This is a genomic window from Corynebacterium sp. HMSC036E10 (assembly GCF_001836265.1).
GTDB lineage: Bacteria > Actinomycetota > Actinomycetes > Mycobacteriales > Mycobacteriaceae > Corynebacterium > Corynebacterium coyleae.
Genome location: NZ_KV827930.1, coordinates 1 through 55,725 on the forward strand (window position 1 = coordinate 1; position 55,725 = coordinate 55,725).

The following is a 55,725-nucleotide window of genomic DNA, read 5'->3' on the forward strand; positions in this document are numbered from 1 at the left end:
CGGAACACCGGTACCAAAAACCCGCATCTGACAACTTGGTTGCCGGCACCGGAATCGTTGGTGACCACCCACTTGTCCGCAATGCAGATTCGCAGTGTCTGCAATGCGGGTGAGGGGTCAGCGGGCGCCACTATGCCCCTGCATAGTCATGGGCATTTATTGACGTATCGGCGACGAGGTTGACTGCATCAGAATCGTTGGTGTTTACCAACTTGTCCGCAACGCGGAGTTTGTCCTTGTCGCATCAGCCCAGTTTTTGACCGTGCTCTTAAAGAGGTATCCCAGCAACCATGTCGAAATAGTTGGTGTATCCCCACTTGTCCGCAATGCGGAGTACGTTTGTCGGCAATGTGGAGAAATTTTCATGTGGCCAAAGGCAGTCGAGTAGTTCTACAACCTGTCTGTAGTATGCTGCACGACGCTCTCCGGCAAATGCGAACGTCGGCACGTCTGCGGGGCGCTTTTTGTAATTTTGTCATGATTCGAAAGCGTCATTTTCGGGGGTGATTCCAGCTGCTCCGGGTGCGTTTTTTAACCAGAAGGCTAAGCGATTTGCGATAGATCGTAGTTCTTCGTCGGCCTCATGCCGTGTATCCCAGGATGCGAAAAGGGGGCAGGTAATTGGTTCGCCATTTGCGCGCGCGGTTTTTGCTGCTAACCCTAGAGCGGGTAATTCGGTAACTATGGCGTAGCCGTATCCATTTGCGGCGAGGCTTTGTGCAACTACCCCCGTGGTTACATAACGTTTTCGAACCTCGCTATTCAGTGTGTTGTATTTAGAGAATACGGCGTGGGGCACGCCGGTTCTTGGGAGTATCCATTCTTCGTCTTTGAAATTTTCTAGATCGATGAAGTGGTGTTCTTTCGATACTTTTTGTATAGCAATATCTGGCGCTTGGACCCTGATATTTAGGCTAGCAACCTCCATTGAACAACGATCTGGGGGAGGTCTCAGAGTCGTGATGGCCAGGTCGGCTCCAGTCTCAAGTCGCTTGTCCGCTTCAGTGGCGTCAACGATTACTAGGTCGATGATTGGGGGGTTTACATCGGCAATGAACGGGGCGAGGATTGCGTGCGCTGTGGTCTGTGTGCATGCGATTTTGAATACAGATTTTCTTGAATATCTCAGTTTCATGAGAGCTATCGATCTGTCGAGTTCGAGAAGAATTCCTTTAGTAAGTGATACGAACTCTTCCCCGGCTGGCGTGAGAACAGTGCCTGTAGAGCGCCTGTAGAAGACTTGTGTCCCGATTTCTTCTTCGATCGCGCGAATTTGTCTGGAGACAGTTGGCTGCGCCAGTTCTAGAAAGCTGGCTGCCCGACTCATCGACCCTTCGCTAACCACAGTATGGAGGGTCCGAATTTCGCTTAAGTCCAAGGTATGTCCTAGAGGTATGGGGGGTAACGGTTGATAGTTATTCAAAGCATAGCGGCAAGATGTTAGTTTTCTGGGATCCAATTGTGAGCGCAGGCACAAATGGTCAATTGATGTAAGCGAAGGCACTATGAGGAGGGTGTGATGGCTGACTATTTCGAATTGCGTTACCTCGAAGATGAGGTTGAAATTCATGTTGATGAATGGGGCGTTCCACACATTTTCGGCTCAACGAAAAACGATGTCTTTCTAGCGCAAGGCTTCAACGCTGCGCGAGATCGTCTGTTCCAGTTAGATTTTTCCCGAAGAAGAGGGCTCGGACGGCTCGCCGAGGTATTCGGTAGTGATTTCGTGGAATGGGACAGGGCTGCACGTCTTTTTATCTACCGTGGAGATTTTCGTGCTGAGTGGCTTGCCTACGGTAACGATGCGAAAGCTATCGTGACAAGTTTTGTAAATGGGGTGAATGGCTTCATTGATTTGGTGGTGAGTGGTGCTATGCCGCTTCCCCTTGAATTCGAAAAGTTAGGTTACCTACCCGAGAAATGGGCGCCAGAGGATCTACTGAGGCTTCGTTCCCATTCTCTGTCTTTTAATGCCGCGGAAGAGGCAGTACGGGCGCGGTTAGCTCATGAATGGAACCACTCAGTTGCGAGTCTGCGCAAGCTTTTTGAGCCCGCAATAGAGTTTGAAGTTCCTGAGGGGCTAGATTTTTCTGTGTTCGCAGAAGACGTGATGAAAGACTATTGGCTTGGAACTGGGCCTATTGTTCGATCCGAAGATTCCAACTCTGGAATCGGTCGTGTGCAGCAGCCAAGTGATGGTTCAAACAACTGGGTTCTGTCTGGTGATTTGACCTCTACAGGAAGGCCAATTCTTTGTAACGACCCCCACCGCGTTACGTCGAGTATGCCGTCATTGCGGTATATTGCGCACCTATCTTGTAGGGACTTCGATGTAATAGGTGGTGGAGAGCCACTACTCCCGGGGGTTTCTATTGGACACAATGGCAAAGTCGCGTTCGGGCTTACGATTTTCGCCATTGACCAGGAAGATCTCTTTGTCCATGTGCTGAATCCGAATAACCCAGATGAGTATCAATTTGAAGGTGCTTGGCGAAAGTTCTCAGAAGTTACGGAGGAGATTCACTCGTGCGATGGGCCGGAGCAGACGGTCGTTCTCCGTTTCTCAGAGTTTGGTCCAGTTATCTATCATGACCCTGAGAGGCACGTCGCAGTATCACTGGCAGCCGCTTGGCTAGAGCCTGGAGGGGCACCTTATCTCGGTTCTATTGAATACATGCGGGCCGATAATATTGATGAGTTTCTCGAGGCGATGAATCGATGGTGTGCTCCGCCTGAAAACCAGATCGTTGCCGAACCTGGTGGGAGAATCGCCTGGCAACCTGGTGGCATTATTCCCAAGCGGAAGAATTGGAATGGTCTGTTCCCGGTTCCGGGTGATGGTCAGTACGTTTGGGATGGCTTCTATGACAACGATGTTCTGCCTGGGTTCGCGAAAGATAGCGGCTATTTTGCCACTGCGAACCAGTATCTTTTGCCAGAAGAATTCCCACGGGAAGTGCATATCTCCTATGAGTGGTACGACGATGTCCGTTATCGGCGTATCAAAGAGTGGCTAGATGACGCACGAGAGGTCACGATTCGGGAAGCATTTGATTTTCAAACAGATGATTTAAACCTGCATGCACGGGAAACGATCGTCGTACTCAAGCAAGTCGCGCAGTTTCAGGACCATGCACTCGGGAGACTTGTTGACGCATGGGATTTTCGGATGTCGGCTGGGTCGACACAAGCGCATGCATGGGAACTGTTTTTCTGGGAACACTTGGTCCCTACCGTCCTGCGTTCTCAACTTAAGACCTTGGGATACGAGGGCGAGGCTGAGAAGATTCTTGGGATTCTTATTCCGGACCTGGCTGCTGAGAGAGATTCTCGAGTTGCTTTGAGCCTTATGCGGGATTGGGCTGACTCCGACCAAAGGAAGCTTGATCTTGCTGTAGAACATGCACTTATCAGTTTTGACGCCTTTGTCGACATGGACAAGCTTTGCCCCTGGGGTGATGTTCATATGCGCTACGCCGATCACGCGTTTGCTGATTTGCTCATCGAAGCAGGTGTAGAAGAAAAGTTGGTTCGCTCTGGGGAATATGAAGTGCCAGGAAGTGGAGAGACAGTTGGCCTGGCTGGATACGCCAGTACGGGGGATTACAGGCAGATCTATGGCAGCTCATTCAGGGTAGCGATTGACGTTGGGGAATGGGACAACTCAATTGCGCTTAATGGACCAGGGCAAAGCGGAGATCTCTCGTCTGGATACCAGTTTGAACACATGGACAGATGGGTGAAAGGAGAGCCATTTCCTTTGCTGTACTCCAAAGGTCTAATTGAAAAACACCGCCGTCAACTAATTATTTTGAAGCCGCGATAGGAGAGAAAAATGCCCGATTATATTTCGTATGCTCAATCGCCAGCCATGTGGATGTTTTCGCTAGCCGTAATGGCTGTGATTGTTTTTCAGGCAGTCGTGTTCTTTCGCCTAGCCAAGCAAAATGCCCAGGAAGGCCATATTGAGAATAAAGAACTTATGCAGGCAATGAGGGCTGGGGCTATTTCAGCGATTGGACCGTCTGTGGCAGTGGGGATCGTGGCCTTGTCCCTGATTCCTATCTTCGGTACTCCGCCCGTCCTAATGCGTATCGGAATGATTGGATCGGTGCCGTATGAGCTGGCTGCCGCAAATGCTGCAGCTGAATCAATGAATGCACCGATGGGGAGCGAGAACTTTGACGCAGTTGTTTTCGCCACGGTCTTCTTCACAATGGCGTTGGGCGCAGGAGTCTGGATGCTCGAGGTAGTTCTAGCAACTAGTGCGATGGGCAAGATGTCCGAGAAGCTAAGCGAATGGAAGCCATGGGCTATGGCTGCACTAACAGGAGGCGCACTTCTGGGTGCTTTTGCCTTCCTGACTGTCAGTCAGGCCTCTGGCGGATCGAAGAACCTGGCCGTCATGGCGGGCTCCTCCGGTGCAATGGTGATCTTCCTACTGTTGTCGGAGCGATTGAATATGCGTTGGCTCAGAGAGTGGGCGCTTGGTTTTGCAATGATTATTGGCCTAGCAGTTGCATACTTTGTGGCTGCGTAATCGAGGAGCATCTGAAATGAAGACCAAAGCAATGTCTGATGACGTTTACATTAACCGGATTAATTTTTGGGGCAGAATCACAGTTGGGCTCGGGTTGATTCTGGCAATGGCCGCTCCGATCTACCTCTTCACGGTCGAAGGGTTGTTTCCGGGGTGGGGAGTACTCGGCACATGTTTCTTGGCGGTTGCCGTAATTTATGCTGCGAACTGGGTTGTTGAACCTGCAACCTATTTCCCGATGCTGGGAGTGTCAGGCACTTATCAAGCCTGGCTCGTAGGAAATATCTCTAACAAGTTACTTCCCGCGTCTGTGACAGCACAAGCAGCAGTCGATGCTAAGCCAGGTACGAAGAAAGCAGAGCTAACAGCAGTTGCCGCTATTTCTGGTGCTGTTATTGTTCACGTAACAGTGATGATCCTTGCAGTAGCTATTTTCGGCAACTGGATTATTGCAGTTCTTCCTGAGAGTGTTCGCGCAACTTTTGACTACATTCTTCCCGCGATTATTGGTGCAGTCTTTGTGCAATTGGCTGTAGTGGTTAAGTCGATTCCCACGACACTGGTTTCGCTTGTGACTGCAGCCGGAGTCGTATTCGCTTTCGCGCCTGCTTTCCCTGACTGGACGGCATTCTCTCTACCGATTGTTGTACTGAGCTCGGTCGCCGCATCAATGTTCTTCGGTTCTCGTGCTGCGAACAAAGCGCAAGATGGTGGCAAGGAAACTGTCCCCGGAAGAGTTGAGATTTAATCGATCTCGAGAGTCTGCTCGCCTCACAGTCCCAGTGTCTTGATCCTTGACACTGGGATGGGTGAAATTGGGAAAAGAAGAAAGAGAGCGCTTTTCCGATAACAACGCATTTGGTCAATAGGAGACGGATATGGCGTACGTTGCATTGATTGCGACTGGCGGAACGATTGCTTCAACTCGTTCAGAGGATGGAGCTTCCGTCGGGGTGACAGCCGAGATGTTTGATTTAGGGACCGAAAGCAATCTGGAAGTAAGACGGGTCGATGCCATTTCAGAGGGCAGCTACCGCCTCACATTTGAGGACTTGTCAGTGATTGCCGATGTCGTAAACCGATCTCTCAAGGACTCTGATTGCATTGGTGCCGTGATCACGCACGGGACAGACACGATGGAGGAAACTGCTTATTTTCTTGACCTTGTAATTGCGACTGATAAGCCTATCGTGCTTACTGGTGCCCAACGTACTTTCGATACACCGGACTCTGATGGACCACGGAATCTCCAAGATTCTTTGACGGTTGCTGCATCGCCGAGGGCTCGTAATCTCGGAGTTGTGGTGTGTTTTGCAGGAAATGTTTGGAACGCTCGAGGGGTTCGGAAGTGTCACACGATCCAGTCGCAGGCATTCACTGGAACGAAAGTAGGGGAGGTTTACGAGGACGCCTTTACGCTCGTTGCTTTGCCTGAGACGAACGAGACTCTTGATTTTGATGCTGGTAAATTTTCTGAGGGAAACATTCCAATCATTACCTATGGCATTGGAACCGATACAGTCCTATTCGAAGCGGCACGCGCTACAGATCCTACGGCAATAGTTCTTGAAGGCTGTGGTTCTGGCAATGCGGGAATAGGGTTTGCAGAGGCTATTGCTAAAACTGCTGAATCGGATATTCCCGTTATTCTTGCAACACGCGTTGAAGAAGGTCCAGTGATTCCGATGTATGGGAACGGTGGAGGTGTTGACCTGGTCAGAGCAGGGGCAATTACTGCAGGAACCCTAAGCGTTTTTCAGGCCAGGGTGTTGGCCGCAGTCGCCGCAAGTACCGCAGAAAATTTTCAGGCGTTCCGCGAAAGATTTATCCGTTTACGCGGTTGAGATGCTCGGCTAGGGGACTTGGAGTTTTAGACAGAAGCGCGGGTTCCCGTTGACACCGGTGCAAAATGTAGCTCAGCTGGCTGCGTGATTTTACACTCCGCCCAGGTCAGCGAAAGGTATGATGTCACGTTTTACATTTTGGCGCGTCGTGGCGCAGCGAGGCGTGGCGCAGCATGGCGCAGAGCTGGCGGAGCCGCCAGAGCAACCGAAGCAGGCGGTGCCTGAGGGCCCGCAAAGGACAGAACTACAACTCCACGACGGTGTTCTTGGACTGCTCGAGGAGGTCCTTCTTCTTGCGGGCGCGCTCGAGTTTGGACCATTGGTCGCCGGGGACGGCGTTGCGGGCTTCGTCGATGACGGCCACGTCGGGGGTGCCCCAGGCGATCGGCATCGGGGTGATCATCTGCCACATCTTCTTGTTCTGTGTGGAGCGCTGGGCGCCCACGGCGGCGACAGGGATCTTGGTGCCCGCCTTGTCCGAAGTGTTGGGGATCGGGTGGTAGACGCGGGAGGTGATGCCCCAGCGTGGCGGCAGGGAGGGCTCGACGTTGAGGTTCACCAGGGCGGTCAGGGTGATGGTGGTGCCGACGCGTTCGGTGATGATGGCTGGGGCCAGCGGGTTGGCGTCGTAAAGTTCTTGCGTCTTGCCCACACTGCGGGGGATGAGCAGGCCCACGACGAGCATCATGAGGCCGAAGAGGGCAAGGCCGAACGTGCCCAGGGTGTGCCAGGGGGATTCGGGGTCGACGAAGAACCAGACGGCTGCGGCGCCGAGCAGGGAGATCACAAAGAGGGCGACGCCTGAAGCGACGAGGCTGCGGGTGTCGCGGATCATTTCGTTGTGTTGCTTTGCATACTCTTCGTCGACGTCGAACTTGAAAACCTTCATGGGGAAGAGTTTAGAGGTCGGAGGCGTCGACGAGTCGATACGCGTAGCCCTGCTCGGCGAGGAAGCGCTGGCGGTGGATGGCGTATTCGGCGTCGAGGGTGTCGCGGGCGACAACGGTGTAGAACACGGCCTCTGCGCCGTCGGCCTTAGGGCGCAGCAGCCGGCCCAGGCGCTGCGCTTCTTCTTGGCGGGAGCCGAAGGTGCCGGAAACCTGGATGGCCACGGCGGCTTCGGGCAGGTCGATGGAGAAGTTCGCCACCTTGGACACCACCAGCGTGGAGATTTCGCCGTCGCGGAAGGCCTGGAAGGCTTCTTCGCGTTTCTTGGTGGTGGTTTTGCCGTCGACAAGTGGGGCGTCGATGCGCGCGGCGATCTCCTCGAGTTGGTCGACGTAGGCGCCGATGATCAAGGTCTGCTGGCCTTCATGTTTTGCAAGCAGCTTATCGACGACCCCAAGCTTCGCCTTCGAACACGCCGCCAACCGGTAGCGTTCGCGGGTTTCGGCGGTGGCGTAGGTGAGGCGTTCGTCGTCGCCAAGTGTGGTGCGCACTTCGACGCATTCGGCGGTGGCGATGTAGCCGGCCATTTCGAGTTCTTTCCAGGGGGCGTCGTAACGCTTGGGGCCGATGAGGGAGAACACGTCGTCCTCGCGGCCGTCCTCGCGCACCAGCGTGGCGGTCAGGCCCAGGCGCCGGCGGGACTGGAGGTCGGCGGCCATGCGGAAGACGGGGGCGGGCAGGAGATGGACTTCGTCGTAGATGATGAGGCCCCAGTCGCGGGAGTCGAAAAGTTCGAGCGCGCGGTATTCACCCTTCGTCTTGCGGGTGACCACCTGGTAAGTGGCGATGGTGACCGGGCGGATCTCCTTCTTCTCCCCGGAGTACTCGCCGATCTCCTCGGGCGTGAGCGTGGTGCGGCGCAGCAGTTCGTCGCGCCATTGGCGGCCAGCGACGGTGTTGGTGACCAGGATCAGCGTGGTGGTCTGCGCCTGCGCCATCGACGCCGCGCCCACAATGGTTTTGCCCGCGCCGCACGGCAACACGACGACGCCGGAGCCGCCCTCCCAGAATGACTCGGCGGCGTACTGCTGGTAGTCGCGCAACTCCCAACCGTCGTGGTTGAGCGCGATCGGGTGAGACTCGCCGTCGACGTAGCCGGCGAGGTCCTCCACAGGCCAGCCGAGTTTGGTCAGTTCCTGTTTGATTTGGCCGCGGGCGGATGGGTGGACGGGGATGGTGGTGTCGTCGATACGCGATGCGACCAGCGGAATGATCTTCTTGGAGCGGGTGACCTCGGTGAGGATTGCCGGGTCGTCGGCCTCGAGGATGAGCCCGTGCGCGGGGTGCTTGACCAGCTTGAGACGGCCGTAGCGCGCCATGGTCTCCGCAACATCCACGAGCAGCGGCTGTGGGACGGGGAAGCGGGAGAACCGTTCGAGCACGTCAACGGCCTGCTCGGCGTCGAAGCCGGCGGCGCGCGCGTTCCACAGCGCGAGCGGGGTGATGCGGTAGGTGTGGATGTGCTCAGGTGCGCGCTCGAGCTCCGCAAACGGGGCGAGCGCGGCACGGGCTTTGGGTGCGTCCGGGTGCGCGACCTCGAGCAGCACAGTTTTGTCCGACTGGACGATAAGCGGGCCGTCGCCGAGAGCCATGCGATCTACTCCTCCTGTTCGTAGGCGTTGGTAGTCTACGGGCATGGCTGCGAAAAACACATCCGTTGTCCTCGGCGAACGCTACGACAAATTCATCGCCCAACTGCTCGAAGACGGCCGCTACGCCTCCGCCAGCGAAGTCCTGCGCGAAGGCCTGCGACTGGTGGAGGAGCGGGAGCAGAAGTTTAAAGCGCTACGCAAGGCCGCGGAGAACGGCGACATTGACGCGAAGGCGTTTATCGACGAACTGCGCTAACCCCTCCGAAGCACCTGTGACCACTTGGTTACGCTGCCGTTGTTGAGGATCGTGCGCTTGTAAATGCCGGCGGCGCCCCACACGACGAGCACGGTGGTGACCGCAGCGAGTGCGAAGGATCCCGCGAGCTGGACGGCGGTGAAGTCGCCAGCTGCGTAGGTCAAGGGCGCGCTGAAGATCGAAAACGGCGGGATCCAGCTCATCACCTGCATGAAGGTTGAGTCGGTGTTGGACCAACCAAACGACGAGATGTACACGCACGCCATCAGCAGGATCAGAATCGGCATCTGGGTGGACTGCAGGTCCTCGGTGCGCTGCACCATCGCGCCGGCGGCGGCGTAGAGGCCGCCGAAAAACAGCATGGACAACAGCCAGGCGACAAGCAGGATGGGGAGGACGGACCAGTCGACTTCGACATCGTCGATAAGACCCGAGACCTTCAGACCAATGCCGCCGACAGCAAGCAACATTGCGGTGGCGAGGAATCCGAAGATGACGGTGCCCAGCAGTTTGCCGGCGAGGAAGTCCAGCGGGCGAACGGAGGCCAAGATGAGCTCGACGACACGCGACGACTTCTCCTCGGTGACGCGGCTGCCCACCTGGGCCACAAATGTGATCACCGTGAACATGACGATGATCAGCGCGAAGAAGGTGGTGACCAGGCGGGGCAATAGCTGTGCGGTGTCGTCGCCTTCGATGTCGTTGATGTCCACCGGCACGACGTTGATCCGCGGTGAGGCGGCCTCGTAGTCGGCGGGGCTAATGCCCAGGTTGCTTAAGGTTTCGGCGCGCGCCTGCTGTTGGGAGAGGGCGTCGAGGCCGGTGAGGATGGTGGTGGAGGGGGAGCCGTCCGCAAGGACTTCCCAGGTGTCGCCCTCGACAATCAGGGCGGCCTCCACGTCGCCGTCGCGGACTAACTGTTCGGCTTCGTTGCGGTCGGTGGCGGTGCGGGCGTCGTAGCCGGCGTCGTCGAGAAGCTGCTCTGCGATGCCCACGGCGGCGATGGCCGGGCCGCCGGCTTCCGCTTCGGCGTCGTCCTTGTTTTTCATCCAGGTGCCGAAGCCGATCATGCCGAGAATGGCCAGCAACATGATCACGAGCGTGACAATGACGCCCTTCTTCAGCAGCAGAATCTGCACCTCGCGCTTCGCGGTGGTGGTGATGGTGTGCATGGGGGAGTAGGTCTTCATTACTTCACAACCTCCTTGAACAGCTCGGCCAGATCCGGCACGACGCGGGTGAACTCGTGGACTGGGCCGGCGGCCATGGCGGCGCGGAGGATGTCCTGGTCGTTGTCGGCGGAAGTGGTTTCGACGATGACGTGGGTGGGAGTGTCGCTAATAAGCGTGGCGCAGTCGGGGATCCAGCCGCGCGCCTGCGTGCCGACGCGGAAACGCACCGGGCCGCCCGAGCGCAGCTCATCGACGGTGCCTTCGGCCACCATGCGGCCGCGGGTGACGATGCCGATGCGGTCGCAAAGCCGCTGCACCAAATCGAGCTGGTGCGACGAGAAGATGACTGGCACGCCGGCGCGGGCGCGGTCGGTGAGCATCGTGCTCATCACGTCCACGGCAACCGGGTCCAGGCCGGAGAACGGCTCGTCGAGGATGAGCACCTCCGGATCGTGGATCAGGCTGGCGGCCAACTGCACGCGCTGCTGGTTGCCCAGGGAGAGGTCGTCGAGCTTGTCGCCCAGACGCTCACCGAGGCCCAACTCCTCGAGCAGTTCGGTGCCGCGCCTTTTGGCGGCTGCGCCGTCGACGCCGTGGAGTTTGGCCAAAAAGATCAGCTGATCCAGGATCTTTTCCTTGCCGTAGAGCCCGCGTTCTTCTGGCATGTAGCCGATGCGGCGACGGGAGTCGTCGTCAAGCGGACGCCCATCGAGGAGCACCTCGCCAGAATCGGCGCTGAGCACGCCCAACGCGATGCGCATCGTGGTGGATTTTCCGGCGCCGTTGGAACCGACGAAACCGTACATTTCCCCGTCGCGGACGGTGAAGTCCATTCCGTCGAGGGCCTGGACGTCGCCGAAGCGTTTGTGAAGGTCCTGAATCTGAAACGTAGTCACCCGACAAAAACTAGCAAAGGATTCGACTTCGCTCAGGGCGGGTTTACCATGAACTCATGACTGCAACCATCTCATCCCCTGCGGCGCATCTGGCCCGCGAACTCGGCGCCGACGAGGCGCTGTCCACGCGCCCGATCGACCGCATCAAGTACGCCCACGACGCATCCCACTTCCTCTACACCCCGGATGTGGTGGTGGAGGCGCGCAACGCGAACGACGTTGCGGCGGCGTTCCGCGCGTCGGCATCCTCCGGCGCCCCAGTGGTGCTTCGCGGCGGCGGTACCTCCCTGTCCGGCCAGGCAGGTGGTGCGGGCATGCTGGTGGACGTGCGTAAGCACTTCCGCGGCGTGGAGGTACTTGACGGTGGCAAGCGCGTGCGTGTCCAGCCCGGCTCCACGGTGCGCCAGGTCAACGCGCACCTGGCCGCGTTCGGCCGCAAGATCGGACCGGACCCGGCGTCCGAGGGCGCCGCGACGATGGGTGGCGTGATTGCCAACAACTCCTCCGGCATGGCGTGCGGTACGGAGTTCAACACCTACAACACCATCGAGTCCGTCACCTTCGTCCTGCCGTCCGGCACCGTGATCAACACCGCCCACCCAGATGCGGAAGCGCAGTTCGCGCGCCAGGAGCCGGAGCTCGTGGACACGATCGAGAAGCTCAAGCGACGTGTGCGCGACAACAAGGAATCCGTAGACACCATCGAGCGCCACTTCGCGCTGAAAAACACGATGGGCTACAGCCTGAATTCGTTCTTGGATTACGACTCGCCGCTGGACATCTTCATGCACCTGCTGGTCGCATCCGAGGGCACACTCGCGTTCATCGCAGAGGCCGTCCTGCGCACCATCGAGGTGCCGAAACTGAAGACGACCACCATCGCGGTGTACCCGACACTGGACGCCGCGACGCGCTCCCTGCCGGCCCTGTTTGAGTCGAAGGCGGCGACGCTGGAGTTGATGGATTCGCGCTCCATCAAGGTCGGCCGCACCTTTGATTCGGTGCCGGAGCAGATCACCGGCTTCGAACTTGGCGGCCAGGCGGCGCTGCTCATCGAATACCACGCCAACGAGGCCGAGCAGCTGCGCGAATACGAGCAGGCTGGCTCCAAACTCCTGCGCGAGTTCGACCTGCAGACCCCGGCGCAGTTCAGCACCGACCCCATCGAGGCAGCCAAGGCGTGGGCGTTCCGCAAGGGCCTCTACGCCCAGGTCGCGGAGGCGCGCCCGTCCGGCACCACCGCGCTGCTTGAGGACATCGCAGTGCCCGTCGAAGACCTCGCCGACACTTGCGGCGGGTTGCAGCAGCTTTTCGACGCCTACCGGTACGACGACGCCGTCATCTTCGGCCACGCCAAGGACGGCAACATCCACTTCCTGATCACTGACCGCTTCGAGGGCGACGAGAACCTCACGCGTTACGACGGCTTCAACGAGGACATGGTGGACCTCGTGCTCGGCGCCGGCGGCAACCTCAAGGCAGAGCACGGCACCGGCCGCGTCATGGCGCCGTACGTGCGCCGTCAGTACGGCGAGGAACTCTACGACGTGATGGTGCAGCTCAAGCGCGCCACCGACCCGCGCGGGGTGATGAACCCGGGCGTGATCATCACTGACGACGAGCGCGAACACATGAAGAACTTCAAGCTCAACCCGCAGGTGGAAGACGAAATCGACTCCTGCGTGGAGTGTGGCTACTGCGAGCCGGTGTGCCCCTCGCGCGACCTGACTATGACTCCGCGCCAGCGCATCGTCGTGCGTCGCGCGCGTGCGAAGGCGCTGCAGGAAGGCGACATGGAGCTGGTCAAGCACATCGACGAGGCCTACCAGTACGACGGCATCGATACCTGTGCCGTGGACTCCATGTGTGTCACCGCGTGCCCGGTGGGTATTGACACCGGCAAGTTCATCAAGTCGCTGCGCCGCGGCCAGGCCGGTGCTGTGAAGTCCGCCGGCTGGGCGGCCGCCGCCAAGGCGTGGGGTCCGGGCAACACCTTGGCTTCCACAGCCCTGACCGGCGCGTACATGATGCCGACGAACCTGGTGCAGAAGGTTACTGACGTCGCCCGCGCCCTCGTAGGGGAAGACACCGTTCCGCAGTACCGCCCCGAACTTTCCAAGGGCGGCGCGAAGCGCTCCAAGGCGTTTGGCACGCAGGTCGGCGCGCCGGGCGCGGAGCCTGTCGGTGTGTTTGTCCCGGCGTGTGTGAACTCCATGTTCGGCCCGCAGGGCGAGGGCGTCGGTGCCTCGGAGGCGTTTGCGAAACTCGTCGAGCGCGCCGGTCTGTCCCTCGTCGTTCCGGAGGGTATCGACGGCATGTGCTGCGGCACCCCGTGGACCTCGAAGGGCATGAGCACCGGCCACGACATCATGCAGCGCCGTGTCAACGACCAGCTCATCGCCGCCACCGACGGCGGGCGCCTGCCGGTCGTGGTGGACGCGTCGAGCTGCACGCACGGCTTCCGCGACATGGCCGAAAACATCGGCATCACGGTCATCGACGCCATCGAGTTTGTCGACGAGCACGTGCTCGATCGCCTCACGGTCAACCACAAGGTGCCATCGGTGACGCTGCACCCGACGTGCTCGGCGACCCACCTGGGTATCGTCGATACGCTGAAGCACGTTGCGGCTGCCGCTGCAGAGGAAGTAAACGTTCCGGCCGAGTGGAACTGCTGTGGCTACGCGGGGGATCGCGGCATGCTGCACCCCGAGCTCACCCACGCCGCAACCAAGCGCGAGGCGGCCGAGGCCAAGGAGTTCGGCTCGGCGTGCCACGCGTCGTCCAACCGCACCTGCGAGTTGGGCCTGACGGCCGCGACCGGCGCAGACTACGAGCACATCCTGGAAATCCTGGAGCGCGCCAGCCGCTAGGCCAGCACCACTTTTGTCACCCGCGGCAGGGCGATGCGCACGACCCGGTCCTTGGCCTCGTCGAGCGCGTCCACCTGCCCCGCAGTGACACTCAGCGGCAGGACGGTGATCGTCTTGCCACGTCCCTGCTTGTCCACGTAGCCCACCGTGACATGCCTGCGCGCCCGCGCTGCCGCGCGCAGCGTTTCAAACGCATCCCCGCTGCCAGCATCGGTGGTCTCCGCAGAGCGCAGCTTTGCGACGATCGCACGCACCTGATCCGGCGCCACCCTCCGCGACTTCGGAAGCGTCGATGGCGTTGGCGCGACCAGGGCGGGCTCAGGCGCCATGTTGACGGAAACGCCCTGGTCGTCCTCAGCGGTGGGTTGGAGGCCTGCGGTGCGCAGCGCCGTCATGAGCTTTGCCAGCGGCAGGCGCGAGATGGCCACGGTGGGGGCGAGGACCCGCAGGCCTAACTTCTCTGCTGCGGTAGCGATGAGGGCCGGGTCCTCGGAGCGGATGTAGGCGAGTGCTTCGCCGGCGCGGATGGCGCCGTGGGTGCGGGCAGTGTCGTCGATGATGAAGGTGATGGCCTGGGGGACCTCGCCAAGCACGTGGTCTGCCAGCCAGGAGTGGATCTCCGGGGCGGTCAGTCCACTGTCCAGGCCGCGGCGCACCGAGGCTTCCGAGATGCGCCACACGCTGGCAAGACCAGGCGACTCCAGTTCCGCGATGCGCTCGATGAACCCGGCCATTGCGGGCTCGAGCGGGCCCGGGGCTAGCACCGTCATGTCGGCCTGGGCGATCAACGTGTCCACCGAGGCGGGCACGAGCGTGGCGGTTGCTGCAGCGACGTCTTCACCGTTGATCAGGGCTAACGTCGGGGTCGGCTGCGCTTGGTTGGCCAGCGCGCCGACGAATTCGGCTTCCCGGACAACCGCGGCGATGAGGTTGTCGGAGAACCCCGACGATTCCAGCGGGGCGTGGAAGAGCATCCGGTCCATGTCGCCCGCGTGTCGCAGCATGGTGAGGCGGGCGTGGCGAAGCGCTGGGGCGTGGGCGTCGTCGCTCAGCAACTTCGCCCCTGTATCCACGCGCCACGGGGAGGCCACCCAGCCGGCGAGCACGATCGCCCACTGATCGGACAGTGTCGCGTCAAGCCAGGTCAGGGCGTCGCGAGTGGCGGCGAGCACATCCTCATCGTCGACGTTGCCGCGGCCGACAAGACCCGCGGACTCGCCGACGGTGACAAGCAAGCTCGGGTCGAACCCAAGTGCCTTTTCCAGGTTTGCCGCCGCGCGCACGCCGACGGTGCCGTCTTTGTTCAGTACCACCGGGGTATCCATCAGCGTCATGACCAGTTGGCGCATCTGGCGCACCGCGTCGAGGCCCTGGGCGGTTGCGGTTTCGTCGATAGTGGCCTGATCGATCTCTGGTGCGGCGGGTGGTGCAAGCGGGAACACGCGCGGCGTTGCGCCACGCATCGCGTCGCGCACCGGGCGGGGCAGGCGCACCGTGGTCTCGTTGACGCGCACAAGCAGACCAAGCGCGAGCAACTTGGCCACCGGCGCATCCGGATCCGCATCTGGTGCAGCCGCCGCGGTTGTACCCACCCCGCCGGAGGCCGCGAGCGTGTCCAGCACCTTGCGCTCACGCGCAGGCAGTGACGCCAGCGCCTCGGTCGCGCCGGGCGGCAGCGTATCGGTCACGCGCCAACCGGGAGGCAGGGCAGTCAGCGTGCCGGGGGCGATACGCAACGCCTCATCCGGACCAAACACGAGCGCCAACTCGCGCAGGTGGTGAGTGGAGCCGAAGCCGGTGGCGTTCACAGGCTCAAGCTCCGCTCCGGCATCCGCGAGCTGCTCGAGCACCGCCAGATCCGCGGCGTTGAGGAGACGCAACGCGCGCGATGCCGACCCGGGAAGGCCGAGCCTGGTTGCGAGTGAGCCCACCGACGGCGGGGCGGGGAAGAAGGCATCCGGGCGGGCCTCGATGAGGGCGTGCAGCGCGTCGTCATCGAGCGAACTCAAGAACTTAGGGAACGTAGACATTGCGGGGGTGAGTTTACGTGCGTTTTTGTCTCCGGCGTGAAAGAATGAGGGGCATGGCTAAAGATGTGAAGAAGATTGGGCGCGCAAACCCCGCATGGCCCGCTAATACCCCAGGTAACCTGCACCCGGTCACCGAGATCACCTCGACGTTCACCGGTGCTTCCAGCCCGTTCGGCGACGACCTGATCCTGCCGATGCCGGCAGAAGAGACGGGCTACGTCCACCCGACGACGCGCATCAACCGCTAAACCAGCGGAACTTAAAAAACCGGCACGGTGCCTGACCGTGCCGGTTTTTGTTGTGGGGTGGCAAAGGCAAACGCCCCGTTCACAACCTGAACGGGGCGGACGATTGCTGTGCGCTATTGCTTAGCGAGCCTGGAAGGACTGCTGCACGGAAGCAACGGTGTTGTTGACCTGGTTGGCAAAGTTAGCGCCGACCAGGTTAGCCACGGTGGCAAAGTCGCCGGAGAGGGCAGCGTCGATCAGCGGCTGGTTTGCAGCGTAGAACGCGCTGTAGTCGTTGCGGTTAGCAACGTAGTTGGACTGCACGGAAGCCGGAACCTGGAAGCCGAATGCCTGGATAGCGTTACGCACCTGTGCGTAAAGGGCATCGACCTGCGGGGACTGTGCGGCCGGAGCCTGGGCCTGTGCTGCCGGCTGAGCCGGGGCAGCCTGCTGTGCCGGAGCCGGAGCCGGCTGCGGGGCCGGCTTGGACACCTGTGCGTCGCGGTTGGTCGGTGCGGAGTTCAGGCCGTAACGGGCGGAGCATGCCGGCCATGCGCCCCAACCCTGGCCAGCCAGGGTGCGCTCAGCGACAGCGATCTGCTGCTCGCGGGTTGCCAGGTTGGCGGTCGGGGCGAACTCGCCGCCGCCGTATGCCAGCCAGGTGCCGTAGGAGAACTGCAGGCCGCCGTAGTAGCCGTTGCCGGTGTTGATGGCCCAGTTGCCGCCGGACTCGCACTGTGCGAGCTTGTCCCAGTCGGAATCCGGTGCTGCGGTTGCCTGCGGGGCAACGATGCCAGCCAGTGCAGCTGCTGCTGCGGAACCTGCCAGAGCCTTCTTGCCCATGGAGGTGGTCTTCTTAGAGTGGCGTCCCATTGTTTCGTTTCCTCTCATCGTTGACCGCCAATTTCTCGGGACAGCCTAACGTTGTATAACGATTGTGTCACGTAACGGTGTCGTTTTGGGGCGCAATACTCGAAAAAGCCTCACATTTCCCCAGCTCGGAGGTGCGACATGCAAAATATGTGTTCTGGGTCACACTATCGTGAACTGCTTGATTTTCGGGCGGAAATAGTAAGGTTTTGATTTTGTTTTACTTACTGGCGGTACATCTGCACGAGTGATACTGCATAAGTGATGCGTTACGGAAGGAGAGCGCCATGCCTGTCGGAAAGGTGAAATGGTACGACGCCGAAAAAGGGTTCGGCTTCGCATCCAACCCGGGAGACGAGGATGTCTTCATCGGTAAGTCCGTGCTGCCTGAGGGGGTTGAGGAGCTGGTTGCGGGCCAGCGCATCGAGTTCGACTTCGCCGCAGGCCGTCGTGGCCCACAGGCGCTGCGCGTGAAGGTGCTGGACACCCCGAAGCGCCGCCCAGTGCACCGCCGTAAGCCGGAGGAGCTGGGAAGCATGCTCGCGGACGTGATGACGCTCATCGAGACCCAGGTCCAGCCTGCTTTGACCAACGGCCGCTACCCGGACCGCAAGGAAGGCCGCCAGGTGGCGGAGATCCTGCGGGCCGTGGCGCGCGAGCTGGATGCGTAATTAGTTAAAGCCCACGGACCATGTGGCGATGACAGGGGTTTCCTCCCCGTCATCGCCCTTTTTAATGTCCAGGGTGGTTACCTCGGCAACGACGAGCTTCGCGCCCGACTCGGTCGTAGCCGGCACGGTCTCCTCGGTTGCCTCGCCGGAGGTGAAGACGCGCTCGGAGTTGGCCTCCGGGTCGTCGTAAATGAGCAGCAGGCGCCAGCTATTCGACGCAATCTCGTCAGGAACCGTAACCACCACATCACCCTCGCCGCGCTGCATGGTGGGGGCGTCGCCGCCGGCACACTCCTCGTCCAACTCGCACACGGTGTACACGCCGATGTCCTCGCGCTCACCGTTGGCAGCCACCGACACCGTCAGTTCATCGACCGGAGTGGTGGGGCGGGTGCGCTGGTACTCCATGACGGCGTAGACCACGCCGACGAGTGCCAGGACGCCCACGAGGGCGACCACGATGGTTTTCCACTGCTTGCTGCCTGAACGTTGTGCCATGGCGAGAAATCCTAACTAGTCAGCCTGGGTAAAGCGCACCCGGTACATGTCCGGCCAGCGCTTGCCGGCAAGGAAGAACTCGTCAGTGCCCGGGATGTGGGCGATGCCGTTGAGGACGTGGTTCGGGTCGTCGGTGGCGTTATTAGGCAGGGCGGAGGCGTCGATACGTGCGGTGACCTCGCCCGTTTCCGCGTCAATGCGCACGATGTCGGTGGTGGTGAACACGTTGGCGTAGACATCGTTACCGACGCACTCCAACTCGTTGAGGCCCGCCACCGGCTCGCCATCAAGCGTGACGGTGAAGCGTTCGCGCTCCTCGAGCGTTTCCGGATCCATGCGGCGCAGCTCTTCGGTGCCGTCGGAGAAGATCACCTCGTCCGCTTCCGTACGTGAGCACAGCCCCCAGCCTTCGCCCTGATAGGAGGCGCGGCCGATCTCCTCGAGCGTTTCTGCGTTGCGACGAATCGCTGTCCCGTCGAGCCACGTCAACTGCCACAGGGTGTCGTCGATACGCGTGATGCCCTCGCCGAAAAACTGCGGATCCAAATCAACCGACGCGAGCTCCTCGCCCGCGATCGTGCGGGTGTACAGACGCGACTCGCCCTCCTGGCCAGTGCCAACGTAGAGGTTGCCGTCGGCGGTGACCTCGAGGCCCTGCGTGAAACTGGTCTGGTCGAACGGGAGGCGCTCGATCACCTCGGCGCGAAGGTGCTCGACGCTTGGGGTGGACGACTCCGGCGCGCAGCCAGCAAGCAAACCGCCCGAAAGCGCAGCGATAACAGACAGAGCGGACAAAGCTTCACGATGACCCATGGGTTACATCCTGCACTACATCGCGCATAATGGGTAAGCGTGTCACGATCCAGAAAACGCACTCGCTCCCGCAACCCGTTGCTTGGCAACGATGCAATAGCTATTGCGCTCGAGGCGCTTGAAGAAATCGCAGACGGCGACATCGGCGAACACATCGGTGTTACCGGGCTGACCCGCAATGTTGCCACGCACCGCTTCGAAGCCGACGTGCCCGGATACGCCGGGTGGGAATGGAACGCCGTCATCGCCTGCGCGGACGGCTCCAACGCGGTCACCGTCAACGAGGTCGCGCTCGTGCCCTCCCAAGGTGCGCTCGAAGCGCCCGACTGGGTGCCGTACTTCGAGCGGCTGCGCCCCGGCGACCTGGGCCCAGGCGATGTGCTGGAGCTCCTGCCTGACGACGAACGCGTCACCGACGACTCCTTCGCCCGCGACGCCATTACCTTCCCGGGCCGCGAAACCAAGCACTACCTGACCAAACAAGGACTAGAGGACGCGAAGCACCGCTGGCGCACCGGCGACTACGGGCCAAACAGCGAGTTTGCCGAAAAGGCAGCCCTGTCGTGCCGCACCTGTGCCTTCTATATCCCCATGGCGGAACCGGTGGGGGAGCACTTCGGTGCTTGTACCAACGAGTATTCCGCCGACGGCCATGTCGTTGCGTCTTCCTACGGTTGCGGCGCGCACTCAGACACGGAAGTAGACAACTCCTAAGTAATTCCAATCACTGGGGCAGCAAAATAGTTGCGTTTGCCCAGGGAGAGTGAAAAGCTAAGCCCCCGTGAGTACGACCACGGGAGCAAAAATGAATAAGGACCAGCCGCAGCCGCGCGGCGGGCTGGACGCCTTCTTCCACATCACAGAGCGCGGATCCACGGTGGGCACCGAAGTGCGTGCCGGGGTAGTGACCTTCTTCGCGATGGCATACATCGTGCTACTCAACCCGCTGATCATCGGCACCAGCCCCGACCGCGAGGGCACCGTGCTGGGCATCCCGCAGGTAGCGGCCGCCACCGCTTTGGCTGCTGGCGTGATGTGTATCTTGTTCGGCCTGGTTGCCAAGTACCCCTTCGGCATCGCCGCCGGCTTGGGTATTAACACGCTCGTCGCCGTGACCATGGTGGGCCAGCAGGGTCTGACCTGGGCGGAAGCGATGGGCCTGGTGGTTATCGACGGCATCATTATCGTGCTGCTGGCCATCTCCGGTTTCCGCACCGCCGTGTTTAACGCTATTCCGGATTCGATGAAGGTGGCTATGAGTGTCGGTATCGGCATGTTCATCGCCACCATCGGCCTTGTAGATGCCGGCTTTGTCCGCCGCATCCCGGATGCCGCCATGACTACCGTTCCGGTCCAGCTGGGCACCGGCGGCTCGATCGCATCCTGGCCGACCTTCGTGTTCATCATCGGCCTGTTCATCTGTGGCTTCATGGTTGTGCGCAACGTGCGTGGTGGCCTGTTCATCGGCATCATCCTGACCACGATTGTTGCCATGATTGTGGAGGCGATCACGGGTTCCGGCTCGTCCGCAGACAACCCGCAGGGGTGGAGCTTGGCCGTGCCGGAGCTGCCGGATTCCTTCGGCGGCATCCCGGATCTGTCCATCGTGGGCAACATCGACCTGTTTGGTGCGTTTATCAACATCGGCGTCATTTCCGCATCCCTGCTGGTATTCACCCTGGTGCTGGCGAACTTCTTCGACGCCATGGGTACCATGACGGCGCTTGGCCGCCAGGCTGGCCTCGCCGCTGAGGACGGCGTCCTGCCCGACATGAAGCGTGCCCTCGTCGTCGAAGGCTTCGGCGCAGTCGTGGGTGGTGGCGCGTCGGCGTCGTCGAACACGGTGTTCGTGGACTCCTCGGCAGGTATCGCCGACGGCGCTCGTACCGGCCTGGCCAACGTGGTCACCGGTGTGCTGTTCCTGCTCGCAATGTTCTTCACCCCGCTCTACGAGGTCGTGCCCATCGAGGCCGCGGCACCGGTACTCGTTGTCGTCGGTGCGCTCATGATGATGCAGGTCGGCCAGATCAAGTGGAACGACTTCTCGGTCGCGCTGCCGGCATTCTTGACCATCGTCACCATGCCGCTGACCTACTCCATCGCCAACGGCATCGGCGTCGGCTTCATCTCGTTTGCACTGCTGTCCCTGTTCGCCGGCAAGGCGAAGGACATCCACTGGATCATGTGGCTCATCTCCGCCCTGTTCGTCGTGTACTTCGCGCAGGGCCCGATCATGGCAGCACTCGGCTAAATGCAATTGCGTATCGACGACCCCCTCGACCCCCGTCTCGACGACATCCGCGACCTGAAGCACTCCGACAAGGAGAAAAACCTTGTCTTCGCCGAAGGCCCGCTGGTGGCAGGCCGGTTGGTCGAGTCGCGCTTCCCGGTGCGCGCCGTGTTCGGCTTCGGCGGACGGCTTGAATCGTTCATGGCCGACTATGGCGAGGAGTTGTCGCGCCGCGGCATCCCGGTGTACGAGATCACCCGCCAGATCATGGGGGAGGTCGCCGGATACGACATGCACCGCGGCCTGTTGGTCTCTGCTGATAAGCCGGAGCCGCTCACCGTTTCCGAGGTGCTCGAAGGGGCGCGCACCTTGGTGATCCTGGAAGGGGTCGGCGACCACGAGAACATCGGGTCCATCTTCCGCAACGCCGCCGGCATGGGGGTCGACGGCGTGCTTTTCGGGGCGGCGACCGCTGACCCGCTCTACCGGCGCAGCGTGCGCGTGTCCATGGGGCACGTGCTGCGCACCCCGTTCGCGCACCTGGAGGGCACCCCGACGACGTGGCAGCGCTCGCTCGCCGAACTTCACGACGACGGCTGGTGGCTCATTTCACTGACCCCCGCTGACGACGCCGTCGAACTTAAAGATGCCATCCAGGGCCACGACAAAGTTGCCTTCCTTGTTGGTGGGGAAGGCCCGGGGCTGACCCCGCACGCCATGCGTGCTACCGACGTGCGCGCCAAGATTCCGATGGCGCCGGGCACCGATTCGCTGAACGTGGCCACCTCGGCCGCGATCGCGTTCTACGAGCGCATGCGCTAACCGGGCTAGCGGTCGATGTGGCGGATGCGCTCCTTCAGCGCAGACGCCCACTGCACCGCACGGCGGCGCACACCCCGACCGACACGCTTCGCGGCGGCGACGGACGCGTCCGCCAACTCGGCAAACTCGTCGCCCTCTTGCTTTTCCTGTTCGGCCTCGTAGTCGTCGTAAACTTTATCGCGCTCCGCGAACTTCGCGGCGACCTCGTTGACCGACTTGGTGGCCGGCTTCGGCTCCTCAATCTTCGGCTCAGGCCGGCCGTCCACGGCGTAGCCCACCACGTTGATGTCCGGGCCGTTCTGGCCGATCTCCGCACCCAGCCAGGCTTCCTCGGCGGCAAGCGCAAGGTCCTTCGGCTCAAACGGCAGCGCGATCCCGCCTGCTTGTTCCGCCTTCTCGCCCGCCCAGTAGGGGGCCTCAAACGGCTCGGGTAGGCCGATGTCTTCGATAACACTGGTGCGGGTGGCGCAGAAACTGCGCGACACCTTCTCGCCATTGAAGTGGGCGAAGCCGCCAAAGTCGCTATCCGTACCCAGCGCGATAACGAACACGTCCGCCGCCGGAAGCGCGGTGTGCCATTGGGTAGGGGAGGACAACTCAGTGACGTCCACACGCATGCGCACCACCGAAATCCCCGGGAAGCCCGCAATATAAAACTCGTCGCGGCCAGGCACCGACGAGCGGTTCAACGGAAACGACCCAATCGGCGTGATTGGCCACGCCGGATTCACCTGAGCCAGCAGCTTTCGGCCAAACCCGCGGTCGGCCTTCGGCTCACGACGCAACACCTCCGCAGGTTCAGCAGTGTTGACAAACCACAACGTGACAACGGCGTTGAAACTCATGGCTTACCGCTTCGGACGCTTCGTGTTGGTCCGCACGCCGAGCAGCACGTCCTCCCAGTGGGGCGTCACCGACTTGCGACGACGCTTCTGCGGCTGCTCCTCCTCATCCGGGTGGCGCAGGAAATCGCCCTCGAGCACCTCGCCCTCCTCGGCGGGTGCATCCTGAAGGATTTCGACGGGCGCGGCTGGCGCATCCTCATCCTGCTCGCCGTGCAAGGAACGCACCGCAGACAGCGAGCGCACCGGCTGGGCGAAATCTGGATCGGTCAGATCCGCAGCCATAGCGTTGCGCGCCTCAGTCTGGGCCGCGGCGCCCATGGAGCGCTTAAACGACCACAGGGCCTCGTTCTCCGTCAGGCCCGCCTGCCAGGTAACGCGCACAACCCAGGTGTCGCCCTGCTCGCGGGTAGCATCCCACTCCGCATCCGAAATCGAGTGACCACGGGCAGCAAAGGAGGTAGCCAGGATCTCCAACAACGTCTGCTTCGCCGGGCCATCCTCGCGCACCGGATGGGACTGCTTCGCAGCCTCCGCAACCTGGGCGCGCTCAAGCAACACCGGGTGGGCATAGGACTCGAGGCGGCTTTCGGCCACACCCATCTCTTCTGCCAACTCCGCGGCGGTCGCGCCGGCGCGGATGCGTGCCTGGATCTCGTTCGGACGCATCGACAACGGGGTGGCGTAGAGCGGATCCGGCTCCGGCAGTGGGCGCGGCTCCGGGGCGGGTGCCACCGGTTGCGCAGGCTGCTCTTCCTCAGTCACCTCGGTATCGGTGGCTGGTTCTTCCGGGGCGGGGGAGTCGTCGATAAGCAACGGCGCAAGCTCCTCACGGGCAAGCTGATAGCGCACACCCTCCTCGTCGCGGAGCACAAAAAACGTCTCCGTCGACTCGTCTTCCAAGAAAACAAGCTCGCGCATAGGACTCCTTCCGCCTGGCAATACGAAAACTAAGCCTATCGGACGCACGTGCCCACATCAGGCAACCAGCCCCAAGACACCCGACGGCGCAAAGCGATACCATCCCAATACGACCAATGACGCCATAAAAATATGTGGTACATCCAGGACAATCGCAGCATTGTCGGACGCATCACAATATTTGCTAGAGTGCGTTACGTAAAAGGTTGCCCGAAAAACGAGAGCAACACCCAACGTAGGAAAGGGAAACCAGTGGCTACTGAGAACAAGGACAAGGCCGTACTCCACTACCCGGGCGGCGAGTATGAAATGGACATCATGCGCGCCACCGAAGGCAATGACGGTGTCGTGCTGGGGAACCTCCTCGGTGAAACTGGCCTGGTCACCTTCGACCCGGGCTACGTCTCCACCGGCTCCACCGAGTCCAAGATCACCTACATCGACGGTGCAGAGGGCATCCTGCGCTACCGCGGCTACGACATCGCAGACCTGGCAGAAAACGCCACCTTCAACGAGGTGTCCTACCTGCTGATCAACGGCGAGCTGCCGACCACCGACGAGCTGGACAACTTCAACTCCGACCTGCGCCACCACACGCTGCTCGACGAGGACTTCAAGGCCGCGTTCAACATCTTCCCGCGCAACGCGCACCCGATGGCCGTCCTTGCCTCCTCGGTCAACATTCTCTCCGCCTACTACCAGGACCAGCTCAACCCGCTCGACGAAGAGCAGCTGGACAAGGCAACCGTGCGCCTCATGGCTAAGGTGCCCATGCTCGCCGCATACGCCTACCGTGCATCCCGCGGTAAGCCGTACATGTACCCGGACAACTCCCTGAACCCGCGCGAGAACTTCATGCGCATGATGTTCGGCTACCCGACCGAGGACTACCACGTCGATCCGGTCCTGACGAAGGCCCTGGACAAGCTCCTCATCCTGCACGCCGACCACGAGCAGAACTGTTCCACCTCCACGGTGCGCATGATCGCCTCGGCACAGGCGAACATGTTCGTCTCCATCGCAGGCGGCATTAACGCCCTGGCCGGCCCGCTGCACGGCGGCGCAAACCAGGCGGTGCTCGAGATGCTCGAGGACATCAAGAACAACCACGGTGGCGACGCAACCGACTTCATGAACCGCGTGAAGAACAAGGAAAAGGGCGTCCGCCTCATGGGCTTCGGCCACCGCGTGTACAAGAACTACGACCCGCGCGCGGCTATCGTCAAGGACACCGCACACGAGGTGCTCGAGCACCTGGGTGGCGACGAACTGCTCGACCTGGCGATGAAGCTTGAGGAGATCGCGCTGAACGACGAGTACTTCATCCAGCGCAAGCTCTACCCGAACGTCGACTTCTACACCGGCCTGATCTACCGCGCCATGGGCTTCCCGACGGACTTCTTCACCGTCCTGTTCGCCATCGGCCGCCTGCCGGGCTGGATCGCACAGTACCGCGAGCAGCTTGAAATGAACACCAAGATCAACCGCCCGCGTCAGATCTACACCGGTTACCAGAAGCGCGACTTCGTCCCGCGCGACCAGCGCTAACCAAACGTTTCAACCGCCGAGGAACACGTCCCCTATAATTCGCGGGGGAAGTTCCCGGCGGTTTTTTAATGCCGACCGCACAAACCTCAAGGAGATTCTCACTCATGGAAATGGAAAAGCCATTCATTGAAGCCCCCGAGGGGCCGGCACCAGCTGATCTGGTTATCCAGGACATCACCGTCGGCGAGGGCGAAGAAGCGGTGGCTGGCGGCTTCGTCAAAGTCCACTACTTGGGTGTCGATTACGAAACCGGCGAAGAGTTCGACTCTTCCTGGGACCGCGGAGAAGCAGCCGAGTTCCCGCTCGCGGGCCTCATCGCAGGCTGGCAGGAAGGCATCCCGGGCATGAAGGTTGGCGGCCGCCGTCAGCTCACCATCCCGCCGGAGAAGGCATACGGCCCGGCAGGTGGCGGCCATCCGCTGTCTGGCCGCACCCTGATCTTCATTATCGACCTGCTCGACGCCCGTTAGGGGAAAGCGCATGCGAATCCCGGTAACTACGCTCAACGACGGCTACGATCTCCCGCTGCTTGGCCTGGGCACCTACAAGCTCCAGGGCGAGGACGTGGAACGGACCGTGCGCACCGCTATCGAATTGGGCTACCGCCACCTCGACACCGCGTCGCTCTACGGCAACGAGGTGGAGGTAGGTAAGGCCGTCAACGATGCGATCAAGGCGGGGGATGTCACGCGCGAGGAACTGTTCATCACCACCAAGCTGTGGAACGACGACCAGGAGCGTGCCCTTGAGGCGTACAACGAGTCTCTCGAGCGCCTCGGCCTGGAGTTCATCGACCTCTACCTCGTGCACTGGCCCTGGCCGCAGAACGGCACGTATGTGAAGGCCTTCGAGCAGCTCGCCGAACTGCAGGGCATGGGTCGGCTCCAGTCGGTTGGTGTCGCCAACTTCTACCCGGAGGTTCTCGACGACATCATTAACGCCACCGGTATCACGCCCGTGCTCAACCAGGTGGAGTTGCACGCCGGCTTCACGCAGCCAGAGCTGCGTGCCTACCACGAGGAGCACGACATCCTCACCGAGGCGTGGGCGCCGATCGCCCGCGGCAAGAATTTTGACGACCCGGCCATCCGGGCCGTCGCGGATGCCCATGAGGCCACGCCCGCACAGGTATGCCTGGCGTATCTGATGAAGCTTGGTTGCTCCGTGGTGCCGAAGACGAAGAACCCGCAGCGCCTTGTCGAAAATCTTGGCGCGGTAAATGTGAAGCTCACCGACGAAGATGTTGCCACCCTCGATGCGGTGCAAGGGGAGCGTATGTCAGGGGATCCCCTGACGTTCCCGGGATAAAGGTTTTCCTGGGAGTGGATTTGAGCCCGTTCGGCCGTGGAAGCGGCCGGGCGGGCTTTTCTCGTCGCAACGAAAAGCGTGACTTTTCGGGGGTAGGGGTAGGGGTGAGAGGATTTAAACAACTCTCCGTGAGTGTGTGATACGTTACACTCCACATTGTTGAGTCGAGAATCGCGAATTGTCGGCAAGGCAAGACCCAATCCCGTGAACAAGAAAGGATCGAGGCAATGACAGGTTCCCCCGCTGTCCCGCAGCGCCGCGAGCCCACGCCAGACGAGTTTGTGGCAATGCAACAGAGCCCCGAATTCCAAGATCTGCGTGGAACATTCCGTGGCTTCACCTTCCCGGTGATGATTGCGGCGTTCCTCTGGTACGTCTTCTATGTCGTCTTTGCTACCTTCGCGCCCGATGTCATGGCGCGGCCCTTCCTAGGCCTCAACCTTGGACTGTGGCTCGGACTTGCACAGTTCTTGACCACATTCCTGATCACCTGGGTCTACGTGAAGTGGGCAAACAAGAACATCGAACCCCGTGCAGCGCACATTCGCCAGGAAATGGAGGGCTAAGCCATGCAGACGTACATCAACGCCACAGCGGCTGAAAGCACCGCCACCGGCAACCCTCTGCTGAACATCGCCATCTTCGGCGCGTTCATCGTGGTCACCCTCTTCATTGTGACCCGCGCTGGCAAAACCACCAGCGAATCCGCCGACTTCTACACCGGCGGCGCATCCTTCAGCGGCACCCAGAACGGCCTCGCCATCGCCGGCGACTACCTGTCCGCCGCGTCCTTCCTGGGCATCGTCGGCTCCATCGCGCTGAGCGGTTACGACGGCTTCCTTTACTCCATCGGCTTCTTCGTCGCATGGCTGGTCGCCCTGCTGCTGGTCGCCGAGCCGCTGCGAAACGTCGGCCGCTTCACCATGGCGGACGTGCTGTCGTTCCGCCTCCGCCAGAAGCCGGTGCGTGTGGCCGCAGCTTTCGGTACCCTGTTCGTGTCGCTGTTCTACCTCATCGCACAGATGGCCGGCGCCGGCTCGCTGGTGTCCGTGCTGCTGGACCTGCACTCCTTCGCCGCACAGGCAATCTGTGTAGCCATCGTCGGCGTGATCATGATCGCCTACGTCCTCATCGGCGGCATGAAGGGCACCACCTACGTGCAGATGATCAAGGCCGTGCTGCTCATCGCCGGCGTGCTGATCATGTCGATCCTCGCCTTCATCATGGCCAAGGGTGGCATGAATGCGGTGCTCAACCAGGCGATCGACACCCACGCCGCGTCCCAGTACATCGCGGAGAAGGGCTACCAGGCCGAGGATCTCCTCAAGCCGGGCCTGAAGTACGGTGCGACCACCACCTCGAAGCTCGACTTCCTGTCGCTGGGTCTTTCCCTGGTGCTTGGTACCGCGGGTCTGCCGCACGTGCTCATGCGCTTCTACACGGTGCCGACGGCCAAGGAAGCCCGCAAGTCCGTGACCTGGGCAATCGTTCTCATCGGTTCGTTCTACCTGCTGACCCTGGTGCTCGGCTACGCTGCTGCAGCATTCGTCGGCCCGGACCGCATCCTTGCCGCACCTGGTGGCGCGAACGCCGCGGCACCGCTGCTCGCATTCGAGCTCGGTGGCTCCATCTTCATGGCGCTGATCTCCGCGGTTGCCTTCGCAACGGTGCTTGCCGTGGTGGCAGGCCTGGCGATTACCGCCTCCGCATCTATCGCACACGACGTGTACAACGCAGTGCTTCGCGACGGCCAGGCCACCGAGGATGAGCAGGTCCGCGTCTCCCGCATCACCGTGGTGGTGCTTGGCATCGTCTCCATCGTCCTGGGCATCCTGGCGATGCAGCAGAACGTGGCCTTCCTGGTGTCCCTCGCGTTCGCGATCGCGGCATCCGCAAACCTGCCGACCATCCTGTACTCCCTGTACTGGAAGCGCTTCAACACCACCGGCGCGGTTGCGTCGATCTACACCGGCCTGATCTCCGCGCTGGTGCTGATCGCCCTGTCGCCGGCGGTCTCTGGCAGCCCGACCGCGATGTTCCCGGACGCCGACTGGTCCATCTTCCCGCTGACCAGCCCGGGCCTCGTGTCCATCCCGCTCGGCTTCCTGGGTGGCCTTATCGGCACCTTCCTGGGCAAGCCGGACAACTTCGATGAACTCCAGGCCGAAATGGAAGTTCGCTCCCTCACCGGTGTTGGTGTGGAGGCTCCGGTCGACCACTAATCCTGGTTGAATAACAAGAAACGGGCTCAGCGTGATGCTGAGCCCGTTTTTGCGTTTGCTTTGTTTTAGCCAGCCGCGCAACTCAAGCTTGCGTGCACTGAGGAATGCCGGGAAGCACCGCCATGTCTACATCTGCTCTGCGATTTCCTTCATCGCTTCCCACATGCTGCGCTGCTCGGGTGTACCGCTGTCAGTTTGCAGCAGGGTGACACAAGAATCGTGCACGGCGGAAGCAAACTCCTGGCGGAGAGAATCAGGAACCCCACGAAGGATCAGTGGTGCTGCAAGCACAACCGTATGGGCAAAGCGCGGTACCGTCGCATCGGGACTGTCATACTCTGACACGAGCGCGGTGCAGTACTGGGTCAACACCTGCGACGTTTGAGAAAGCGCCTGCCCATCCTCCGGAAGCTCGGCCAAACCTATGTCCCGTTTGCGCACGGTATCAAGGGTTGCCCTGGCTTTTTCATGACGGCCAACACGTGCGTAGTGCTCGTAGAGCTTCCTCAACGAGTAGCTGTAGTTGAGCTGGCATTGAGCGTCGGGGTGTGTTTGTGCGATCCACTTTGCAATATCGGTAAGTGCCTCCATGAAGCGGAGCCTTGCTTCTAGGTTTTCGGCTTGGGAGAGACCGATCAGCAGTGCGTGATGCGCAGCATTTGCAATGGCGAACGCCTCAGGCAGGTTAACGCTTGATGCTTCCGCAAGTACTCGAGAAGTATGGACGCGAACAAACCTTGCTGCCCCGACGCGAACCTCCCTTGAATGGGCGCTTTCACAGAGCTCAAGAAGAAGAGCAAATACCTTAGCCAACTCGTTCCAGCCGGCCGGCGGGGCGGAGTTGAGGAAGGGGACAAGCGCCACCACCGAAGCGCGAAGCCGTAGGAAAGCGTCCATTTCTTTTTGCATCTCGATGTAAATATTCGCTAGTTCGATGCTGGTCCGAAGTATGTCGGTTGAGTATTTGCCGCCGAAGGGAACCTTCTGCGTTGCGACGACGAATTGGTTGACAGCATCCTCGAGCAGCTCCACCGGCGGGGCCATATTCGGAAAAAGCTTCCGGACAAACTGTGCTCTTATCGCCGTGGCTTCCGCTGCCAATGCGAAGGAAACAGCTGGCCCGTCGCCGCCGTCAACCAGGATGGCAGCGATCTCCATGGCTTCATCCAAGGTGGGGATCACAAGCCCATTGTTTGTAGATCCATGGATATCTGCGATCTGAAGGAGCACGCGTATCGCTTCTTCGATGGCTCTAGGATCCCTGGCTTGGAGCGCAGGGACAAGCATGTCTTGGCAGCTAAACAGCCGCTCGAGGGCTGATTTGGTGTCTCCCGCCTTTGCATCCAGAAGTGCCATCTCACGTTGGGCTCGAGAGTAGAAAACAGCAGGTAAAACACGATTTGGCTCGGCGTCGTACAGGGGGTCGATATTCTTAAACGCCAGGTACAGCAGTAGGCGAGCTTCTTCCACATCTTCGGTGTGTGAAGCAGCAATCGTGAGAGCTTGGCAGCGCAATAAAACCGTTTTCGCCGTGACAGGGAAATCGTTCAACACCTCAAAACAAATTGAGGCCACACTTGTTTGTACCCGAGGGTCGGGGGAAAGATCAGCAGCCGCTAAGAGCGTTCGCAGCGCTTCGAATGATGCACCGGCCGTACGCAGATGCTGAAGGTGTTCGATTGCATAGGGCAAGTGAAGCAAGTTGGTCACAATTGCTGCGTCGTACACTGTGGTTTGCGGAAGGCAGTCGAGCGCCAACGGAATGCTCTCTAGATTTTGAGGACCCTTGGGAGCAGACGATGAAAAGAGGTGGAACAGGAACGCCTCCGCGAGTTTGCGCTGGTTCTTCCACTGATGCTCAATGTCGTAATAATCCTCGCTTTCGAGCGCCGCATACTTTGGGGTGGTCTCGACACTGTTGCGCAGATCGGATTCATAAATGCGCATGAGTAGGGAATGCGTGAGCGGTGAACCAAAACTCTCCGCGGCCTCGCCAAATACTCGGTGCGTAAAGCGCATCCGTTTCTCCGGCCCATTTGGAGTTAGTTGATTCGCCAAAGAACGGAAAAGTCGGGCAACCGAGATCTCAGTATTTGTTGTGAAGCCAGCGTCGCGCAGCGCGTTGACGGTTTGTTCTTGCGAAAGCCCGATCCTAGAAGCACCCAAGAGACCTACTGCAGCGCGGGCGAGGGCACGATCGGTAGATGCGATGGAGGTTTCCAAAAAGTGGTGGGCAGCGCTTGACAGGTCATCGGGGATGAGCCACGCGCGGTCTGCAAGCATGTTTTGGATTGCGCTGGCTTGATCAGGTTCATCCTCGATGGACTTGAAATCATCACCATCGATATCGAGAAGTAGATCCAGCGCAAGCTCTATCCAAAGAGGTAAGCGTTGTTTGGACGCGATGATCTGGCGAGCGCCGCCTCCGATCTCGCGCCTAATTCTGCGCTCCCAGTCCTCTACGAATTCTCGCGCAATGTTGGCTGGCACTGGCCCAACCAAGACTTCTTTGAAATCGGAGTTCTTCAACAGAGTGACGTCCGAGCGCGAGGAAGAAGATACAGCCAACGCGGTGCGAGACGAGAGCCATTCCACTGGCCAGAATCCGCCGGCTCCATCCACAATCTGCTCTAAACCGTCGACGATGAAAAGCAGATCAGGATACTCAGCTACAACCTTTTCCATTTCTTGCCTCCAGCGCGGGCGCCAAGTTTCGGGAGAGCCCCGCCAATCGTCGAAAAGCGACAGGCCCAAGGTTGCGTTTATGCATCGCGTAATCTCGAATGCGAGCTCGTCCCCCGTCCAAATGCGGTCGTCCAGCCCCATAATGACGGTGATGGGCAACTTGCCGGATATAGATTCTCCGGAGGCCGCCAAATACTTCTCGAGTGCCAACAGAAGTGAGGACTTACCCGCGCCGGACTCGCCATAAACCACGACAGGCGAATCGATGCGGAGGAAAAAATCGATCGATTTGAGCAGTTCCTCTGACCCAAAATTACGAGTGCGGGAACCTCGAAACAGGACCTCCTCCGCGGTACCGTCGCGCGGGATGCTGCGGGCTCGCTCCAGAAGCTGCGGTTCAAGCAGACTGACCGCAAGATCCTCGAAGTGCTGCATTGAAGCAGTGGGCCACTGACCATTCTGGTCGAAGGCAACGGAGTAGCGTTTCACCGTCTCCGCATTGCCCCATCGTTGAGATACCTCGTCTTTGAAGTCAGAAATTCGGGTTGGGTCTGAGTCGGCCCAGCCGTGCGGTGGGGGGCCTTCGACCTGCCGGAAAAGGATGAACGGTGTGGTTGTATCATCTGCGTCCCAAAGACCAGCTTTGGCGAATTCCAACTCGGTGATAGAACACTCGCGAGACCTCTCGGGGTCGAGTCCAACGCGCTGTGCCGTCCATTCGAGGAGAGACTTGTCGTCTGAAATCCAACCGTAGCGGTCTCCGATGAGCCCGAGGAAGAGCGGGGCCGCGCGATCGACTTCGTCAAGGCATACGTCTAATACCTTGCGCCCAGCCGCTTCTTCATCCATGTCGTTGGTGTCGACTCCCCAGCGCAGGTCAATAAAGTGCATCTTTGCGCCGAATCGGCGCAAAGATTCGTTGAGCCGGTCACTTACGGGACCATTGAGAATGTCACGTTCCGTATGGAAATCGCGAAAGGTCGATGACACAAAAACAGGAATGTTGAGCATGAGGCCCCTTAGCGCAGTCAGTGTTTGAACACTCATTATGCGCCAACCGGAGCATATTAGGAGGCCGACGACCGCTTGGTTTTCGCTCAACCCGCTAATATCGCCTGCATGAAAAAATGGTCCCAAGAGCGCCTTGACCAGCATCTCGCGCATGCTGCATGGTATAAACCGATCCGCAAGGTTAGGGCCCGACGCTTGGACAAAGACGCGCAGTGGCGGACTTCCACTGGCAGCGTCCTTCACGCAAAGGCGGGGGACTGGGAGGTCACTGACGGGACACGAACATGGACAGTTGCGTCTGAGGTTTTCGACAAGTCATACAGCCAGGTCGCGCCGGGTGAATACAGGAAAACGGGAAGGGTCCAAGCCCGCCGACTCGAAGAGGACGCTATGATCCCCACGCTGGAGGGAGAGGCTCACGCACACGCAGGTGATTGGGTGGTCCGTGGCGTAACAGGGGAGTGTTGGCCAGTGCCAGATGCGGAGTTTTCCGAGGCCTACGAGATCCTAGAAATGCCGTAACCGAACATTCCCGCCAGGGCGGGGTACACAACTTTCACGATCTTGTGGTTGTAATCCTGGGTGTGCGAGTCGAGCTCTGCGAACGGTTTATATGCGGGTTTCCGAGCTGGAGGTTCCTTGCTGTAGTCGTAGGAAGCACGACGCTCTGTGCCGTTGCTATCAATCCATGTGCGTTTGAGCATCCAATCATCGTGCTCGGCTTCCGCCATCGAGGTGATCTCCTGTTCCGAGGGATGCTCTTCCCACCCGTAGCCGTCCTTCACAAGCTGAAAACCGTGTAGACGTAGGTTTTCAACCATGGCCCGAGCGGCTGCTTCAGAAGTTTGTCGTGCCTTCAGGATGTCGTCGTGAGAAAGCTTCTGCGATGGGGATGGCGGGCCATAAAGCGACGTGTAGGCGATGTCGAATGCCCAGCCCCAGACGGAGAAGGCGGAATCGCGGATGGCGTCGATGCTCAACCCAACCTTTTGTGGGTCAATAACTTCCAGAACTGTTCCGGCTTCGGCATCGTTCCAGACAAGACCCTGCAGTATGTGGTCAGTCACCGCAATAATCGCTCGACGTTTCCTGAGGGAGGGGATCTGAGCAGCGACGTGGACTGGATCGCCGACGAGGACAACCATATCTGCCAGGCCCTCTACCTGAGGGCTCACAATCTGTTGAACTTCCAGCTCGTTAGCGAACCGGTTGTAATTGTGGATCCACGCGTCCAACTCACGCTTTTCATCTCCCGGGCCGCATTGCTTGACCTCAACAGTGTGAGCATCGAGTGTGGTCAGCAGGTGGAGTATTTTGTCTGTGATTGCGCGAACTGTGAGGTCGGCTGGATGAAATGCTTCAACGGGTCGTCGCTGAGCGATGTGGGTAAAGCGTGCTGAGGTTGCTAACTCGGGGGACCGAAGAAGCTGGAATATTGATACCGCCTCACCGCATTGTGCGTGACGGAGGTCCTGCGCCTCAGAACTCAGGCGAGCTGTTTCGATGTCATTTTCGGCAGCGATGATCACGTGGGAAGCATGTTTGACAGTTTGAGCAACGAGCCGATCATCGCTCAGATGCTGTTTGTACCCTAAGCCAAGCGTGCCTTTGGCTGTTGGGTTTCCCTTCTCCAAGATATGAACGGGGAGCTCCCTTTCTTGGTCAAGGACTGAGCGGACGATGCTGTTCGCTTCCTCGGAGGAGCCGATCACCACTGGACCTCCTCGGCGGCGCTTGCTCGTTGCTCTCGCCCACCCGATACGCGATATTCCTAGTAGGGCAGAAATGACTGCTCCGAAGGTGACAAGGAGTGAGAGGATTAAACCTATCGTCATCCAGGTCGTTGGTGATGCCGGCTGGCCAGGCGCTGGCGCATACGAGGCGGCAAAAGGCGCGATGCTCGCGTAGATGAGCGAGACGACGGACGCGTTATGAGACTCCGAAAGCGTGACGCCGCAGTTGTAGAGGCCAATCGCAGTGGCAGACAATGCGATGACCAGACGATTTGAATCGAGCCGCATAGTGTCAGGATAAAAGTTTCGCTTCCGGAAGAAGCATTGAGCCTAATTGCTTATCGACGACCTACCGGCCCAACAGCCCATTCGACGACAACAGGCTGCTCATCTGGAACAGGGAATCGCTCTGGCCGGGGCTCCACTGGCCCCAATCGGCGGTGTAGACGTCGTTGATGTCCACCTGGATGCCCTGGATGTATGTCTGGCGTCCGGCGACTTGGTGGATGTTGGCGCGCGGGTGGATGTTGCCGCGCGAGCCCCAGTCGTGCTGCCAGAAGTAGCTACCGATGCCGTCCTCCAGGCACCAGGCGATGGTGTAGTAGTTGCCGTACACGCCCAACTGGTAGCCGGCGGCGCTGAGTGCAGCGCCCATGGCGGAAAGGTATGGGTTGATGAATTTGTTGAACTGGGCGAGCGTCGGGTTGTCGTCGATAGCCACATAGATCGGGCGCCCGGTCGGGCCGCCTGCGGCGCGGTGCAGGGCGATGGCCTGGGGCGCGTGCTTGGCAGCGCCGAGCGGACCCTGGAGCCAGTCGGCGGTGTCGGCGCGGCCGAACTGGTAGACCGACGCCACCGACAGGCCGTTGGCCTTGTAGTCCTGGGTTTCGTCGAGGGTGACGGGCTTGCCACGCATCCAGAGTGCGTCGGGGCGGGGCTGGGATACGTAGCGCACGGCGCCGATGTGGCCGGCGGCTTTCACGGCGCGGGCGGATGGGACGGCGGCGGAGTAGTCGATCACGGTGCCGAGCACGCGGCGCTGCTGAGCCTGTGCGGCGGGGGAGAGGGCGGTGGCTGCGGCGCCGGCGGCGGCGGTGGTTGCCGCGAGTGCGCCCGCAGACTTCAGGAACGAGCGGCGATCAAAAGTAGTCACTTGCGTAACATTAGTCTCGTTTTACCTCTTGTGCACCTTAGTTTGCCTGCGTGGCCACGATCCAGATGGCGACGAGGTGACACACGGCCGCCATGATCGTCGCAGTGTGGAAGTGTTCGTGGTAGCCGTAGTAGCGCGCCTCGCGCCCCGGCCAGCGGGCCCCGTACACGATGGCGCCAACCGTGTAGAGCACGCCTCCCGCGAATAGGAGCCACACCACCGCCGGCCCTGCGCTGGCCCACAGGGTGGGGATCAGCGGCACGATCACCCAGCCGAGCCCCACGTACACCACAACGTCCAGCCATCGCGGGTGATTGATCCACACCAGGTTGAGCGCGGCACCACCCAGGCCGCCGATCCAGGACACGACGAGGACGATCGCGGCGGTGCGCGGCTCGAACACGATCAGGCACAGCGGGGTGTAGGTCGCGGCGATGAAGATGGAGATGGTCGCGTGGTCGGCGCGGCGCCACCACTGCACCGTGGACGGGGAGCGCCACGGGTAGAGGTGGTACATCGCGGAGACCCCAAACAGCAGTACGACCCCGACGCCGTAGACGGTAACCCCGGCGGCGTGGAGCGCCGGCAGGGTCATCCACCCGTAGGTGATCAGCACGGTGGAGGCCAGCGCGAAGGCTGCGGCCGCCACGAAGTGGGCCCAGCCGCGAATCAGGGGGCGCGGGCCGCGGTCCGCCATGATGTAGGAGCGCTGGACCTGGCCTTCTTGAAGGATCGTCATAGTGACCTCACTGGGGGTGGAGGAACAGTGACGCTATGTTACTACTTGGTAACTTATGTGGGTAGCCCAGCCGATTCCGCGAACGAAAACCGCTGCGGTAACCTAAGCCCCATTGCCCTAGTAGCTCAGTGGATAGAGCACGGCTCTCCTAAAGCCGGTGTCGGAGGTTCGATTCCTCTCTGGGGCGCAAATAGGGGTTTGGTGTGGCGTCGAGGTCAGATGGCGGGTGGTGAAGATGACTATCGAATTACGGCCACTTCGCGTCGAGGACGCTACCGAGATGGCTGATGTGCTTTCGGATCGAACCCTTTACACATTCACAGGCGGTGGGCCGCCCTCTGAGGATGAGCTTGCGCGGCGGTACGCGATCCAGACTCGAGGCGAATCCAGCGATGGTGCCGAGGAGTGGATCAATTTCGTCGTCACGCTCGGTGCGTGCAAGCAGCCGATCGGATACGTCCAAGCGACCGTGCCCCGCAACGGCGGTGCGACGGAGATAGCGTGGGTGATCGGGACGCAGTGGCAGGGGCACGGCTACGCCAAAAGGGCCGTGAAACTGCTTTGCACCTATCTTGCGGAGCGAGGCATTACGCACCTCATCGCTCATATCCACCCCGACCACGTCGCCTCGCAGCGTGTCGCCGCCACCGTAGGGTTGGTCCCCACGGCGCAGGTCGTTGATGGCGAAGTCCGCTGGGACCGGAGAGAGTAGAAGGGTCCCGAAGGATTCTCCGGGCCTACTCCTCGCCGGTGAGTTCGCGCAGCTTGGCGCGCACCGCCGAGGCCTCCGGGTTGGTGGCGTGGGTGCCGTCGGAGAAGAGCACGGTGGGCACAATGCGGTTGCCGTCGTTGACGGACTTGATCCACTCGTTAACCTCGTCCATGCCGTCGGCCTCGACGTCGACGATGTCGTAGGGGGTTTCGGTGCGGTCGAGGCGCTGGCGCAGCTTCTGGCAGAACGGGCACCAGTCGGCGGCGAAGATGGTCACGTGGGCGTTGGTTTCGGGTGCGGTGACGGTCATGTTAGATCCTTTCGAAGCGTTGGAATTTGTAGCGCAAGCCTGTCGACGAGGTGAGCCACTCCGTTTCGGAAACGAGGGCAAAGGTGTCGTCGATACGCGGGGCGTAGACGGCTTTGGCATCGGGGACGTCGGGGTGGACGTCGATAAGCGTGCGTTCGATGACGTCGACCTCGTCGAGGGTGGCGGCGTAGATTTGGGCGCCGCCGATGATCCAGGCATCGCCCTCGAGGTCCGGGATGTCGGCGACGACCGACGCCCCGCGGGACCAGGCGCCCGCCTCGCGCGAGGACAACACGATGTTCTTGCGGTTCGGCAGCGGCTTGAACGGCAGCGACTCCCAGGTGCGCCGCCCCATGATGATCGGGTGCCCGCTGGTGGTGTCCTTGAAATGCTTGAGGTCTTCGGGCAGGTGCCAGGGCATGTCCTCGCCGTCGCCGATGATGCCGTCGACGCTTTGCGCCCAGATCGCGCCCAACATCGGGCCCTGCATTAGACGGACACCTCCGCCTTGATGGTGGGGTGCGGGTCATAGCCGACGACCTCGATGTCGTCGAAGTCGTAGTCGAACAGGGATGCAGCCTTGCGCAGTTTGAGCTGCGGATACTCGCGGGCCTCGCGGGAGAGCTGCTCGCGCACCTGCTCGATGTGGTTGTTGTAGATGTGGCAGTCGCCGCCGGTCCAGATCAGCTCGCCGACCTCAAGGCCCGCCTGCTGCGCGAACATGTGGGTAAGCAGCGCGTAGGAGGCGATGTTGAACGGCACGCCCAGGAACATGTCGGCGGAGCGCTGGTAGACCTGCATGCTCAACTTGCCGTCGGCGACGTAGAGCTGGAACATCAGGTGGCACGGCATGAGGGCCATCTTGTCCAGTTCGGACACGTTCCAGGCGGACACCAGGTTGCGGCGCGAATCCGGGTTCTGCTTCAGCGTTGCCAGGGCCTCGGCGATCTGGTCGACGTGGCCACCGTCCGGGGTTGGCCAGGAGCGCCACTGCACGCCATAGACCGGACCCAACTCACCGTCGGCGTCGGCCCACTCGTTCCAGATGCGGATGCCGTTGTCCTGCAGCCAGCGCACGTTGGAATCGCCGCGCAAAAACCACAGCAGTTCGCCGACGACACCCTTGAAGAAGACCTTCTTGGTGGTCAGCAGGGGAAACGACTCGGAGAGGTCGTAGCGGATCTGGCGGCCAAACACGCTGCGGGTGCCGGTGCCGGTGCGGTCACCTTTCGCGGTGCCGTTTTCCAGCACGTCGCGCAGCAGGTCCTCGTATGGGGTCTTGACCATTGGTTACTTCAGTACTCCTTCGAACGAGCCGTGCTCGTCGTGGTAGCGGGCGGCGGCTTCCAAAATGTCGTCGGCAATTTCCGGGCGACAGATAAGCATGTCTGGAATATAGGTGTCGTCGTTGTTATAGCGAAGCGGGGTACCGTCGAGTCGCGATGCGTGCAGGCCCGCCGCGAGCGAGACTCCTACAGGTGCTGCTTGGTCCCATTCGTATTGGCCGCCGGCGTGGATGTAGGCGTCGTAATCGCCCAGCAGGACGTGCATGGCTTTGGCGCCGGCGGAGCCGATCTGTTCGGTTTCGAAGCCGATGGCGTCCGCGACGTAGCGGGCGACGGCGGGCGGGCGGTTGCGCGACATGGCCACCTTGCCAGCGAACGGCCCGGAGACGTGGCGCACGTCGGAGGACTTGAACACCACACCAAGGTCGGGCAGCCCGACGGCGGCGTGGGTGGGCACGCCATTTTCGACGAGCGCCACATGCACCGCCCAGTCCTGCCGGCCGGTAGCGAACTCCTTGGTGCCGTCGAGCGGGTCGACGATCCACACCCGGTCCTTGCTCAGGCGCGCCGGGTTGTCGGACGCTTCCTCGGAGAGGAACCCGTCGTTGGGGCGGTGTTGGCTTAAGACTCGCTCGATCCAGGCCTGGGCGAGATCGTCGCCAGTCTCGCCGAGTTCGCGGCCACGCAGCAGGCCCACCCCGCGGATGCCTTTGAGGATTTCACCCGTGCCTTCCGCAATCAGGTTGGTCAGCCGGGAGTCGGAGTACTCAGCAGTCATGTGCCCGACTCTACCGCTAAGGTTGGCGAAATGACTGGCTCGATCTTGGACCGCTTTCACCCGCAGGTGGCGGGGTGGTTCCAGGATGTCTTCGCAGCGCCCACGGCGGTGCAGGAGCAGGCGTGGCGCGCGATTTCTGACGACGAAAACGCCCTCGTCGTCGCACCCACCGGCTCCGGCAAGACGCTGGCGGCGTTCTTGTGGGCGCTGAACTCCCTGGTGGAGCGGGCCGGCCAGCAGGCGCTGCCCATCGATGGGGCGAACACCTCCACCCACGGCGGCGTGCGCGTCCTTTATATTTCGCCGCTGAAGGCCCTCGGCGTGGATGTGGAGAACAACCTCCGCGCACCCCTGGCTGGCATTGCGCGGGTGGCGCAGCGTTTGGGCCGCGACATGCCGGACATTTCGGTGGGGGTGCGCTCGGGTGACACCCCGCAGGCGGAGCGCAACCGGCAGGTGCGAAAGCCGCCGGACATTTTGATCACCACGCCGGAGTCGCTGTATCTCATGCTCACGTCCAAGGCGGCGGGCATTCTGAAGACGGTGGACACGGTCATTGTCGACGAAATCCACGCCCTGGCCGGCACCAAGCGCGGCGTGCACCTCGCGCTTTCGCTGGAGCGCCTGCGCCGCCTCGCCGGGGACTTCCAGCGCATCGGACTGTCCGCCACGGTGCGCCCGATCGAGGCGGTGGCCAACTTTTTGGGCCCCAAGACGACGATCATCAACCCGCCGGCGGAGAAGCGCTGGGAGCTCGACGTGCGCGTGCCCGTCGACGACATGAGCGACCTGCCCGTTCCCGAGGACGCCTCCACCATCGGCGATGCGATTCTCGACGACGCCCTGGACAACGACCTGGACGCGCCGCCGCCCGGTGCCACCAACTCCATCTGGCCCCACATCGAGCGCGCGATTTACGACGAAGTCATGGCGCACCGGTCCACCATCGTTTTCGTTAACTCGCGCCGCACCGCGGAGCGCCTGACCAGCCAGCTAAACGAGCTCTGGGCGAAGGAGCACGACCCGGAGGCGCTGTCCCCGCAGACCCGCCGCCCGCCGGCGCAGCTGATGAAGTCGGTGGATACCGCCAGCCACGCCGCGACCGTGATCGCGCGCGCCCACCACGGCAGCGTGTCCAAGGACGAGCGCGCCCAGACCGAAACCATGCTGAAAGAGGGCACCCTGCGCGCGGTGGTGTCCACCTCCTCGCTGGAGCTGGGCATCGACATGGGGGCGGTGGACCTGGTCATCCAGGTGGAGTCGCCGCCGTCGGTTGCCTCCGGCCTGCAGCGCGTGGGCCGCGCCGGGCACACCGTGGGCGCCATTTCCGAGGGCACGTTCTACCCGAAGCACCGCGCCGACCTGGTGCAAACCGCGGTGACGGTGCCCCGGATGCGCCAGGGCCTCATCGAGGAGCTGCACACCCCGCGAAGCCCCTTGGACGTGCTCGCGCAGCAGACCGTGGCGGCCGTCGCGGTGGAGGACCTGGATGTGGACGAGTGGTACGACACCGTGCGTCGCGCCTGGCCCTACCGTGACCTGGCCCGCGAGGTGTTCGACTCGGTGATCGACCTGGTCACCGGCGTCTATCCGTCCACCGACTTCGCCGAGCTGCGGCCCCGCGCCATCCTCGAAGGCAATGTCTTGAAGGCGCGCCCCGGCGCCCAGCGGGTGGCGGTGACCAACGCGGGCACCATCCCGGACCGCGGCATGTTCGGCGTCTTCCTGCTCGCGGGCGCCGAGGACAAAGCACCCCGCCGCGTCGGCGAGCTCGACGAGGAGATGGTCTACGAGTCCCGCGTCGGCGACGTGTTCACCCTCGGCGCCTCCTCGTGGCGCATCGAAAACATCACCCGCGACCAGGTGCAGGTCAGCCCGGCGCCCGGCCACACCGGGCGCCTGCCGTTCTGGACAGGCGACGGGCTGGGTAGGCCGTATGAGTTGGGTAAGGCGGTGGGGGCGTTTCGTCGAGAAGCAAGAAGTGCTTTGGACGAAAGCTTGGACGAGCGCGCCCGGGCCAACCTGCTGCAATACCTCGACGAGCAGGAGGAGGCCACCGGCATCCTCCCCGACGAGAAAACCCTCGTGCTGGAGCGCTTCACCGACGAGTTAGGCGACTGGCGCGTCGTGCTGCACACTCCGTTTGGCAAGGGTGTCAACGCGGCGTGGGCGCTGGCCACCGGGTGGCGGGTCGCCCAGGAGACCGGGATGGATGCCCAGGCGGTGGCGGGCGACGACGGCATCGTGCTGCGCCTGCCGCAAGGGGAGAAGGAGCCCGACGGGGCGATCTTCCAATTCGACGCCGACGAGATCGCCGACATTGTCACCGAGCAAGTGGGCAATTCGGCCCTGTTTGCCTCCCGGTTCCGCGAGTGCGCCGCCCGCGCCCTGCTGTTGCCGCGCCGCAACCCCGGCAAGCGCGCACCCCTGTGGCAGCAGCGCCAGCGCGCCGAGCAGCTGTTGGATGTGGCCCGGAACTACCCGTCGTTTCCCATCATCTTGGAAACGGTGCGCGAGTGCCTCCAGGACGTCTACGACCTACCCGCCCTGCAGGAGGTGATGCGCGACATCAATACGCGCCGGATGCGCATCGCCGAGGTGACCACCGACCAGCCGAGCCCGTTCGCCTCCTCGCTGCTGTTCAGCTACACCGGCGCGTTCATGTACGAGGGCGACACCCCGCTGGCCGAGAAGCGGGCCGTGGCGTTGTCGCTGGATCCGTCGCTGCTGGCCAAACTGCTGGGCACCGTGGAGCTGCGCGAGTTGCTCGACGCCGACATCATCGCGGAGGTGGACGCCTCGCTGCGCCGGGTGGGCCGCGCCGAGACTTCCGAGCAGTTCGCCGACACCCTGCGCATCGTGGGGCCCGTGCCTATCGACGACCTGCCCACCTACACCACAGTCCCCCTGCCCTCCTTGGAGCAGTCCCTGGGGGCACGCATGATGCGGGTGCGCATCGGCGGGCGCGAGCACGTCGCCCAGGTGCTGGACGCGCCCTTGCTTCGCGACGGCCTCGGCGTGCCCGTCCCGCCAGGCGTCGCCGCCCAGGTGCAAACCATCCCCGACGCGCTGGCCCAGCTGGTGGGGCGTTGGGTGCGCACCCGCGGGCCCTTTGTCCTGCGCGACCTTGCGGACGCGTTCGGGCTGGCTGTCGGCGCGGCGCATGCAGCGCTGATGCCACTGGTGGACAAGGACAAGGTCATCGAGGGCCGCTACCGGCAGGGGGTAGAGGAGCAGGAGTACGTCGCCGCCGAGGTGCTGCGCATCATCCGGTCGCGCTCGCTGGCGGCGGCGCGCGCCCAGACCCGGCCCGTGTCGCAGTCGGCCTATGGGCGTTTTCTGCCTTCGTGGTTAAACGTCGCCCCGGTGGGGGTCACGCCCGCGCTGCGAGGCGCCGACGGGGTCTACTCGGTGATCGAACAGCTCGCCGGGGTGCGCCTGCCCGCAAGTGCCTGGGAATCACATATTTTCCCGTCGCGCGTGGGCGACTACTCGCCGGTGATGCTTGACGAGCTCACCGCCAACGGCGAGGTTGCCATCGTCGGCGCCGGCAAGGCAGGGGCGCGTGACCCGTGGATCATGCTGCTGCCCACCGACTACGCGGCCCAACTCATGCCGCAGGTCGAGGAACCCCTGCTGTCGCTGACCCAAACCCAGGTGATGGAGAAGGTGCGCCGCGGCGGCGGGTTCCTGTTCGGCGATCTGCTTGAACCCTCGACCACCACCGAGGAGCTGCGCGAAGCCATGTGGGACCTGGTGGAGGCCGGCTTCCTCGCGCCGGATTCGTTTGCTCCGATCCGGACCCGGTTGGCGGGCGGGAGGACGGCGCACCGGGCGCGTCGCAGGCCGCAGCGAAGCAGGGTGCGCTCGGGGCGGACCTCGTTCGCGTCGACGGTCCCGCCCGACATGGTGGGCCGTTGGTCGCTCACGCCCACGCCTGATAGCGACCCCACGCGTCGCTCGGTGGCTTTAGGGGAGTCGCTGCTGGACCGCTACGGGGTGGTCACCCGCGGCTCCGTGGTAGCCGAGGACATCCTGGGCGGGTTCGCGCTGGCCTACAAAACCTTGTCTGGTTTTGAGGAATCAGGCAAGGCGATGCGCGGCTACCTCGTGGAGGGGCTTGGGGCCTCGCAGTTTTCCACCCCGGCCACCATCGATCGGCTGCGCGGGCACCAGGACACCGACGACGTGGTGGGCTGGCCCTCCGGTGCGCGCGATCCGCAGGTGCACGTGCTGGCCGCCACCGACCCGTCGAACCCCTACGGGGCGGCGCTGCCGTGGCCGGCGCAGGGGCCGACCCGCTCGGCCGGTGCCATGGTGGTGCTTGTCGACGGCCTCTTAGCCGCCCACATCACCCGCGGCGGGAGAACCATGACCACCTTCTTCGATTTCTTCCCCGACGGGGTAGGGGACCCGATGCCGTTGGTCGTCGATGCCCTGACTCAAGCGGTCCGGGCCGGCCGCATGCAGCCGTTGAGCGTGGAAAAGCTTAACGGCGGTCCTGCCTTTTCTCTGAAAGACTTCGGGGCGACGGTGACCCACAAGGGGGCGAAGATCGGAGGGCGTGCCTCGGCACCCCCGAAGCGGCGCGGGCGCAGCATAACGGAGGCGCTGGGAGAGCTAGACGGTGCAGAGGAGGCCGACGGCAGGCCTGATTTGGGTGGCCCAGCGGATGGGCTCACCTTTCACGACTAGGGTCCAGGCTTTAGGGCCGTAGCGGCACGCGGGGTACCGGCCGGTGGGTGGTCCCCGGCGGTTGCCCCGCCATCCGGGTCCGTTTCGCCCGGATTCGGTTGACCGCCGAGTGCATGGCGGGGTCTGTGGTGTTTACGTGACGGGTGCCGTCGGCCTTGACCAGCACGGCGGTGCCGGTTGTGGGGTCGTAATCCATGTAGCCCTTGTTAAAGGAGCCGTCCCGGTGGTCGTTGTTGCACCGGTGGTGGGTGGGGCATAGGCCGGTGAGGTTGGTGATGTCGGTGCCGCCGTACCGCAGCCAGGAGATGATGTGGTGGGCTTCGCACTCGCTCATTGCGGTGGTGCAGCCGGCCCAGGAGCACACGCCTTGGATGGCGAACATGGCGATGCGTTGCGCAACAGACGCGAGCCGTTTCGACCTGCCCAGGTGCAGCGGCACTCCGGTGAGGCCGTCGACGGTGAGTAAGAAGTCGGAGGTGCCGTCCATGCCGAGGCGTACCAGGTCGAAGGCGTTGAGTTCCACGCCGACGTTGGTTTGGAACAGGGTGGTGGCGTCGGCGTCGGCAAGATCGTCCAGCGTCACCGAGACCACCACGGAGGCGGCGCCGCCGTTGGCGGCCTGCTCGCCGTGTTCGTATTGGCGCATGATGTCCATGAACTGGTCGTATCGGCGCTGGCCGCGGGTGCGGGGGTCGCGGTCCTGCTGGTGTTCAGCCGGGATGTTGGAGTTTGGTGCGAGCCCCTTGTCGGTGAGTGCTTTGTAGAGGGCGTAGTCGCCTGCGGTCATGTGAAGGCGCACGTCGTAGGTGCCGTCGGAGTTTTCCTTGCCCAGGGTGGCCTCGCGCTTTTCAAAGCCAGCGTTGGGGTTCTTCTTTGCGTGTGGCTTGTTCGCCTTGTCCACGAGGCGCTTCACAAACAGCCGCAGGTCCTTTTCGCTGCGTGTCTTCGCTTCCTCCATGGCGCGGGCGTAGATGCTCATGCGTTCGCCCTCGGCGGCCTTGAGCAGTTTGTCGAGTTCTCGCCGGATGATGTCCTGCTTGGCGGCGGGGACCTCGCCGGCGCGACGGCGGGCGTCCTCCTGGTCTTTGCGGCGACGCTCGGCTTCCTCGTCGGCAGCCTTGCGGGCGGCTTCTTCGGCGGCGGCGCGCTCCTCGTCGGTCGGTTCATCGCCGGCGCCAAACAGGTCCCCGAGGAAATCGTCCAGGTCGGGCTCGGGTGGCGGGGGCGGGGCGAACATGGCTTTGGCTCGGGCGAGCCGGTTGTAGGCCTCGCCCTTGGAGATGCCCAACGTCTCCATGAGGTAGGCGTCCGGGTAGTTCGCCCCGACGAGTTTGCCGGCGTCGGCGAGCACGCAGGCGTGGGCGAAGGAGGCGTCGACGTAGGCCTTCTTATCCATAGCTTGTTCGAGGCGTGCGATGTCGTGGGCGATGGTGGTGAAGGGGAGGGACGTGGGGTCGTCGAAAAGCAGGCGCAATTGCGTCAGGCTGTCTACGACCTGGTCAACGAGCCGAGATACGTTGTTCATGTCCCCTCCTTCAAGTGGTTGAGGGTCAATCTATCAACGCGCTCGATGTGACAATCAAACGTTCGAACACCCGTTCTATTGCAACTGCTTGACCAGGTGCGCTGCCGCCGCAAGTCCGAGTCGCGGATTCGCCTCGCGCACGTCCTTCACCGCGCGCACATACTCGGCCTCTGGGGCGGTGCCGGTCTCCGCGAGCACCCCGCGCGCCCACTCGATTGCGGCGTCCATGTCGGGGAAGAAGCCGACGAGCGACTCCTCCGGGGTCGGCCCGGCATTGACCACACTGTTGAAAATGTTTCGTAAAAAGCGGAACATGGGCCCCATTATGCCTGAAGGTGATTCCGTCTATCAGCTGTCAAAGCGCCTGCAGTGGATGCAAAATCGCGAAGTCACAGCCACAAGCATTCGCGTCCCGCGCTACGCCACCGTCGATTTCACGGGCATGACCTGCGAGCGCGTCTGGCCTCGCGGCAAGCACCTCTTCATGCAGTTCGCTAAAGGCGGCCACCAGGCGCAGATCCTGCACACGCACCTCAAAATGGAGGGCACGTGGTCGATGCATCGCGCCGGAACACGCTGGAAGAAGCCCGCTCATGCGGCTCGCGTGGTGCTTTCGCTTAGCGACGACCCCCAGCCCGACATCGAGCTCGTCGGATTTTGGCTAGGCCTCGTCCGGGTGTTCCCAGCACGCCAATACGAGCAGGAGATGGGGTATCTCGGCCCGGATTTACTCGATCCGGATTTCGACCTGGCTGAGGCAGTCAGGCGCATCGAGGCCACCCCGAACCTAGAGATTGGACGTGCGCTGCTGGATCAGCGCAATCTTGCCGGCATTGGGAACGAGTACCGCGCGGAGATCAACTTCCTCGCGGGTACGCACCCGAGGGAACGGGTGGGGGAGGTGGACGTCGAAAAGCATGTGCGTCTTGCGCGACGGCTGATGTGGGCGAATAAAGACGCCCCCGTCCGCGTGACCACTGGGATCAAGCGGGCGGGGGAGACGAGTTACGTGTTCGGCCGCAACAACAAGCCGTGTAGGCGCTGCGGCACGCTCATTGAGAAGGGATTTCTCGGCGGCGACGGCGACCTCGAGCGGGTTATTTGGTGGTGTCCGCGGTGTCAGCCGGAGCCCTGATATATTCCATTTCTGGAAAAGGGGGGGGCGAGATATGGACTTTGAATTTTTGAGAGAAAAACGTCCGTGGGGGAAGCGAGAAATCGACCGGCTCGGAGAATATTTCGCTGGTAGTGCCAGTGTTCCTGCGGAAGCCGCGGAGATGATTATCTGGCACGACGAGTTAGCTCGACGGACTGCTGCTGCCTGTGCAGGTTTTGCGCAGGAACTTTTTGGCCAGGAAAACCAAAGTCCGGACATTGTCAGTGCTTATCGAGTGAAATCGCAGGCGACTATTGGTGACAAAATCAGACGGTCGAATGAGGACAAAACGAAGAAGGTTCAACTCGGCCGGATGTGGGATTTCACCGGGGCTCGAATTACGGCCAACGTGTTGCACGACGATTTGCGCCATCTCTCATGGGAGCTGCAGCAGGTGCTGCGGGCAGAGGGGCATCGTGTGATTGAGCGTGACTATATCGCCCGTGCGCAGCCCGGGGGTTACCGGGCTATTCATCTGGTGGTTCAGTCGGCTGCGGGTAATGTCGAACTCCAAATGCGAACCTTGCTCCAGTCGGAGTGGGCGAACACCTTTGAAAAGTTAGCGGACAAAACTGGGCGAAAGATCCGATACGAAAGCGATGCGCGGCCAGGGAATAAAGAGCTAGCCAGGGTTTTTGATGCGCTAGTTGCGATTGCGCGTGATATTCACCATATGGAACGGCAACGAGCAGCGACGCGTCGGAGTAGTTCGAACTCGATGGAGCAGTTAGCGAATATCCCGATGGGTCTGCCATTGAACTCGAGGCTGCATGAATTGCGGGCGGAAGCTTTTCGAGCATTGTCGTACTCGGAGACTGCTACGAGTCAGCATGCCTCGAGTATTCTGAGCCTCATTGAATCTTTGCGAGCCCTATCGCAACGTCTCAGTTCGTACGAGGTAGAAGAGTGAGGGGGAGACGATGAAGCACTTCCTTATGGTGTTCAACCGCAAGACCGGCGCGCTTCGGATGAAAGAGTATGCGGATGTACGTGATGCGATCCTGCAGCGGCTTGAGGAAGAACAGGCCAACGACAATCCAGATGTCGAGATTGTTGTGATCGGGGCGCCGTCCTTAGAAGACTTGAAGGTTACGCACTCCCGATACTTCGCGGTCGATGAACTTCCCGATGTTGCTTCGTATTGGGCGCAAGGCGAGAAGGTTTCTTAAAGGGGAGAGGGCGACCGTCACTTTCGTGATCGGTCGCCCTCGAGCGGGTTATTTGGTGGTGTCCGCAGTGTCAGCCTTTTTCGCCTCCCAGTCGCTGAGCGCGCGGCGGATAAAGAACACCAGGAAGCCAAGGATGATCAGGATGAGCACGACGTAGATGACGTTGGAGTAGGTGTCGGCGTACTCGGTGGCTTTCTCCCAGTTGTCGCCGAGGATGTAGCCCAGGTAGATCAGGATGGCGTTCCAGATGCCGGAGCCAAGCGTGGTCCACAGGCCGAAGGTGAGAAAGTTCATCTTGCCCAGGCCCGCCGGGATGGAGATCAGCGAGCGCACGCCGGGGATGAGGCGACCGATGAACACGCTGGGCTTGCCGTATTTGTTGAAGAAGTCCATCGAGGCGTCCACGTCGGAGGCGCGCACGAGCCACATCCAATCGGCGATTTTGCGCAGGCGCTCCAGGCCGAGCCAGGCGCCGACGCCGTAGAGGATGTATGCGCCGATGACGGAGCCAAGCACGGACCAGATGAACACGCTGACCATGTTCAGGGATCCCTGCGCGACGGTGAAGCCTGCCAGCGGCAGTACGACCTCGGACGGAATGGGTGGGAAGAGGTTCTCCAAGAGGATCGCGATGCCGACACCGGGGGCGCCAAGGGTTTCCATTAGGCCGACGATCCAGTCGATGATGCTCTGCATTGGGCCTATCTTGCCTTATTCGACCTCAAGGTTCCAAGTGTGCACCGGCGCGTCTGCCTGGGAGTTTTTGATGTACTGCCGCAAAACCCGTGCGAGGCCTTCGGCGCGTTCGCTGGTGGCGGGTTTGGATCCGGCGGCGGCGCGGCTCAGGGCGTCGAGTTGCCAGGTCGCCCCGTTTTGGCCGGTGTGCACGCGGCCCTCGATGATGCCGAGGTATTCGTCTGCGCAGGATTGGTCCACGTCAAGGGCTCGCAGGCCTTCGTAGGCGAGGTCGAGCAGATGCTTCTCGACGAGCTCACGTACCGGAACCGAACCCAACGTCGGCCATTCCATCTCGGCGTTGATGCCGTGCTTGGCGCCGGCGAGGAAGTTGCGGTTCGCGGCGTCGAAGGTCAGGCGCGACCACACGGGTCGGGTCTGGTTGCTCAAGGCTTTGACCAGTCCGTAGTAAAGGGCGGCGTCGGCAACAATGTCTTTGACGGTCGGGCCAGCTGGCAGCAGGCGGTTTTCCACGCGAATGTGGCTGAGTTCGCCCTCCGGATCATAAATGGGCCGGTTCCAACGCCAGATCGTGCCGTTGTGCAGGTTCAGGTAGTGCAGGCCGGGGTTGTCGCCGTTCATGAACGGGGTGCCCGCGTCGGCGCGGCCCTCTGGCAGGAGGGGAGAGAAGTAGCGCACGTTTTCTTCAAACAGGTCGAAGACGCTGGTGATCCAGCGTTCGCCGAACCACACGCGCGGGCGCACGCCTTGGTTGATCAGTTCTTTGGTGCGCGTATCGATGGACTGTTTGAACACCGGGATGCGCGACTCGTGCCACACCTTGTGGCCGAGAAACAGCGGCGAGTTCGCCGAGAGCGCCACCTGCACACCCGCGATGGCTTGGGAGGCGTTCCACGCTTCCGCGAACCGGTCGGGTGCGACCTGGAGGTGCAACTGCATGGATGTGCAGGTGGATTCAGGGGCGATGGTCTCAAAGTAGTGGGTGTATTTCTCGTCACCCCGCAGGTCAATCTTGACCAGTTCACCGCGCGATTCCAGGATCGAGTTGTTCAGTCCGGCGTAGCGGTTTTCCTGCGTCATCCACTCGTCGCTGTCGAGAAACTGCGAGGTCATCGTGGGCAGTGTGCCGATCATCGCAAGGTGCGACCCAGCTTGCTGCGCTGCCTCGCGCACGCGGGCAAGTCGCTTCTCCACGCCACCAGCCAGCTCCGCTAGCCCCTGGCCTTGAATATCCAAGGGTGGGTGGTTCATCTCCACGTTGTAGGCGCCGATTTCGGCCTGGTACTCGCTATCAAGTAGCGCGAGCACGGCTTGGTTGTTGGGGTGGGGGAGCATGGTGTCGTCGACAAGATTGAGCTCCAACTCCAGCCCGATCGTGCCGTGATCGACGAACTCGGCGCCCTGGAGGTGCCGGTCGAAGCGCTCCAGCTCATCCTCGAGTCGACGGCGGTACGTGGTGCGCTGACGCGGGGTGTAGGACTCGGATGAGATGGCGTCGCCCATTAGCGGTGCTCCCTGTACCAGGTGATGAGGTTGTCGGTGGATTGGTCGCCGGAGGCGGGCTCTTCCTCGCCCGCAACGGCAGCGGCGAGGTCATTGGCCTGAGCCTTGCCCAACTCCACGCCCCACTGGTCGAAGGCGTTGATGCCCCAGATGGCGGCCTCCACGAACACGATGTGCTCGTACAACGCAATCAACGCGCCGAGGGAGTGCGGGGAGAGTTCCTCCGCCAGGATCGTGGTGGTGGGGCGGTTGCCAGGCATAACCTTGTGTGGCGCGAGCGCATACGGCACGCCCTCCGCCTCGATCTCCTGTTGGGTCTTGCCAAACGCCAGCACCTTCGTCTGCGCGAAGAAATTACCCATGAGCAGATCGTGCATGGAGCCGTCGCCGGTGGCGGTGGGCAGATCAGCGCGTGGTTTGGCAAAGCCGATGAAGTCGGCCGGAATCAGCGTGGTGCCCTGGTGGATCAATTGGAAAAAGGCGTGTTGGCCGTTGGTGCCGGGCTCGCCGAAGAAGATTTCGCCGGTGTCATAGGTGACCGGGGTGCCGTCGATACGCGTGCGCTTGCCGTTGGACTCCATGGTCAACTGCTGCAGGTACGCAGGGAAGCGGGCGAGGTCTTGCGCGTACGGCAACACCGCATGGGTCTGGGCCTGGTAGAAGTTGCGGTACCACACGTTGAGCAGCCCCATGAGTACAGGCACGTTGCGCTCGAAATCAGTGGTGCGGAAGTGCTCATCCATCGCATGGAACCCTGCGAGGAACTCGCGGAAACGCTCCGGGCCGATGACCACCATCAGCGACAGGCCGATCGCGGAATCCACCGAGTAGCGCCCGCCAACCCAGTCCCAGAAGCCGAACATGTTGTCCGTGTCAATGCCGAACTCGGCGACCTTCTCCACATTGGTAGAGACGGCTACGAAGTGCTTTGCAATCGCGGTGTCGTCGCCATCGAAAGTCTCGAGCAGCCAGCGCTTCGCCGCATGCGCGTTAGACAGGGTTTCCTGCGTAGTAAACGTTTTGGAGGCGACGATAAACAGCGTCTGCTCCGGGCCAGCGTCAGCGAGCACCCGGGTCATATCGGCCGGATCCACATTGGAGACGAACTCCGCGCTCACCCCAGCGTCGGCATAAGTGCGCAGCGCCTGAGCGGCCATCGCGGGGCCGAGGTCGGAGCCGCCGATGCCGATGTTGACCACCTTGGTAATCGGCTTGCCCGTGTGGCCGAGCCAATCGCCAGAGCGCACCGACTCCGCAAAAGCACTCATGCGCTCCAGCACATCGTGCACGTCAGCGGTGACATCCTGGCCGTCGACGATCAGCGCCCGATCCGCCGGGGCGCGCAGCGCGGTGTGCAGCACAGCCCGGTCCTCGGTGGTGTTGAGGTGCTCGCCCGCAAACATTGCGGTGATGCGTTCGGTCAGGTCGGCGTCGTCGGCAAGTGCAATCAGCGCTTCCATGACACGGCCGTTGAACAGGTTCTTCGACAGATCCACGTGCAAACCGGCGGCGTCGAAAGTGAAGCGCTCGGCGCGCTGCGCGTCGGCCCGAAACAGATCACGCAGCGTCGTGCGAGACGTTTCAGCATGGAGTTTTTCGAGCTTTTTCCAGCTCGGTGCGGACGTAATGTCGTACATTGCAGCCTCCCAGGCGGCGGTGATCATCTCCAGCGTTCAATGCAAACTACGGTAGTCAAAACCTGTCGTGCCTTCCGGGTAACACCCCACCACCCGGCAAATCTGGATAATGGCGCCCATGAGCATCGTCAAGATCAACGCGATTACTGTCCCCGAAGGCGCCGGCGAGGAACTCGAGCGCCGCTTCGCTGCCCGCAAGCACGCCATCGACTCCCAGCCCGGCTTCGAAGGCTTCCAGCTTCTGCGCCCGGTCAAGGGGGAGGAGCGCTACTTCGTGGTCACCCGCTGGGCCGACGAGGAGTCCTACAACGCCTGGTGGGAAGGCGCAGGCCGCGCCGGGCACGCTGAAAGCGACAAGGGCGGCGATAACGGTGAGGCCCCGCGCAAGCCGGTGTCACAGTCTGCTGAACTGCTGGAATTTGAGGTCGTGCTCGATTCCACCGAGCAGGACTAGCCGTCCGGAGCGCTAGCCCCAAGTGCGTTAACCCAACTTGCCCCGGCCGAGCCGTAGCAGGATCTGTGCCAGGCCGGGGCCTTCCTCGCCCAACTCGTCCTGGAACTGGTTAATGATGGCCACCTCGCGAGTGTGGACAAGACGCGTGCCGCCCGAGCCCATGCGTGTCTTACCAATCGCGGCGGAAATCTGGCTGCGGCGCTTCACTGCGTCGAGGATGACGCGGTCAAGTCGGTCGATTTCCTTGCGGTATTCCTGGATCTCCGCGTCCGAAAGGGGATCGTCGGTGCCGGATGGCATGCGGATTTCTAGCTCACTCATGGCAGTAGATTATGCCAGTTCGAACACACGGTCAGGGTCGTGTCGGCGGCGTTAGTACAGTGACTGCCATGACTGATGTGACCCTTGGCCTGAACCCGCAGCAACAGACGGCCGTCGTGCACGAAGGTAGCCCGCTGCTTATCGTCGCCGGCGCTGGTTCCGGCAAAACTGCGGTGCTGACCCGCCGTATTGCCTATTTGCTGCAAAACCGTGGGGTAGCGCCGTGGCAGATCCTTGCCATCACCTTTACTAATAAGGCCGCAGCGGAGATGAAGGAGCGCGTCGGCCAACTCGTCGGACCTGAGGCGGAACGCATGTGGGTGGCCACGTTCCACTCGGTGTGCGTGCGTATTTTGCGCCAGCAGGCGCAGTTGGTGCCGGGGTTGAATACCAACTTCACTATTTATGATTCGGACGATTCACGTCGACTGCTCGGCATGATCGGCAAAGACATGAACTTGGATCTGAAGAAGTTCTCGCCGCGCGTGCTGGCCAACGCGATTTCGAATCTGAAAAACGAGTTGGTGGATCCGGACCAGGCGCAAGCACAGGCGCAACGCACCCACAACCCGTTCGAGACCACGGTGGCGAACGTGTTCGCGGAATATCAGCGCCGCCTGCGTCAATCCAACGCGCTCGATTTCGACGATCTGATCGGCGAGGTAGTCCGCATCTTCAAGACGCATCCGCAGGTCACGGAGTACTACCGGCGTCGCTTCAGGCATGTGCTTGTCGACGAATACCAGGACACCAACCACGCTCAATACGAACTCATCCACACCCTGGTGGGCGACGGCCCCGACGCGCCCGAGCTGGCGGTGGTGGGCGATTCTGACCAGTCCATTTACGCCTTCCGTGGCGCGACGATCCGCAACATCGAGGAGTTCGAGCGCGACTACCCCGATGCGGAGACGATCATGCTGGAGCAGAACTACCGCTCCACGCAGAACATCTTGAGTGCCGCGAACGCTGTCATCGCGCAGAACGAGGGCCGCCGCCCGAAGAAGCTGTGGACTGACCACGGCACGGGGGAGAAGATCGTCGGCTATGTCGCGGACAACGAGCACGACGAGGCCCGCTTCATCGCCACGGAAATCGATGCCCTGTCGGATCGCGGCGTGCCGTACTCGGATATCGCAGTGATGTATCGCACCAACAACGCCTCGCGCGCGTTGGAAGACATTTTCATCCGCTCGGGTATTCCGTACAAGGTAGTCGGCGGGACCCGCTTCTACGAGCGCCGCGAGATCCGCGACATCGTTGCTTACCTGAAGGTGCTAGAAAACCCGGACGACACGGTGAGCATGCGGCGCATTGTCAACGTGCCAAAACGCGGCATTGGCGACAAGGCGCAAGCCATGGTGGCGCTGCACTCGGAGCAAAACAATCAAAGCTTTGGGCGTTCGCTTATCGACGCCACTGAGGGCAACGTGGACATGCTGGCCAAGGCCGCCACGAACTCCATTACCCGCTTCGTGGACATGATGAGGGGGCTCCGCCAGGACATGCCGAACATGGTCAATGAGGTCACCGGCATGCCAGACCTCGGGCAACTGGTCGCCCAGGTGCTTGATGCCACCGGCTACAAGGCAGAGCTTGAATCCTCCAACGACCCGCAGGACGGGGCGCGCCTGGACAACCTCAACGAGTTGGTCTCTGTCGCCCGTGAGTTCTCCTCGGACGCTGCGAACCAGATGGCGTACATGACCGATGAAGAAATCGACGAGGTTATGCAGGAAGGCGAACCCGCGCCGGGATCACTGCAGGCGTTTTTGGAGAAGGTTTCGCTCGTCGCTGATGCGGATCAGTTGCCGGACAACGAGCAGGGCGTGGTCACGTTGATGACGTTGCACACTGCAAAGGGCCTGGAGTTCCCGGTGGTGTTTGTTACCGGCTGGGAGGACGGACAGTTCCCACACCTGCGTGCGTTGGGGGATCCAGCGGAGCTCGCCGAGGAACGTCGCCTGGCGTATGTGGGGATTACGCGCGCCCGCGAGCGGCTATATCTGACGCGTGCGATGCTGCGCTCATCGTGGGGCTCTCCGGTAACCAACCCGGCCAGTCGCTTCCTCGCAGAGGTCCCGGAGGACCTCATCGACTGGCGCAGGTTGGAACCGGAGCGCTCCTTCAACGCGGATGCGTGGGGCTCGCCCTCGCGTCCACGCACGCAGATGCGCTCTGCGCGCCGTGCACCGAAACAGACGGTGCACAAGAATTTGAACTTAGTGGCCGGAGACCGCGTCAACCACGCGAAGTACGGGTTGGGCACGGTCCTCACCGTGGAAGGTTCCGGCGTGAGGGAGACGGTGACAATAGATTTCGGGTCGTCTGGCACCGTCAGGCTGATGACCATCGGCGGGGTGCCGATGGAAAAGCTTTAGATCCGGATACCCTGCTGGGCCAGCCAGACCTCGGGGTCGGCGTGGTTCACACCGTCCGGCTTGACCTCGAAGTGGAGGTGCGGGCCCGTGGAGTAGCCCTCGTTGCCGATGGAGGCGATCTTCTGGCCCGCCTTGACGCGCTGGCCGACCTGCACGTCGTAGTAACGCATGTGGCCGTAGACGGTCTCTTCGCCACCGTCGTGCTTGATCACGACCCAGTTGCCAAAGCCCTGCGCCGGACCTGCTGCGGTGACGGTGCCGTCCATTGCCGCGTAGATCGGGGTGCCTTCCGTGTTGGCAATGTCGATGCCACGGTGGAACGTGCCCCAGCGCGGACCGTAACCGGAGGTGTAGCGGCCGGACGCCGGCATAACCACGGTGCGGCCATCTGCGGTGCGGCCGCGCTGCGGTGCGACCCAGTCCGTGCCATCAGCGGGAGCGAACGCGGCCGACAGCGGCGCATCGAGGGCGCGCGGGTCGTACACGATCTTGTAGCCGCCGGCGGTCACGGTTGCACCGTTGTCCAGGATGGCGTCTGCAGCCTTTGCAAGGGCGCCCAAGGCGTCGCCCTGGTTGCCGATAGGTGCGCCACCGACAGTGAGGGTCAGTGCGTGCGCTGGCGACGCTACAAGCGTCAGCGCCAATGCTGCAGCGGCTG

50 protein-coding genes and 1 tRNA gene (1 of these 51 only partly in view) are annotated in these 55,725 nt (G+C 61.7%); 25 read left to right on the plus strand and 26 right to left on the minus strand.

The window, feature by feature from the left end:
- Positions 1 to 475 precede the first annotated feature (475 nt).
- Positions 476 to 1,570 carry a LysR family transcriptional regulator gene (locus HMPREF2736_RS11820; protein ID WP_083292001.1) on the minus strand — a complete coding sequence of 365 codons (1,095 nt, stop codon included), beginning with the start codon at positions 1,568 to 1,570 and terminating at the stop codon, positions 476 to 478.
- Between HMPREF2736_RS11820 and HMPREF2736_RS00425 the strand changes: the two genes are divergently transcribed.
- The 4 genes from HMPREF2736_RS00425 to HMPREF2736_RS00440 all read left to right on the plus strand — a co-directional run bounded on the left by HMPREF2736_RS00425 (position 1,520) and on the right by HMPREF2736_RS00440 (position 6,384).
- The gene (locus HMPREF2736_RS00425; RefSeq protein WP_070483753.1) at positions 1,520 to 3,826 is read left to right on the plus strand and encodes a penicillin acylase family protein; all 2,307 of its coding nucleotides are present in this window, start codon (positions 1,520 to 1,522) and stop codon (positions 3,824 to 3,826) included. The genes HMPREF2736_RS11820 and HMPREF2736_RS00425 overlap by 51 nt on opposite strands.
- Before the next feature lie 9 nt (positions 3,827 to 3,835).
- Positions 3,836 to 4,540, plus strand: a complete 705-nt coding sequence (locus tag HMPREF2736_RS00430; RefSeq protein WP_070483751.1) for a DUF5058 family protein — start codon at positions 3,836 to 3,838, stop codon at positions 4,538 to 4,540.
- 16 nt (positions 4,541 to 4,556) lie between these two features.
- A complete protein-coding gene (locus tag HMPREF2736_RS00435; RefSeq protein WP_070483748.1) occupies positions 4,557 to 5,288 on the plus strand; it encodes a hypothetical protein in 732 nt (243 codons plus the stop codon).
- A gap of 130 nt (positions 5,289 to 5,418) precedes the next feature.
- Positions 5,419 to 6,384, plus strand: a complete 966-nt coding sequence (locus tag HMPREF2736_RS00440; protein WP_070483746.1) for an asparaginase — start codon at positions 5,419 to 5,421, stop codon at positions 6,382 to 6,384.
- A 244-nt stretch (positions 6,385 to 6,628) separates the two neighbouring features.
- Here HMPREF2736_RS00440 and HMPREF2736_RS00445 read toward each other — a convergent pair whose 3' ends face one another.
- Together HMPREF2736_RS00445 and HMPREF2736_RS00450 are read right to left on the minus strand one after the other, a co-directional pair.
- Entirely contained in the window at positions 6,629 to 7,273 is a 645-nt protein-coding gene (locus tag HMPREF2736_RS00445; RefSeq protein ID WP_070828642.1) for a DUF3239 domain-containing protein, read from the minus strand.
- Between the two features lie 10 nt (positions 7,274 to 7,283).
- Positions 7,284 to 8,924: a DNA repair helicase XPB gene (locus tag HMPREF2736_RS00450; RefSeq protein WP_070828643.1), complete on the minus strand. Its 1,641-nt coding sequence runs from the start codon at positions 8,922 to 8,924 to the stop codon at positions 7,284 to 7,286.
- Between the two features lie 43 nt (positions 8,925 to 8,967).
- Between HMPREF2736_RS00450 and HMPREF2736_RS00455 the strand changes: the two genes are divergently transcribed.
- On the plus strand, positions 8,968 to 9,180 hold the full coding sequence (locus HMPREF2736_RS00455) for a type II toxin-antitoxin system ParD family antitoxin (RefSeq protein WP_070614190.1): 213 nt from the start codon (positions 8,968 to 8,970) through the stop codon (positions 9,178 to 9,180).
- Here HMPREF2736_RS00455 and HMPREF2736_RS00460 read toward each other — a convergent pair.
- Together HMPREF2736_RS00460 and HMPREF2736_RS00465 are read right to left on the minus strand one after the other, a co-directional pair.
- Positions 9,177 to 10,370, minus strand: a complete 1,194-nt coding sequence (locus HMPREF2736_RS00460; RefSeq protein WP_070828644.1) for an ABC transporter permease — start codon at positions 10,368 to 10,370, stop codon at positions 9,177 to 9,179. The two genes, HMPREF2736_RS00455 and HMPREF2736_RS00460, sit on opposite strands and share 4 nt — an antisense overlap.
- Entirely contained in the window at positions 10,370 to 11,185 is an 816-nt protein-coding gene (locus HMPREF2736_RS00465; RefSeq protein WP_083322925.1) for an ABC transporter ATP-binding protein, read from the minus strand. Before HMPREF2736_RS00465 ends, HMPREF2736_RS00460 begins: the two co-directional genes overlap by 1 nt.
- Before the next feature lie 119 nt (positions 11,186 to 11,304).
- Between HMPREF2736_RS00465 and HMPREF2736_RS00470 the strand changes: the two genes are divergently transcribed.
- Positions 11,305 to 14,121 carry an FAD-binding and (Fe-S)-binding domain-containing protein gene (locus tag HMPREF2736_RS00470; RefSeq protein WP_070828646.1) on the plus strand — a complete coding sequence of 939 codons (2,817 nt, stop codon included), beginning with the start codon at positions 11,305 to 11,307 and terminating at the stop codon, positions 14,119 to 14,121.
- Here HMPREF2736_RS00470 and HMPREF2736_RS00475 read toward each other — a convergent pair.
- Entirely contained in the window at positions 14,118 to 16,151 is a 2,034-nt protein-coding gene (locus tag HMPREF2736_RS00475; protein WP_070828647.1) for a helicase-associated domain-containing protein, read from the minus strand. The two genes, HMPREF2736_RS00470 and HMPREF2736_RS00475, sit on opposite strands and share 4 nt — an antisense overlap.
- Before the next feature lie 53 nt (positions 16,152 to 16,204).
- Here HMPREF2736_RS00475 and HMPREF2736_RS00480 point away from each other — a divergent pair, with 53 nt between their 5' ends.
- A complete protein-coding gene (locus HMPREF2736_RS00480; RefSeq protein ID WP_101733493.1) occupies positions 16,205 to 16,399 on the plus strand; it encodes a hypothetical protein in 195 nt (64 codons plus the stop codon).
- A gap of 120 nt (positions 16,400 to 16,519) precedes the next feature.
- Here HMPREF2736_RS00480 and HMPREF2736_RS00485 read toward each other — a convergent pair whose 3' ends face one another.
- Positions 16,520 to 17,251 carry a resuscitation-promoting factor Rpf1 domain-containing protein gene (locus tag HMPREF2736_RS00485; RefSeq protein WP_070828649.1) on the minus strand — a complete coding sequence of 244 codons (732 nt, stop codon included), beginning with the start codon at positions 17,249 to 17,251 and terminating at the stop codon, positions 16,520 to 16,522.
- Positions 17,252 to 17,535: 284 nt separating this feature from the next.
- Between HMPREF2736_RS00485 and HMPREF2736_RS00490 the strand changes: the two genes are divergently transcribed.
- Positions 17,536 to 17,919, plus strand: coding sequence for a cold-shock protein (locus HMPREF2736_RS00490; RefSeq protein WP_070421466.1), 384 nt, complete (start codon positions 17,536 to 17,538; stop codon positions 17,917 to 17,919).
- Here the strand turns inward: HMPREF2736_RS00490 and HMPREF2736_RS00495 are convergent, their stop codons facing one another.
- Positions 17,920 to 18,417, minus strand: a complete 498-nt coding sequence (locus HMPREF2736_RS00495) for a DUF2771 family protein (protein WP_070421465.1) — start codon at positions 18,415 to 18,417, stop codon at positions 17,920 to 17,922. It abuts the gene before it with no gap.
- 15 nt (positions 18,418 to 18,432) lie between these two features.
- A complete protein-coding gene (locus HMPREF2736_RS00500) occupies positions 18,433 to 19,230 on the minus strand; it encodes a glutaminyl-peptide cyclotransferase (protein WP_070828650.1) in 798 nt (265 codons plus the stop codon).
- Positions 19,231 to 19,269: 39 nt separating this feature from the next.
- Between HMPREF2736_RS00500 and HMPREF2736_RS00505 the strand changes: the two genes are divergently transcribed.
- The 3 genes from HMPREF2736_RS00505 to HMPREF2736_RS00515 all read left to right on the plus strand — a co-directional run bounded on the left by HMPREF2736_RS00505 (position 19,270) and on the right by HMPREF2736_RS00515 (position 22,282).
- Entirely contained in the window at positions 19,270 to 19,944 is a 675-nt protein-coding gene (locus HMPREF2736_RS00505) for a DUF3027 domain-containing protein (protein ID WP_083322923.1), read from the plus strand.
- 91 nt (positions 19,945 to 20,035) lie between these two features.
- Positions 20,036 to 21,481: an NCS2 family permease gene (locus HMPREF2736_RS00510; protein WP_070828652.1), complete on the plus strand. Its 1,446-nt coding sequence runs from the start codon at positions 20,036 to 20,038 to the stop codon at positions 21,479 to 21,481.
- Entirely contained in the window at positions 21,482 to 22,282 is an 801-nt protein-coding gene (locus tag HMPREF2736_RS00515) for a TrmH family RNA methyltransferase (protein WP_070421461.1), read from the plus strand.
- A 5-nt stretch (positions 22,283 to 22,287) separates the two neighbouring features.
- On the opposite strand, the gene HMPREF2736_RS00520 is transcribed toward HMPREF2736_RS00515, so the two are convergent.
- Positions 22,288 to 23,127 carry a DUF6928 family protein gene (locus HMPREF2736_RS00520; protein ID WP_070483726.1) on the minus strand — a complete coding sequence of 280 codons (840 nt, stop codon included), beginning with the start codon at positions 23,125 to 23,127 and terminating at the stop codon, positions 22,288 to 22,290.
- 3 nt (positions 23,128 to 23,130) lie between these two features.
- Complete coding sequence (sepH, locus tag HMPREF2736_RS00525; protein ID WP_070570966.1) at positions 23,131 to 24,045, minus strand: septation protein SepH; 915 nt, start codon at positions 24,043 to 24,045, stop codon at positions 23,131 to 23,133.
- 252 nt (positions 24,046 to 24,297) lie between these two features.
- Here sepH and HMPREF2736_RS00530 point away from each other — a divergent pair, with 252 nt between their 5' ends.
- The 5 genes from HMPREF2736_RS00530 to HMPREF2736_RS00550 all read left to right on the plus strand — a co-directional run bounded on the left by HMPREF2736_RS00530 (position 24,298) and on the right by HMPREF2736_RS00550 (position 29,123).
- A complete protein-coding gene (locus tag HMPREF2736_RS00530) occupies positions 24,298 to 25,593 on the plus strand; it encodes a citrate synthase (RefSeq protein WP_083279316.1) in 1,296 nt (431 codons plus the stop codon).
- Between the two features lie 110 nt (positions 25,594 to 25,703).
- Positions 25,704 to 26,063, plus strand: a complete 360-nt coding sequence (locus HMPREF2736_RS00535) for an FKBP-type peptidyl-prolyl cis-trans isomerase (RefSeq protein WP_070451706.1) — start codon at positions 25,704 to 25,706, stop codon at positions 26,061 to 26,063.
- Between the two features lie 10 nt (positions 26,064 to 26,073).
- Positions 26,074 to 26,901, plus strand: coding sequence for an aldo/keto reductase (locus HMPREF2736_RS00540; RefSeq protein ID WP_070770898.1), 828 nt, complete (start codon positions 26,074 to 26,076; stop codon positions 26,899 to 26,901).
- Between the two features lie 227 nt (positions 26,902 to 27,128).
- A complete protein-coding gene (locus HMPREF2736_RS00545) occupies positions 27,129 to 27,467 on the plus strand; it encodes a DUF485 domain-containing protein (protein ID WP_070421457.1) in 339 nt (112 codons plus the stop codon).
- 3 nt (positions 27,468 to 27,470) lie between these two features.
- Positions 27,471 to 29,123, plus strand: coding sequence for a solute symporter family protein (locus tag HMPREF2736_RS00550; protein WP_070421456.1), 1,653 nt, complete (start codon positions 27,471 to 27,473; stop codon positions 29,121 to 29,123).
- Positions 29,124 to 29,249: 126 nt separating this feature from the next.
- On the opposite strand, the gene HMPREF2736_RS00555 is transcribed toward HMPREF2736_RS00550, so the two are convergent.
- Both HMPREF2736_RS00555 and HMPREF2736_RS00565 read right to left on the minus strand, forming a co-directional pair.
- Positions 29,250 to 32,972, minus strand: coding sequence for a DUF4062 domain-containing protein (locus tag HMPREF2736_RS00555; RefSeq protein WP_070828653.1), 3,723 nt, complete (start codon positions 32,970 to 32,972; stop codon positions 29,250 to 29,252).
- A gap of 344 nt (positions 32,973 to 33,316) precedes the next feature.
- Positions 33,317 to 34,531 carry a hypothetical protein gene (locus HMPREF2736_RS00565; RefSeq protein ID WP_168167602.1) on the minus strand — a complete coding sequence of 405 codons (1,215 nt, stop codon included), beginning with the start codon at positions 34,529 to 34,531 and terminating at the stop codon, positions 33,317 to 33,319.
- 73 nt (positions 34,532 to 34,604) lie between these two features.
- On the opposite strand from HMPREF2736_RS00565, the gene HMPREF2736_RS12760 reads away from it, so the two are divergent.
- Positions 34,605 to 34,727, plus strand: a complete 123-nt coding sequence (locus HMPREF2736_RS12760) for a hypothetical protein (protein WP_256365569.1) — start codon at positions 34,605 to 34,607, stop codon at positions 34,725 to 34,727.
- A gap of 174 nt (positions 34,728 to 34,901) precedes the next feature.
- Here the strand turns inward: HMPREF2736_RS12760 and HMPREF2736_RS00570 are convergent, their stop codons facing one another.
- A complete protein-coding gene (locus tag HMPREF2736_RS00570; protein ID WP_070828656.1) occupies positions 34,902 to 35,705 on the minus strand; it encodes a DUF1906 domain-containing protein in 804 nt (267 codons plus the stop codon).
- A 37-nt stretch (positions 35,706 to 35,742) separates the two neighbouring features.
- Positions 35,743 to 36,444: a PAQR family membrane homeostasis protein TrhA gene (locus HMPREF2736_RS00575; protein WP_070828657.1), complete on the minus strand. Its 702-nt coding sequence runs from the start codon at positions 36,442 to 36,444 to the stop codon at positions 35,743 to 35,745.
- Positions 36,445 to 36,558: 114 nt separating this feature from the next.
- On the opposite strand from HMPREF2736_RS00575, the gene HMPREF2736_RS00580 reads away from it, so the two are divergent.
- A tRNA-Arg gene (locus HMPREF2736_RS00580) sits at positions 36,559 to 36,631 on the plus strand.
- 48 nt (positions 36,632 to 36,679) lie between these two features.
- Entirely contained in the window at positions 36,680 to 37,156 is a 477-nt protein-coding gene (locus tag HMPREF2736_RS00585; RefSeq protein ID WP_070828671.1) for a GNAT family N-acetyltransferase, read from the plus strand.
- Between the two features lie 25 nt (positions 37,157 to 37,181).
- Here HMPREF2736_RS00585 and HMPREF2736_RS00590 read toward each other — a convergent pair whose 3' ends face one another.
- The 4 genes from HMPREF2736_RS00590 to HMPREF2736_RS00605 are packed head-to-tail and all read right to left on the minus strand — an operon-like array spanning position 37,182 to position 39,530.
- Positions 37,182 to 37,466 carry a mycoredoxin gene (locus tag HMPREF2736_RS00590; protein WP_070421450.1) on the minus strand — a complete coding sequence of 95 codons (285 nt, stop codon included), beginning with the start codon at positions 37,464 to 37,466 and terminating at the stop codon, positions 37,182 to 37,184.
- Position 37,467: 1 nt separating this feature from the next.
- Positions 37,468 to 37,944 (minus strand): dihydrofolate reductase, encoded by a 477-nt coding sequence (locus HMPREF2736_RS00595; protein ID WP_070421488.1) that lies wholly within the window; start codon positions 37,942 to 37,944, stop codon positions 37,468 to 37,470.
- 11 nt (positions 37,945 to 37,955) lie between these two features.
- Positions 37,956 to 38,753 (minus strand): thymidylate synthase, encoded by a 798-nt coding sequence (locus HMPREF2736_RS00600; RefSeq protein WP_070828658.1) that lies wholly within the window; start codon positions 38,751 to 38,753, stop codon positions 37,956 to 37,958.
- Between the two features lie 3 nt (positions 38,754 to 38,756).
- Positions 38,757 to 39,530 (minus strand): 3'(2'),5'-bisphosphate nucleotidase CysQ, encoded by a 774-nt coding sequence (locus HMPREF2736_RS00605; protein WP_070828659.1) that lies wholly within the window; start codon positions 39,528 to 39,530, stop codon positions 38,757 to 38,759.
- Between the two features lie 30 nt (positions 39,531 to 39,560).
- On the opposite strand from HMPREF2736_RS00605, the gene HMPREF2736_RS00610 reads away from it, so the two are divergent.
- The gene (locus HMPREF2736_RS00610) at positions 39,561 to 44,225 is read left to right on the plus strand and encodes an ATP-dependent helicase (protein WP_070828660.1); all 4,665 of its coding nucleotides are present in this window, start codon (positions 39,561 to 39,563) and stop codon (positions 44,223 to 44,225) included.
- A 10-nt stretch (positions 44,226 to 44,235) separates the two neighbouring features.
- On the opposite strand, the gene HMPREF2736_RS00615 is transcribed toward HMPREF2736_RS00610, so the two are convergent.
- Positions 44,236 to 45,750 carry an HNH endonuclease signature motif containing protein gene (locus HMPREF2736_RS00615; protein ID WP_070828661.1) on the minus strand — a complete coding sequence of 505 codons (1,515 nt, stop codon included), beginning with the start codon at positions 45,748 to 45,750 and terminating at the stop codon, positions 44,236 to 44,238.
- 75 nt (positions 45,751 to 45,825) lie between these two features.
- Complete coding sequence (locus HMPREF2736_RS00620; RefSeq protein WP_070771670.1) at positions 45,826 to 46,065, minus strand: hypothetical protein; 240 nt, start codon at positions 46,063 to 46,065, stop codon at positions 45,826 to 45,828.
- 10 nt (positions 46,066 to 46,075) lie between these two features.
- Between HMPREF2736_RS00620 and HMPREF2736_RS00625 the strand changes: the two genes are divergently transcribed.
- The 3 genes from HMPREF2736_RS00625 to HMPREF2736_RS00635 are packed head-to-tail and all read left to right on the plus strand — an operon-like array spanning position 46,076 to position 48,075.
- Positions 46,076 to 46,885: a DNA-formamidopyrimidine glycosylase family protein gene (locus HMPREF2736_RS00625; protein ID WP_070828672.1), complete on the plus strand. Its 810-nt coding sequence runs from the start codon at positions 46,076 to 46,078 to the stop codon at positions 46,883 to 46,885.
- 34 nt (positions 46,886 to 46,919) lie between these two features.
- Positions 46,920 to 47,816, plus strand: coding sequence for a RelA/SpoT domain-containing protein (locus HMPREF2736_RS00630; RefSeq protein WP_070828662.1), 897 nt, complete (start codon positions 46,920 to 46,922; stop codon positions 47,814 to 47,816).
- A 10-nt stretch (positions 47,817 to 47,826) separates the two neighbouring features.
- Complete coding sequence (locus HMPREF2736_RS00635; protein WP_070421444.1) at positions 47,827 to 48,075, plus strand: hypothetical protein; 249 nt, start codon at positions 47,827 to 47,829, stop codon at positions 48,073 to 48,075.
- Positions 48,076 to 48,123: 48 nt separating this feature from the next.
- On the opposite strand, the gene HMPREF2736_RS00640 is transcribed toward HMPREF2736_RS00635, so the two are convergent.
- From HMPREF2736_RS00640 to pgi, 3 genes are read right to left on the minus strand one after another with little or no spacing between them, the layout of a single operon-like run.
- Positions 48,124 to 48,771 (minus strand): DedA family protein, encoded by a 648-nt coding sequence (locus HMPREF2736_RS00640; RefSeq protein ID WP_070828663.1) that lies wholly within the window; start codon positions 48,769 to 48,771, stop codon positions 48,124 to 48,126.
- A 15-nt stretch (positions 48,772 to 48,786) separates the two neighbouring features.
- Positions 48,787 to 50,274, minus strand: a complete 1,488-nt coding sequence (locus tag HMPREF2736_RS00645) for a glutamate-cysteine ligase family protein (RefSeq protein ID WP_070828664.1) — start codon at positions 50,272 to 50,274, stop codon at positions 48,787 to 48,789.
- Positions 50,274 to 51,911 carry a glucose-6-phosphate isomerase gene (gene pgi, locus HMPREF2736_RS00650; RefSeq protein WP_070828673.1) on the minus strand — a complete coding sequence of 546 codons (1,638 nt, stop codon included), beginning with the start codon at positions 51,909 to 51,911 and terminating at the stop codon, positions 50,274 to 50,276. Before pgi ends, HMPREF2736_RS00645 begins: the two co-directional genes overlap by 1 nt.
- A 118-nt stretch (positions 51,912 to 52,029) precedes the next feature.
- Here pgi and HMPREF2736_RS00655 point away from each other — a divergent pair, with 118 nt between their 5' ends.
- Positions 52,030 to 52,365 (plus strand): antibiotic biosynthesis monooxygenase family protein, encoded by a 336-nt coding sequence (locus HMPREF2736_RS00655; protein WP_070483701.1) that lies wholly within the window; start codon positions 52,030 to 52,032, stop codon positions 52,363 to 52,365.
- 27 nt (positions 52,366 to 52,392) lie between these two features.
- On the opposite strand, the gene HMPREF2736_RS00660 is transcribed toward HMPREF2736_RS00655, so the two are convergent.
- Entirely contained in the window at positions 52,393 to 52,686 is a 294-nt protein-coding gene (locus tag HMPREF2736_RS00660; protein ID WP_070483699.1) for a chorismate mutase, read from the minus strand.
- Between the two features lie 68 nt (positions 52,687 to 52,754).
- Between HMPREF2736_RS00660 and pcrA the strand changes: the two genes are divergently transcribed.
- Entirely contained in the window at positions 52,755 to 55,067 is a 2,313-nt protein-coding gene (gene pcrA, locus HMPREF2736_RS00665) for a DNA helicase PcrA (protein WP_070828665.1), read from the plus strand.
- Here the strand turns inward: pcrA and HMPREF2736_RS00670 are convergent.
- Positions 55,064 to 55,725: the 3' portion of a M23 family metallopeptidase gene (locus tag HMPREF2736_RS00670; RefSeq protein ID WP_224212937.1), read on the minus strand. The gene runs 37 nt beyond the window's last position; only the last 662 of its 699 coding nucleotides appear in the window; its start codon lies off the right edge, out of view — the gene reads right to left on this strand; it ends in the stop codon at positions 55,064 to 55,066. The two genes, pcrA and HMPREF2736_RS00670, sit on opposite strands and share 4 nt — an antisense overlap.

Excerpts from the sequence above, each read along its gene's own strand:
- HMPREF2736_RS00470 (WP_070828646.1), top strand. The coding sequence starts at position 11,305 with ATGACTGCAACCATCTCATCCCCTGCGGCGCATCTGGCCCGCGAACTC.
- HMPREF2736_RS00645 (WP_070828664.1), bottom strand. The coding sequence starts at position 50,274 with ATGGGCGACGCCATCTCATCCGAGTCCTACACCCCGCGTCAGCGCACC.
- HMPREF2736_RS00575 (WP_070828657.1), bottom strand. The coding sequence starts at position 36,444 with ATGACGATCCTTCAAGAAGGCCAGGTCCAGCGCTCCTACATCATGGCG.
- HMPREF2736_RS00620 (WP_070771670.1), bottom strand. The coding sequence starts at position 46,065 with ATGTTCCGCTTTTTACGAAACATTTTCAACAGTGTGGTCAATGCCGGG.
- HMPREF2736_RS00595 (WP_070421488.1), bottom strand. The coding sequence starts at position 37,944 with ATGTTGGGCGCGATCTGGGCGCAAAGCGTCGACGGCATCATCGGCGAC.
- HMPREF2736_RS00610 (WP_070828660.1), top strand. The coding sequence starts at position 39,561 with ATGACTGGCTCGATCTTGGACCGCTTTCACCCGCAGGTGGCGGGGTGG.
- HMPREF2736_RS00625 (WP_070828672.1), top strand. The coding sequence starts at position 46,076 with ATGCCTGAAGGTGATTCCGTCTATCAGCTGTCAAAGCGCCTGCAGTGG.
- pcrA (WP_070828665.1), top strand. The coding sequence starts at position 52,755 with ATGACTGATGTGACCCTTGGCCTGAACCCGCAGCAACAGACGGCCGTC.
- HMPREF2736_RS00630 (WP_070828662.1), top strand. The coding sequence starts at position 46,920 with ATGGACTTTGAATTTTTGAGAGAAAAACGTCCGTGGGGGAAGCGAGAA.
- HMPREF2736_RS00445 (WP_070828642.1), bottom strand. The coding sequence starts at position 7,273 with ATGAAGGTTTTCAAGTTCGACGTCGACGAAGAGTATGCAAAGCAACAC.
- HMPREF2736_RS00485 (WP_070828649.1), bottom strand. The coding sequence starts at position 17,251 with ATGGGACGCCACTCTAAGAAGACCACCTCCATGGGCAAGAAGGCTCTG.
- HMPREF2736_RS00435 (WP_070483748.1), top strand. The coding sequence starts at position 4,557 with ATGAAGACCAAAGCAATGTCTGATGACGTTTACATTAACCGGATTAAT.
- HMPREF2736_RS00510 (WP_070828652.1), top strand. The coding sequence starts at position 20,036 with ATGAATAAGGACCAGCCGCAGCCGCGCGGCGGGCTGGACGCCTTCTTC.
- HMPREF2736_RS00465 (WP_083322925.1), bottom strand. The coding sequence starts at position 11,185 with ATGGACTTCACCGTCCGCGACGGGGAAATGTACGGTTTCGTCGGTTCC.
- HMPREF2736_RS00545 (WP_070421457.1), top strand. The coding sequence starts at position 27,129 with ATGACAGGTTCCCCCGCTGTCCCGCAGCGCCGCGAGCCCACGCCAGAC.
- HMPREF2736_RS00490 (WP_070421466.1), top strand. The coding sequence starts at position 17,536 with ATGCCTGTCGGAAAGGTGAAATGGTACGACGCCGAAAAAGGGTTCGGC.
- pgi (WP_070828673.1), bottom strand. The coding sequence starts at position 51,911 with ATGTACGACATTACGTCCGCACCGAGCTGGAAAAAGCTCGAAAAACTC.
- HMPREF2736_RS00425 (WP_070483753.1), top strand. The coding sequence starts at position 1,520 with ATGGCTGACTATTTCGAATTGCGTTACCTCGAAGATGAGGTTGAAATT.
- HMPREF2736_RS00455 (WP_070614190.1), top strand. The coding sequence starts at position 8,968 with ATGGCTGCGAAAAACACATCCGTTGTCCTCGGCGAACGCTACGACAAA.
- HMPREF2736_RS00540 (WP_070770898.1), top strand. The coding sequence starts at position 26,074 with ATGCGAATCCCGGTAACTACGCTCAACGACGGCTACGATCTCCCGCTG.
- HMPREF2736_RS00615 (WP_070828661.1), bottom strand. The coding sequence starts at position 45,750 with ATGAACAACGTATCTCGGCTCGTTGACCAGGTCGTAGACAGCCTGACG.
- HMPREF2736_RS00515 (WP_070421461.1), top strand. The coding sequence starts at position 21,482 with ATGCAATTGCGTATCGACGACCCCCTCGACCCCCGTCTCGACGACATC.
- HMPREF2736_RS00475 (WP_070828647.1), bottom strand. The coding sequence starts at position 16,151 with ATGTCTACGTTCCCTAAGTTCTTGAGTTCGCTCGATGACGACGCGCTG.
- HMPREF2736_RS00660 (WP_070483699.1), bottom strand. The coding sequence starts at position 52,686 with ATGAGTGAGCTAGAAATCCGCATGCCATCCGGCACCGACGATCCCCTT.
- HMPREF2736_RS00590 (WP_070421450.1), bottom strand. The coding sequence starts at position 37,466 with ATGACCGTCACCGCACCCGAAACCAACGCCCACGTGACCATCTTCGCC.
- HMPREF2736_RS00450 (WP_070828643.1), bottom strand. The coding sequence starts at position 8,924 with ATGGCTCTCGGCGACGGCCCGCTTATCGTCCAGTCGGACAAAACTGTG.
- HMPREF2736_RS00495 (WP_070421465.1), bottom strand. The coding sequence starts at position 18,417 with ATGGCACAACGTTCAGGCAGCAAGCAGTGGAAAACCATCGTGGTCGCC.
- HMPREF2736_RS00605 (WP_070828659.1), bottom strand. The coding sequence starts at position 39,530 with ATGACTGCTGAGTACTCCGACTCCCGGCTGACCAACCTGATTGCGGAA.
- HMPREF2736_RS00480 (WP_101733493.1), top strand. The coding sequence starts at position 16,205 with ATGGCTAAAGATGTGAAGAAGATTGGGCGCGCAAACCCCGCATGGCCC.
- HMPREF2736_RS00550 (WP_070421456.1), top strand. The coding sequence starts at position 27,471 with ATGCAGACGTACATCAACGCCACAGCGGCTGAAAGCACCGCCACCGGC.
- HMPREF2736_RS12760 (WP_256365569.1), top strand. The coding sequence starts at position 34,605 with ATGACTGCTCCGAAGGTGACAAGGAGTGAGAGGATTAAACCTATCGTC.
- HMPREF2736_RS00460 (WP_070828644.1), bottom strand. The coding sequence starts at position 10,370 with ATGAAGACCTACTCCCCCATGCACACCATCACCACCACCGCGAAGCGC.
- HMPREF2736_RS00655 (WP_070483701.1), top strand. The coding sequence starts at position 52,030 with ATGAGCATCGTCAAGATCAACGCGATTACTGTCCCCGAAGGCGCCGGC.
- HMPREF2736_RS11820 (WP_083292001.1), bottom strand. The coding sequence starts at position 1,570 with ATGAATTTCAACCTCATCTTCGAGGTAACGCAATTCGAAATAGTCAGC.
- HMPREF2736_RS00585 (WP_070828671.1), top strand. The coding sequence starts at position 36,680 with ATGACTATCGAATTACGGCCACTTCGCGTCGAGGACGCTACCGAGATG.
- HMPREF2736_RS00500 (WP_070828650.1), bottom strand. The coding sequence starts at position 19,230 with ATGGGTCATCGTGAAGCTTTGTCCGCTCTGTCTGTTATCGCTGCGCTT.
- HMPREF2736_RS00520 (WP_070483726.1), bottom strand. The coding sequence starts at position 23,127 with ATGAGTTTCAACGCCGTTGTCACGTTGTGGTTTGTCAACACTGCTGAA.
- HMPREF2736_RS00640 (WP_070828663.1), bottom strand. The coding sequence starts at position 48,771 with ATGCAGAGCATCATCGACTGGATCGTCGGCCTAATGGAAACCCTTGGC.
- HMPREF2736_RS00555 (WP_070828653.1), bottom strand. The coding sequence starts at position 32,972 with ATGCGCGAGATGCTGGTCAAGGCGCTCTTGGGACCATTTTTTCATGCA.
- HMPREF2736_RS00600 (WP_070828658.1), bottom strand. The coding sequence starts at position 38,753 with ATGGTCAAGACCCCATACGAGGACCTGCTGCGCGACGTGCTGGAAAAC.
- HMPREF2736_RS00440 (WP_070483746.1), top strand. The coding sequence starts at position 5,419 with ATGGCGTACGTTGCATTGATTGCGACTGGCGGAACGATTGCTTCAACT.
- HMPREF2736_RS00635 (WP_070421444.1), top strand. The coding sequence starts at position 47,827 with ATGAAGCACTTCCTTATGGTGTTCAACCGCAAGACCGGCGCGCTTCGG.
- HMPREF2736_RS00535 (WP_070451706.1), top strand. The coding sequence starts at position 25,704 with ATGGAAAAGCCATTCATTGAAGCCCCCGAGGGGCCGGCACCAGCTGAT.
- sepH (WP_070570966.1), bottom strand. The coding sequence starts at position 24,045 with ATGCGCGAGCTTGTTTTCTTGGAAGACGAGTCGACGGAGACGTTTTTT.
- HMPREF2736_RS00430 (WP_070483751.1), top strand. The coding sequence starts at position 3,836 with ATGCCCGATTATATTTCGTATGCTCAATCGCCAGCCATGTGGATGTTT.